This is a genomic window from Paraburkholderia humisilvae (assembly GCF_902859855.1).
In the GTDB taxonomy this organism is placed as follows: domain Bacteria; phylum Pseudomonadota; class Gammaproteobacteria; order Burkholderiales; family Burkholderiaceae; genus Paraburkholderia; species Paraburkholderia humisilvae.
The window spans coordinates 57,672-115,342 of record NZ_CADIKH010000010.1; the positions used below are offsets into that span (position 1 = coordinate 57,672).

Annotated in this window: 47 protein-coding genes and 1 pseudogene (2 of these 48 cut by a window edge); 16 read left to right on the forward strand and 32 right to left on the reverse strand. The window is 59.7% G+C overall.

Annotated features, from left to right (window positions below; genetic code table 11):
* The 10 genes from HV796_RS12520 to HV796_RS12565 all read right to left on the reverse strand — a co-directional run.
* Positions 1-472 carry the 5' portion of a peptidylprolyl isomerase gene (locus HV796_RS12520; RefSeq protein WP_246355834.1) on the reverse strand. It extends 419 nt beyond the left edge of the window, so 472 of the gene's 891 nt are visible here — the first part of the coding sequence; the start codon lies at positions 470-472; the stop codon falls past the left edge of the window.
* An 88-nt stretch (positions 473-560) separates the two neighbouring features.
* Entirely contained in the window at positions 561-1,046 is a 486-nt protein-coding gene (locus HV796_RS12525; protein WP_175226807.1) for a hypothetical protein, read from the reverse strand.
* A complete protein-coding gene (locus tag HV796_RS12530; protein WP_175226808.1) occupies positions 1,043-1,591 on the reverse strand; it encodes a YbjN domain-containing protein in 549 nt (182 codons plus the stop codon). Before HV796_RS12530 ends, HV796_RS12525 begins: the two co-directional genes overlap by 4 nt.
* A 160-nt stretch (positions 1,592-1,751) precedes the next feature.
* Positions 1,752-2,450 (reverse strand): hypothetical protein, encoded by a 699-nt coding sequence (locus tag HV796_RS12535; protein ID WP_246355835.1) that lies wholly within the window; start codon positions 2,448-2,450, stop codon positions 1,752-1,754.
* Positions 2,451-2,458: 8 nt separating this feature from the next.
* Positions 2,459-4,264, reverse strand: a complete 1,806-nt coding sequence (locus HV796_RS12540; protein WP_175226809.1) for a putative porin — start codon at positions 4,262-4,264, stop codon at positions 2,459-2,461.
* Positions 4,265-4,336: 72 nt separating this feature from the next.
* The gene (locus HV796_RS12545; RefSeq protein WP_175226810.1) at positions 4,337-5,059 is read right to left on the reverse strand and encodes a TonB family protein; all 723 of its coding nucleotides are present in this window, start codon (positions 5,057-5,059) and stop codon (positions 4,337-4,339) included.
* A 46-nt stretch (positions 5,060-5,105) separates the two neighbouring features.
* Positions 5,106-5,510, reverse strand: coding sequence for an ExbD/TolR family protein (locus tag HV796_RS12550; RefSeq protein WP_175226811.1), 405 nt, complete (start codon positions 5,508-5,510; stop codon positions 5,106-5,108).
* 99 nt (positions 5,511-5,609) lie between these two features.
* Positions 5,610-7,361, reverse strand: coding sequence for a DUF2341 domain-containing protein (locus tag HV796_RS12555; protein ID WP_246355836.1), 1,752 nt, complete (start codon positions 7,359-7,361; stop codon positions 5,610-5,612).
* Positions 7,362-7,461: 100 nt separating this feature from the next.
* Positions 7,462-9,171 (reverse strand): ShlB/FhaC/HecB family hemolysin secretion/activation protein, encoded by a 1,710-nt coding sequence (locus tag HV796_RS12560; RefSeq protein ID WP_246355837.1) that lies wholly within the window; start codon positions 9,169-9,171, stop codon positions 7,462-7,464.
* Positions 9,172-9,816: 645 nt separating this feature from the next.
* Positions 9,817-10,956, reverse strand: coding sequence for a TIGR03032 family protein (locus HV796_RS12565; protein WP_175226813.1), 1,140 nt, complete (start codon positions 10,954-10,956; stop codon positions 9,817-9,819).
* Positions 10,957-11,234: 278 nt separating this feature from the next.
* Here HV796_RS12565 and HV796_RS12570 point away from each other — a divergent pair, with 278 nt between their 5' ends.
* The gene (locus HV796_RS12570) at positions 11,235-11,912 is read left to right on the forward strand and encodes a hypothetical protein (protein ID WP_175226814.1); all 678 of its coding nucleotides are present in this window, start codon (positions 11,235-11,237) and stop codon (positions 11,910-11,912) included.
* Positions 11,913-11,931: 19 nt separating this feature from the next.
* On the opposite strand, the gene HV796_RS12575 is transcribed toward HV796_RS12570, so the two are convergent.
* Entirely contained in the window at positions 11,932-12,618 is a 687-nt protein-coding gene (locus HV796_RS12575; protein ID WP_175226815.1) for an MgtC/SapB family protein, read from the reverse strand.
* Between the two features lie 150 nt (positions 12,619-12,768).
* Here HV796_RS12575 and HV796_RS12580 point away from each other — a divergent pair, with 150 nt between their 5' ends.
* Positions 12,769-13,887 (forward strand): AGE family epimerase/isomerase, encoded by a 1,119-nt coding sequence (locus tag HV796_RS12580; RefSeq protein WP_175226816.1) that lies wholly within the window; start codon positions 12,769-12,771, stop codon positions 13,885-13,887.
* Positions 13,888-13,947: 60 nt separating this feature from the next.
* Here the strand turns inward: HV796_RS12580 and HV796_RS12585 are convergent, their stop codons facing one another.
* A complete protein-coding gene (locus HV796_RS12585) occupies positions 13,948-14,808 on the reverse strand; it encodes an MBL fold metallo-hydrolase (RefSeq protein ID WP_175226817.1) in 861 nt (286 codons plus the stop codon).
* 423 nt (positions 14,809-15,231) lie between these two features.
* Here HV796_RS12585 and HV796_RS12590 point away from each other — a divergent pair, with 423 nt between their 5' ends.
* Positions 15,232-15,681, forward strand: a complete 450-nt coding sequence (locus tag HV796_RS12590) for a PaaI family thioesterase (protein ID WP_175226818.1) — start codon at positions 15,232-15,234, stop codon at positions 15,679-15,681.
* Between the two features lie 51 nt (positions 15,682-15,732).
* Here HV796_RS12590 and HV796_RS12595 read toward each other — a convergent pair whose 3' ends face one another.
* The 9 genes and pseudogenes from HV796_RS12595 to HV796_RS12635 form a co-directional block, all read right to left on the reverse strand.
* Complete coding sequence (locus HV796_RS12595) at positions 15,733-16,581, reverse strand: ureidoglycolate lyase (RefSeq protein ID WP_175226819.1); 849 nt, start codon at positions 16,579-16,581, stop codon at positions 15,733-15,735.
* Between the two features lie 57 nt (positions 16,582-16,638).
* On the reverse strand, positions 16,639-17,382 hold the full coding sequence (locus tag HV796_RS12600) for an SDR family oxidoreductase (RefSeq protein WP_175226820.1): 744 nt from the start codon (positions 17,380-17,382) through the stop codon (positions 16,639-16,641).
* A gap of 94 nt (positions 17,383-17,476) precedes the next feature.
* Positions 17,477-18,316, reverse strand: a complete 840-nt coding sequence (locus HV796_RS12605) for an amidohydrolase family protein (protein ID WP_175226821.1) — start codon at positions 18,314-18,316, stop codon at positions 17,477-17,479.
* Between the two features lies 1 nt (position 18,317).
* Entirely contained in the window at positions 18,318-19,358 is a 1,041-nt protein-coding gene (locus HV796_RS12610) for an aldo/keto reductase (RefSeq protein WP_175226822.1), read from the reverse strand.
* A gap of 83 nt (positions 19,359-19,441) precedes the next feature.
* On the reverse strand, positions 19,442-20,752 hold the full coding sequence (locus HV796_RS12615; protein WP_175226823.1) for a UxaA family hydrolase: 1,311 nt from the start codon (positions 20,750-20,752) through the stop codon (positions 19,442-19,444).
* Positions 20,753-20,810: 58 nt separating this feature from the next.
* On the reverse strand, positions 20,811-21,128 hold the full coding sequence (locus HV796_RS12620) for a UxaA family hydrolase (RefSeq protein ID WP_175226824.1): 318 nt from the start codon (positions 21,126-21,128) through the stop codon (positions 20,811-20,813).
* Between the two features lie 31 nt (positions 21,129-21,159).
* Positions 21,160-22,178, reverse strand: a pseudogene (locus HV796_RS12625) (ABC transporter permease).
* The gene (locus tag HV796_RS12630; RefSeq protein WP_175226943.1) at positions 22,168-23,721 is read right to left on the reverse strand and encodes a sugar ABC transporter ATP-binding protein; all 1,554 of its coding nucleotides are present in this window, start codon (positions 23,719-23,721) and stop codon (positions 22,168-22,170) included. The pseudogene HV796_RS12625 and the gene HV796_RS12630 overlap by 11 nt, the downstream one beginning before the upstream one ends.
* Positions 23,722-23,726: 5 nt before the next feature.
* Complete coding sequence (locus HV796_RS12635; RefSeq protein WP_246355844.1) at positions 23,727-24,713, reverse strand: sugar ABC transporter substrate-binding protein; 987 nt, start codon at positions 24,711-24,713, stop codon at positions 23,727-23,729.
* A 407-nt stretch (positions 24,714-25,120) separates the two neighbouring features.
* Between HV796_RS12635 and HV796_RS12640 the strand changes: the two genes are divergently transcribed.
* The 5 genes from HV796_RS12640 (at position 25,121) to HV796_RS12660 (ending at position 28,580) form a co-directional block, all read left to right on the forward strand.
* The gene (locus HV796_RS12640) at positions 25,121-25,945 is read left to right on the forward strand and encodes an IclR family transcriptional regulator (RefSeq protein WP_175226826.1); all 825 of its coding nucleotides are present in this window, start codon (positions 25,121-25,123) and stop codon (positions 25,943-25,945) included.
* A 111-nt stretch (positions 25,946-26,056) separates the two neighbouring features.
* A complete protein-coding gene (locus tag HV796_RS12645) occupies positions 26,057-26,599 on the forward strand; it encodes a hypothetical protein (protein WP_175226827.1) in 543 nt (180 codons plus the stop codon).
* A gap of 260 nt (positions 26,600-26,859) precedes the next feature.
* Positions 26,860-27,126, forward strand: coding sequence for a DUF4148 domain-containing protein (locus HV796_RS12650; protein WP_175226828.1), 267 nt, complete (start codon positions 26,860-26,862; stop codon positions 27,124-27,126).
* Between the two features lie 423 nt (positions 27,127-27,549).
* Positions 27,550-28,056: a DoxX family protein gene (locus tag HV796_RS12655; protein ID WP_175226829.1), complete on the forward strand. Its 507-nt coding sequence runs from the start codon at positions 27,550-27,552 to the stop codon at positions 28,054-28,056.
* 20 nt (positions 28,057-28,076) lie between these two features.
* Positions 28,077-28,580, forward strand: coding sequence for an RNA polymerase sigma factor (locus tag HV796_RS12660; protein ID WP_175226944.1), 504 nt, complete (start codon positions 28,077-28,079; stop codon positions 28,578-28,580).
* A 128-nt stretch (positions 28,581-28,708) separates the two neighbouring features.
* Here HV796_RS12660 and HV796_RS12665 read toward each other — a convergent pair whose 3' ends face one another.
* The 9 genes from HV796_RS12665 to HV796_RS12705 all read right to left on the reverse strand — a co-directional run bounded on the left by HV796_RS12665 (position 28,709) and on the right by HV796_RS12705 (position 41,238).
* Positions 28,709-29,350, reverse strand: coding sequence for a DUF1109 domain-containing protein (locus HV796_RS12665; protein WP_175226830.1), 642 nt, complete (start codon positions 29,348-29,350; stop codon positions 28,709-28,711).
* Positions 29,347-29,925 carry a sigma-70 family RNA polymerase sigma factor gene (locus tag HV796_RS12670; protein ID WP_175226831.1) on the reverse strand — a complete coding sequence of 193 codons (579 nt, stop codon included), beginning with the start codon at positions 29,923-29,925 and terminating at the stop codon, positions 29,347-29,349. Before HV796_RS12670 ends, HV796_RS12665 begins: the two co-directional genes overlap by 4 nt.
* Positions 29,926-30,124: 199 nt before the next feature.
* The gene (locus HV796_RS12675) at positions 30,125-32,488 is read right to left on the reverse strand and encodes a bifunctional acetate--CoA ligase family protein/GNAT family N-acetyltransferase (RefSeq protein ID WP_175226832.1); all 2,364 of its coding nucleotides are present in this window, start codon (positions 32,486-32,488) and stop codon (positions 30,125-30,127) included.
* A gap of 106 nt (positions 32,489-32,594) precedes the next feature.
* Positions 32,595-33,716 (reverse strand): fimbrial protein, encoded by a 1,122-nt coding sequence (locus HV796_RS12680; protein ID WP_175226833.1) that lies wholly within the window; start codon positions 33,714-33,716, stop codon positions 32,595-32,597.
* 292 nt (positions 33,717-34,008) lie between these two features.
* Positions 34,009-34,452, reverse strand: a complete 444-nt coding sequence (locus HV796_RS12685; RefSeq protein WP_175226834.1) for an RDD family protein — start codon at positions 34,450-34,452, stop codon at positions 34,009-34,011.
* A gap of 350 nt (positions 34,453-34,802) precedes the next feature.
* Complete coding sequence (locus HV796_RS45810; protein WP_175226835.1) at positions 34,803-36,554, reverse strand: TnsD family Tn7-like transposition protein; 1,752 nt, start codon at positions 36,552-36,554, stop codon at positions 34,803-34,805.
* A 10-nt stretch (positions 36,555-36,564) separates the two neighbouring features.
* Positions 36,565-38,211 (reverse strand): ATP-binding protein, encoded by a 1,647-nt coding sequence (locus HV796_RS12695; protein WP_175226836.1) that lies wholly within the window; start codon positions 38,209-38,211, stop codon positions 36,565-36,567.
* Entirely contained in the window at positions 38,208-40,343 is a 2,136-nt protein-coding gene (locus tag HV796_RS12700; protein WP_175226837.1) for a Mu transposase C-terminal domain-containing protein, read from the reverse strand. The genes HV796_RS12695 and HV796_RS12700 overlap by 4 nt, the downstream gene beginning before the upstream one ends.
* A 10-nt stretch (positions 40,344-40,353) precedes the next feature.
* A complete protein-coding gene (locus tag HV796_RS12705) occupies positions 40,354-41,238 on the reverse strand; it encodes a TnsA endonuclease N-terminal domain-containing protein (protein ID WP_175226838.1) in 885 nt (294 codons plus the stop codon).
* A 947-nt stretch (positions 41,239-42,185) separates the two neighbouring features.
* On the opposite strand from HV796_RS12705, the gene HV796_RS12710 reads away from it, so the two are divergent.
* The 6 genes from HV796_RS12710 to HV796_RS12735 all read left to right on the forward strand — a co-directional run bounded on the left by HV796_RS12710 (position 42,186) and on the right by HV796_RS12735 (position 47,755).
* Positions 42,186-42,365: a hypothetical protein gene (locus HV796_RS12710; protein ID WP_175226839.1), complete on the forward strand. Its 180-nt coding sequence runs from the start codon at positions 42,186-42,188 to the stop codon at positions 42,363-42,365.
* A 5-nt stretch (positions 42,366-42,370) separates the two neighbouring features.
* The gene (locus tag HV796_RS12715; protein ID WP_175226840.1) at positions 42,371-42,949 is read left to right on the forward strand and encodes an ABC-three component system protein; all 579 of its coding nucleotides are present in this window, start codon (positions 42,371-42,373) and stop codon (positions 42,947-42,949) included.
* A complete protein-coding gene (locus HV796_RS12720; RefSeq protein WP_175226841.1) occupies positions 42,943-43,443 on the forward strand; it encodes an ABC-three component system middle component 5 in 501 nt (166 codons plus the stop codon). The genes HV796_RS12715 and HV796_RS12720 overlap by 7 nt, the downstream gene beginning before the upstream one ends.
* Positions 43,430-45,349 (forward strand): ATP-binding protein, encoded by a 1,920-nt coding sequence (locus HV796_RS12725; RefSeq protein WP_175226842.1) that lies wholly within the window; start codon positions 43,430-43,432, stop codon positions 45,347-45,349. The genes HV796_RS12720 and HV796_RS12725 overlap by 14 nt, the downstream gene beginning before the upstream one ends.
* 117 nt (positions 45,350-45,466) lie before the next feature.
* The gene (gene tcmP, locus HV796_RS12730) at positions 45,467-46,651 is read left to right on the forward strand and encodes a three-Cys-motif partner protein TcmP (RefSeq protein WP_175226843.1); all 1,185 of its coding nucleotides are present in this window, start codon (positions 45,467-45,469) and stop codon (positions 46,649-46,651) included.
* Between the two features lie 147 nt (positions 46,652-46,798).
* A complete protein-coding gene (locus tag HV796_RS12735) occupies positions 46,799-47,755 on the forward strand; it encodes a DUF5131 family protein (protein ID WP_246355838.1) in 957 nt (318 codons plus the stop codon).
* A gap of 8 nt (positions 47,756-47,763) precedes the next feature.
* On the opposite strand, the gene HV796_RS12740 is transcribed toward HV796_RS12735, so the two are convergent.
* Both HV796_RS12740 and HV796_RS12745 read right to left on the reverse strand, forming a co-directional pair.
* The gene (locus HV796_RS12740; protein WP_175226844.1) at positions 47,764-49,038 is read right to left on the reverse strand and encodes a three-Cys-motif partner protein TcmP; all 1,275 of its coding nucleotides are present in this window, start codon (positions 49,036-49,038) and stop codon (positions 47,764-47,766) included.
* 95 nt (positions 49,039-49,133) lie between these two features.
* Entirely contained in the window at positions 49,134-53,732 is a 4,599-nt protein-coding gene (locus HV796_RS12745; protein ID WP_175226845.1) for an AAA domain-containing protein, read from the reverse strand.
* Positions 53,733-54,131: 399 nt separating this feature from the next.
* On the opposite strand from HV796_RS12745, the gene HV796_RS12750 reads away from it, so the two are divergent.
* Entirely contained in the window at positions 54,132-55,724 is a 1,593-nt protein-coding gene (locus tag HV796_RS12750) for a VPA1262 family N-terminal domain-containing protein (protein ID WP_175226846.1), read from the forward strand.
* 698 nt (positions 55,725-56,422) lie between these two features.
* Positions 56,423-57,671: the 5' portion of a hypothetical protein gene (locus HV796_RS12755; RefSeq protein ID WP_175226847.1), read on the forward strand. The gene runs 659 nt beyond the window's last position; the window shows 1,249 of its 1,908 coding nt (coding positions 1-1,249); its start codon is at positions 56,423-56,425; its stop codon lies beyond the right edge, outside the window.

The following is a 57,671-nucleotide window of genomic DNA, read 5'->3' on the forward strand; positions in this document are numbered from 1 at the left end:
CGACGGTCGCCGCATCGGCGCCCGCCGGCACGGCGATATAGATCTGCGAAAGACGCACAGCGTGCGGCTGCGTGAACAGCGCCGGATTGCGGTCGTAAGCTGACTGGATTTCCGCATCGGACGGATAGTCGGCCGACGGAGCGGATACCGATGCGAGATAGCTGCGCAGAATCACGTCGCGCCGGGTTTCATCGATCAGCGCGGTGACTTGCGGCTGCTTGTCCCAGCCCTTCGCATGCGCTTCGGCCAGCACGGCCGACGCTGCGAGCTTCGCGCGCACCAGCCGGTCGAGCTGTGCCGGGTCGGCGGCAAGCCGCGTTCTGATATCCGGACTCAGCGCCTTCAGGAACGCCGTCATGTCGGCTTGCGTGACCGACGCATCACCCGCGCGCGCGATCACGTCGCCTTGTGCATGCGCTGCGCATGACAGAGCCAGCATTGCACTGCTTACGGCCATTGCGAATTTCTTCACTTTTCGACTCCCCACTACTGAAAATATTGACCCAACCTGGGCTGTCAATGCGCATCGGCGCGGCCTCGACAGCTGCCGTCCCGCACCTTCACAACTCGGCGCCGAGCGAAAGACGCACGACCACCGGCTGCTTCATCATCCTTGGCGGCGGCGCGCCCACCGTCTGAGCTAGCAGCAGCGAGCGCAACTCGGCTTCCGCGACGTCGTCGCCGATATCGGCGAATTCGACTCGTTCGACGTGCCCCGTGCGGTCGAGCCAGACGCGCACTTTCAGCGTCGGCGGATCGAATGGCAGCGGTCCGCCATCGGCCAGCGTTCGTGTCGGCGCAGCAGCACCGGCATCGGTGTCGACCCAGTTGCTGAAGTACTCGTTGAAACGGCGCGCGGTTTCGGTATCGGCGGCAAGCGCCGCTTGCAGGGTTTCCGAAACCCGCTGCGCATAGGCAAGCCATGCTTGCGGCGCTTTCTCGACGCTCACGTGCTGTGCACCCGCGCCCGCCCACACGCTGTGCGTGAGCGCAAGCAATGCCGCGCCGAGCGCGCCAACCACGCCCGGCTTGCCCAATTTGTTCATTTCGCTTCGGCTTGCTGCGCGTCTGCTGCGATGTTCACGAATCCCGCGACCGCGACGCCTGCCATTGCATCACCGGAGGCTGCCGCCGCGGCCATGGCCGGCCGGTTACGCAGATGCAGCAGGAACTCTCGAATCAGGCGGTCCCACAGCTCGATCAACGAACGCAGATTGCGCTCGCTTACGCCGCCTGCGACCACCACATCCATTTCGAGCACCAGAAACTGAGCCTGCTCCCACAGCCGCGCGAAGCGCTTCGTGCGGTTCCAGCTCGCGACGATCTCAGCGGGCAGTTCGCCCTGCACTTGCAGCGCGCAGCTCAGCGTGAAGTCGAGGAACGCGCCGGCTTCGCTGGACGCATTGCCGAAGCGCACCGCAAAACCGACGCCCTGGCTCGCGCTCATCAGTTGCACGACGCCGTTCTGCTCGGCCGGCGTGACGCGGTAGCCCGCAGCCTTGAATACGTCGGCCAGCTGGTCAACGCTTACGGCTTCGATAAACAAATCGTCGCTGCTCTTCTTCGTTGCTGCCTTTGCTGCGGTCGTCATATCCATTCCTGTTTTTAAGTCCTGCTTTTAAGCCGCTTTTAAATCCTGTTATTCGATCCGAATGCCCGAACTGCGCGAGTTGGATTAACTGCTATGCATTGGCTGCCATGCGTGAAGTGCGCTATTTGACCGCGTATAATGCGACGCCTTCATGACTGTGTTATTTCGCCTCGATCGTTGCGCTCGCCGCGGCCGAAGGTGCCGATGCAGCCGCAGCGGGACGCGCGTTCGGGTCATATTTGCCCGCGTACAACTGATCCCCATACTGCTGCGCAATCTCGTCGTACTTCACGCGGGCGCTTTGCGCGAACGGCTGGCGCGCCTTCATGAAGGTGCCGAGGTCGATGTGCTCGTAGGCATCGAGAATGTCGTGCCCGACCGTGTATAGCTGGGCATTTTTCGCTTCACACGTTTGCAGTTGCGTGTCGCGCGTCTTCAGGTCGTTTTGCGCCTGCTTGCGCTGTGCCTCCTGCGTGCGAGACTCGGCGAGCAACGCGTCGTAAGACGCCTTCACTTTCGTCAGCTCCTGCGAATCCTTCACATGGCTCGCGCGCTCGGCGGCAAGTGAGCGCTCGGCCTGCTCCTGCGCGCTCGACTTGCCTTTCGCCGCATCCAGCTCGCCTTGCGCGGCTTTCAGGTCGGCCAGCGCCTTGTCACGCTGCTGCTCGGCCGCAGCTTTGTCCGCCTGCAATTGCGCCTGCGTGTCCTGCAATTGCCGCAACTGCTCGACGGTCGAACGAAGTTGCGTACGCAACCGGTCTTCGAGGCTACCGCTTTGCGCAATAGCCGACAACGACGCGCACAACAGCGCGGTGCTCAGGCAGCCGCTTGCCACGCTGCTCATTAGACGTTTTCGCATGGTCCGCCTCAGAATCTCGCATTAAGCTCGAGCTGCAGCACGTCGATCACCAGCGGCGGCCCGTACACTTCGCGTGCGCTCAGGTAACGCGCGGACACCCACGCATCGCGCGCGACCGCATACTGCGCACCGATCACGTAGCCCTTCGCATTCGTGCCGCCGAGGTGGAAGTCGGAATCGGTGAATGCATCGAGCACCGCATCCGGCTGCAGATACTTGTACGCAATCGAGAAGTTCCACTGACCCTTCTCGACCAGATCCGGCTCGCCGAGCGTGACCTTGAACATGTAGCCGTTGCCGCCGCTGCGGTAGTCGGATTCCGACACATTCGCGCTCGCGGTGTTGAAGTTGTTGACCGGCGTTGCCGGCGCATGGAGCGCCTGGTTCGCGTCGAACGAGAGGTTCCGCACGAACTCGCCGTCAAGGCGCAGTTTGTAGCGGTCCATGAGCTTCGTATCCCATTCGAGCTTCGCGTCGAACAGGCGATAGTTATAAGCGAGACCGAAGAGCTGCGGCTGAGGCGTGGTGCCCGGCGCGAGGTTCGGGTTATCCACGATATTGCGCAGCGCGATCAGCGTATTGCCCTTCTGCATGAAGTCCGGTGCATCGTTGTCGGTGCTGCAGCTCGTCGCGCCGAGGAACAGCGCACAAGGCGACGACAGCGAGCCGCGCGTGTTCTGGAAGTCGTAGTACGCGATCGCGCCCTTCAGGCGGTTCGTCTCGTTGATCTTCCATTCGGCGCCGAACTGGCCCGCGAACAGCCACTTCGTATCGCTGCCCGCTTTCACGGGGCTGTTCGACGGGAAGTTGTCGTCGCTGTATTGCACCGGGAATGCACCGAGCGTGCCGAACAGCGTCACGTCCGCCGCGACCGGCAGCGCATGGCGGAAGTTCGCGGCGAAACCGTCGAACTCGAGATCCGGATCGAACACCAGGTCCGACGAGAAGAACGGGTTATCGAATCGGCCGCCGATAAGATTCAGCCACGACGTCGGCGTATAGCTGATGTAGGCCTTGTTCAGCCAGATGTTCTTCTTGTCAAAGCCACCGCCTAGAAACTGTGTGGTCGAGACCGGATCGTTGTCGTTACCCGACGCGAGCTGAATGCCGGTGCTCAGGCCCTCGGCCACCTGCGCGGTGACCCCCAGGCGCGCGCGAATGCTGAACAGGTTCGAACGGTTCGTGGTCGTGTTGATGGACGGCGGGGCCGCGTTACCCGAGTTCCCGCTGAAGTCGAAGCCGCCCATCTGGTTGACCGCGGCGAAGTTGGTCAGCCCAGTCACGTTGCGCGGCGAGTAAAAGTCGAACTGGTCACGCAAGCGCAAATCGCCGTCGATCTTGATCCGCGATACCCAGTCCGGGAACGTGTTCGGCTGCGCCCAGTTTTCCGCCTTCGCCTGCGCGACCACTTCCTGCTTGACCTGGTCGCGAATCTGATCGCGCACGACCTGCGGCACGTACGGCACCGCGACATCGCCCGGCTGTGTCGGTGCATGCGCAACCAGCGGCACCGGCGGCCGCGCGGCGGCCGCTTTCGCTTGCGCGGCTTCGGCCTGCGCCTGCGAGATCAGGTCGTTTGCATTCTGCTGCGTGAGCACACCGCGCTTCACGAGCAGGTTGATCAGGTTGATCACCGTGCTTTCGGTCGGCGCGGCCGTGCCTGTCGCCGCCTGCGTTTCGAGCGATTGCGCATGCACGCCCGTGGTCAGCGCCATCCCCAGTGCCGTGAGCACCGCGAAGCTGATCCGCGTGCGCCGGATCGCACTCCCCCCACCGTGCTGCCCGCCACCCCGTAACACCATCTTCTGAATCATTCTGATTCTCCGCATAACTGCTGATTTTTCTACTGGCCCCGCCTGGTCCACGATGCACATGCGCGATTCGCTTCAGCCCGGCTGATGCCCCTGTAAGTTGAGCCGCACCGGGTATTGCCATGTCGGCGGCGGCGGTTCGTCGAGCTTGCCAAGCAACTGCAACGCGCTGACCACGGCTTCATCGAGCTTCGGGTCGCCGGTCGACTGCCCGATCGTCACGCGGACGATGCGTCCCGACGGCTCGAGCCACAGATTCACGCCGACCGCGAAGCGCATCCCCTGCCCCGATTCCTGCACGCCCTTGTCACGCTCGACGGCCTGTTGCAGCGCGTACACGATGTATTGCTGGTAAGTGGCATTGCCAAAGCCATTGCCGGTTCCGCTGCCCGCCATGCCTGAACCATCGCCGGCAGCGATCGCGAAGTTGTCCGTCCCCGCTTGCGCGGGCGCGTTCATCGTCATCTGCTTCGGCATGTTGTCCATCGGCTTGGGCGTTTCCGCGGGCTTCGGCGTCGCGGTCGGCTTCGGCACCGGCGTTTGCACCTCCGGCTGCTTCTCGGGCGGCGGCTTCACTTTCGGCGGCGGTGGCGGCGGTGGCGGCGGCACCGGAATCACCGTCGTCACGCGCGGCGCCTCGACGCGCTTCACGCCGGCCGTGTCGTTTGCGTAGTGCCAGACGATGAGCCCGACGCCGACCACTGCGAGCACGCCAAGCGTGGGCTTTACAAAGCGCTTCAGCCCTTTGCGCTCGTCGTCCGGATCGCCGCCGTGGCCGCCCTCGTAAGTCATTTCCATGAGCGAGGCCTCCTGCCGGCCGCGCTGCTGATGCTGGGCGCGAGTGTCATGATTTCTGCTTGCCCGTCACGAGACCCACCTGCGTCAGATCGAGCCGGCGCAGCAGATCGAGCACGTCCATCACCTTCTGGTATGCGACCGCCGAATCGCCCTTCAGCACGATCGGCGCATCCGGTGTCGTGGCCTTGATCGTGCGCAGCCGGTTCTCGAGTTCGTCCATCGTCACCGGATACGCATCGAGGTAGATCTGCCCTGAGTCGGACACGGTGATCGCCTTGGTCTGCGGCTTCGCGAGACTCGCCGACGAGCTCGCCTTCGGCAGATCGACCTTGATCCCCTGCACCGACGCGGTGGTCATGATGATGAAGATGATCAGCAGCACGTACGCGAGGTCCAACATCGGCGTGATGTTGATGTCGTCGTACGGCTTGTCGTCGTCCTGAACTTGCATGGCGTTACGCCCTCCGTTGTTGCGTGCTGCGGCGCGCGTCGTGTGTCGGTTGCGGTTTCGTGCGCTTTTGCATCCGTTTTTGCGTCCGCTTTTGCGTTATCAGTCGGCGGCGATCGCGTGGTCCGCGCTGCGATGCGCTTCCGCGAGACGCGTCACGAACTCGTCGACAAACACCTGCATATTCGCGGTCACGTTCTTGTTGCGGATCAGCAGGTAGTTGTAGCCAAAGAGCGCCGGAATCGCGACGAACAGACCCGTCACGGTGGCAAGCAGCGCGGCGGCGATACCCGGTGCGATCGCGTTCACGTTGACGTCGCCGGCGGCGGCAATCGCGGCGAACGTGATCATCACGCCGACCACCGTACCGAGCAGGCCGAGGAACGGACCGCCCGAAATCGCGATGGTCAGCAGGACCATCGACTTCGACAGGCGCTGGTTCTCGCGCACGAGCGTTGCATCCATCGTCGCGCGGATCGCTTCGATCGATTCGCTGCTGATGACCGTGCGGCCGTTTTCATCGACGCGGCTGTGAATTTCCGCAACGCCCGCGCGATACAGCCGGTAGAGCGACGAATGACGCAGGCGGCGGCCGTCTTCCGAGCGCTCGTCGGTATGCGCGAGGCCGACCAGATGGCGCCCGGCCACTTCGCGGAAACGCCTCACGAAATACGCGTTCGCCTTGTCGACGGTGCCGACGTACTGCGCCTTGTTCCACATCACAACCCACGACGTGAACGCCATACCGAGCAGGATCACGATCACGACCCATGCATCGACGGTCACGGACTTCACGATCACGCCGAAGTAGCCGAAGCCGAAGCCCGACTGCTTTTCATCGGCGCCGTAGTTGACGAACTTCGATTCCGCGCCTTGCGTCATCGCGTCGATGTCGAGCAGCGTCGCCGAACGCGCGACCTTCGACAGGCGCAGATCGTCGATCTCGCCGACATACGCGCTGCCGGTTCCGCCCGCAACATCGCCACCGATCGCGGCCGGTACGTTCATCGCGGGCAGCGTCGCCGCCACTTGCGCAACCTGGTGGCCGCCCACGTACAGCGTGAGATTGGTGCCGTCCGCGGTCACCGCGATATGCGACCACTGGCCAGCGGCGATCGGTGCCGACGCAGGCGTACGGGCCGGCGCGGCGCCACCATCGACTTCGGCGAACGGCACGCCATTGTCGAGGCCGATCAGCAAGCCATTTGCGCCGTCGCGTCGAGCGAACAGCAGCGTCTGCGGCGCGAGCGCGGCCGGCTTCACCCATGCGCTGAAGGTGAACTTGCCATCTGCCGGAATCGCGAGCGACGGGCTCGCCGCCAGATTCAACGGCGTCTTGCCGTCGAATTGCGCGGCCTTGCCGATGATGCCGTCTTCGACGATGCGCGCCGGTGCGTTCTGCGCGTTGTTCCCGTAGGCAGTCAGGTCCTTCGGCGGTGTACCCGACGCACCGTTGAAGTGATAGACCAGCGTGTAGTCAGGATCGAACGTCTCGGCAGGCTTCGCGCCGTCCGGCGCTTTCTTGTTGCCGTAGTACATCCAGATGTTCTCTGTCGCGCCGGCCGGGAATTGCGGTATGTCCACCCACACGAGCGCGACGCCGAGCACCGGATCGTATTGTTCGATGTGGTAGTTAAGCGGCGTCTTGTCGTCGGCGGCGACAAAGCGGATATCCGCGCCGCTGTCCTGCAGGCCGTCGAACTGGAAGTTGCCCGAATGCAGGCGGATCAGCAGCGGCACGCGTCCAGCCGACTCCGCGATATTGCCGCCCTTCGGCGTCGTGTCGATCGTGATCGACTTGCGGAACGACCAGTCGTTCTGCCACCACGCATTCGCCACCCCTGGCAGCCACATCAGGGCCACCGTCAGTAAAACCAACCAAGCTCGCTTCACAGTCCACTCCCCAGGTAAACCGGCCGGTCCACGTCCGGCCCGACACATTTAAAGAAACCGGTCAGAAACTCGCGCGCACAAAGAAGTCAAAACGCGGGCTATAGGCTTTCGTGAAAGTTCCGGACTTCAACGGGAATGCCATCTCCACGTCGGCGCTCGCATACTTGAGCAACTGCATGCGCGTACCGATACCAACCGACAGCATGTTGAATGACGAGTCCTGCTCCGGAAGCGGGCTCAACAGCCACAGATGCGCGGAATCGACGAACGCATGGAAGCGCCAGTCGTTCACGATCGACCCGTTGAAATACTTCGCGACCGAGGGGCTGCGCAGTTCGAGCGAACCGATCACGCCGCTGTCCGCGGTGTTCTCCGCCGACAGATAACCGCGCACGGTATTGATGCCGCCCGCCGCGAACTGCTCGCTCGACACGAGCGGCGAGTTCGAGATCTGCCCGCTCACATGAGCGTTCAATTGCAGATCGCGCGGAAGGTTCTGCGTGTGATTGATGTCGAACTTGCCGTACAGGAAATCCGAGGTCGCGTCGAAGCGCTTGTTGTCGAAATCGTCGGCGCTGCTGCTCGCGCCGCGAAGGTTCGTCGTCAACGAGACGGAGAACGCGGTCTGCGAACTCTTCAGATTCAGCTGGCCGTTGTACGCAAACGTGACCGGCACGTAGGTGATCGGCGCTTGTGACGACATGCCCGCCAGGATGTCGTTTTCGTCGAAATGCTTGTGATCGATTTCGACGCTTGCCGTCTGCGCATAGGTGTCGGTGGACGGCAATGCGTAGAGCGCCTGCAGTCCGAACGACGTACCCTTGCCAAGCACGGTGGTGCCGCCCAGCGATGCGACGTTGCTGTCCGAGTGATACGCGGTGGCGAGCAGGCTCCAGTGCGTGCCCTGCAACGGCGCGAGATACGAGAACGTATAGACCTTCGCGTCTTGCGGGTGCTGCGGCGCGATCAGGAAACTGCCGGAGACAACGTGGCCGAGCTGCCACAGGTTTGAATAGCTCAGCGATGCGACCGTGCGCAGTTCCGACGTCTCAGGGCTATGGTCGTTGTTCAGTTCGATACTGCCGTGCAGCGGGCTGTGGTCGTCGACCTTCAGGTCCACGTCGACCGTTTGCGGCAACGCGCCGGCCTTCAGCACCGGAATCACCTGACGGTCCTGCGCCTTGTTCAGATCGGTCAGCTGCTGCTGCGCGGCGTTGAAATCGGGCACGCTGCCCTCCGCGAGCGCCGGCACCGCATCGCGAATCTCCAGCGGCGAGTTGTACTTCGCGCCCTCGACCCGCAAGCGGCCCACTTTCGCCTCGACAACCTGCAGCAGAATCACGCCGCCCTTCACCTGCTGAGCCGGCAATTCGACAACCACCGATTGATAGCCCTTGTCCTGATAGACCTTCTGCAATGCATCGCGCGCCGCATTCACATCCGCGAGTGTTTTGCCCGGTCCTTCGAACGGATAGACGGCCTTTTCGATCTCGATGGACGGCAGTGTCGTATTGCCTCGCACGATAAACTCGTTGACGTCAAAGGTCGGCGGCGAGTTACCCGTTGCGCGCGCCGCTCCGCCCGTTGCCTGGGTCGTTGCTTGCGCACCGGTTTGCGCCGCTGCCTGAACCGTTGCCTGCGTTCCTTCCTGCCCTTGTGCCTGCGCTTGTGCCTGCGCGAGCGGCGCAAGCGTCATCCCGCTTACCAGCAATGCACCCGCCAGGCACTGCCCGATCCGGTTATTCGATTCCCCGTCTACTACCGGCGTCATGCGCCACCCCTTGATTGCTTGAAATTCCCAGCGTTGCCGTCGTTCCGCTTGCCGCATTTCGCTTGTGCATCGGTTCGCGCTATACGTGTTTCAGGTCAATTTGATGACAGCGGCTCAGTATTCCTAAATAGTTAATTTGGTCTCTCTCGCACCACACCTACTTGCCTGTTCACTCGACGCAACCGCGTTTCACATTCGCGAAAAGTCGACTGCATTACCGCCGGCCGCTCCGCTGAATTGCCGCGTTCAATCGCTGCGATTAATCGGACAGCCGCTACTCCCAGACCCCAGCTTCAGATTCAACTTTCTGCTTTGTCTGCTTTACGCGTTGCGCATGCGCTCTACTCATGCGGCATTCGAACTGACGCATCTATTTGCATAGACGGAATGAACCGCGGGAAACCGCACATTTTTTGTTTGAACAAGCCGGCAGGTCGAACCTACGACCACGTGGCTTGTGCTGCAGGCGCGCCGCCGCTTCCGCGAAACGCGGCAACCAGCGGGTGTGAAGACGCGGGATGACAGCAGAAGGAGTTTCTTTTCCCCCATCTATCAAGACGTACTAGATCACGCCAACCCGCACTTTTTTTGTCGTTGAGATTACGGACAAAAGGCGCCGGTTATTCCGCAGTGGCCGCGCGTCTGTTACTGCGTGGCGACCGTGCCTGCGTCCTCGTCTTCTTCACGCGGCCTTTGCTGCCAGAATCCGCCGCGCATCGTCGTAATCGACGGCATTTGCGCCCACTGACGCGGATTCAGGATCTCCGCGCGCAACACATCGGGCAGCACCTGCACATCGAGAATTTCCTCGACACCGTTGTAAAACTCGAGAATACCGAGCAGTGAGCCGCTCGCGAGGTCGACGGCGGCGATGCCCGCCACCAGTTCGTCCCGTTCCGCTTCGATCGGCAAGCCTTGCGGGCCGCGCCTCATGCGCAGCTTCGACAGCCCGACAAAGAGCACGCCTCGATACTCGGCGAGCCCATGCGTGAAGCCCGGCAGTTTCGCGACCATTTCCTTTGCACCGCTTGCCGGGTCGATCCTCAACAGCGCGCCGCGGCCGCCTTCGAGCACGTACAGCTGGCCGCCGATGATGCGCGGAGAGTGCGGCATCGACAGGCCGTTCGCGACGATTCGACCTGATGGCACTTCCATCACGATGCCGCCGTCGGCCATGCCCTTGCGCCAGCCGAACGGCGTATTCGTCTCGCCGAGTGCGGTCACGTATCGTACTTTCGATTCGTGAAACGCCATACCGTTGAGGTGACAACGATCGTCGGGGCCGAATTCGGTGACGAACGGCGGCTGCCAGATCGGCGTGAAGTTGAAGTACCCGTCGATCACGCTGATGCACGAGTAGCGCGTATTCACGGCCAGCACGATCTGCTTGTCGAACGCCATGTCGTGCAGGTCGAGATCGCCCGTATAGTGGGACATGCGCGGTACGAACATCCCGTCGTAATAGTCCGGCCGTTCAGGGTAAAGCGGAGCGAGCGACGACACGTTGGCGAAGATCATCAGCTCGTGAATCGTCGCAATCGCAAGACGCTTGCCGCCGACCGCCATCCCCATCGAGCGGGGCAACTGGCACGCCGACAGCGTCGGTACACCGTTCTCGACGCCGACGATCGCGACGCCCGACGGGCGCCGGCTGATGGCGAGCGAACACTTCAGCGACGCCAGCACGTCGAGAAAGCGCCCGGTATCGCGCAAGTTAATCAACGGCGCTTCTACGTGGTCTGCCTGCGAGGGATGCGCTGCGGCTTCATGCGGAGACTGCTCCACTACCTTTTCCTTTTATTTGCGTGTGCAACATTCGACGTATCGAACGGCTTGGTCTTTTTTCAAGGTAGCTTATGTTTTGAGTCAAGCATGTGACAGAAACACCGGATATGCGCAATCGCACACAAGTTTGCGGGATAGCGGCACCCGATCCGTCTAAGCAGTAGACACAGGTGAAAAAGACGAATTTAACTCATGATTTCCGACCAAGCGACCCGCGCGATATCGGCTGACAACGCATCATGCTGTCACTTTGAAACTGGCTGGGCAGGGAGATTTGCGTGCCGCCGAGCCTGAAACGGCTGCGTTCCATCGCTGAGCGCTTCACGTCACGCGCAAGCCAGCCCACGCCGTTCCCGCTGCGCTGGCGCAGCCCGTGGAGCGCGTGGCAAGGCGCGTCGTGGTTCGCGAACACGCTGCTCGCCCCGCCGTTTACCGTGGTCGGCATTCTGTTGCTGATCAACGCGCACAGCGATTGCCCGTATTTCTGGCCGTCAGCGATGGCGGTGGTCGCGTTCACCAATGCGGTCGCGATCGTCGACGCGAACCAGCGGCACCATCGCCGGCCGTTCGGCAGCCGCGCACGCATTGCGCTTCGCTATTTCGGCGTAAGCGCGTTTGTCGGCAGCGCGTTGTTCATGATGCTCGTATGGGGCACGGGCATCCTCGAAGATGTGGCCGGACCGCTTATGCCCACGGACGGCACAGCCCATATAGCGGGTTCGCTCACGCAATTGCAGTTGACGCTCACTGCGACAGCGGCATTCTGCGTTCTATCGTTCGTCCATGCATCGGTGTTGCATGCATGGCTCGCGTTCGAAGTGCCGATCTGGCATCGCATTTCGCGCGGAACATTTGCGTACGATCGCGCGGAACGGGAGGACAAGAGGGTCGAGCGCGCGGTGGCCAGTTCAAGTTCGACTGACACGCGTGACAAGCATAAGAGCGGTCCTTCATAACCGCTCCAGGGCGACCGTCTCACGTGTGCGTGCCGTTGTCCCGAAACTCCCTTACACCGGGAAACTGTCGTAATTGCTCGCAAATTGCGTTGTATTCCGGCTGCGATACGCGGCTAAACGTGATCATCACTTCGTCATGCTCAGGGGAGTCGTCGCTCTGCTGCACGACGAACTGCTTCACGCGCGCGCTCGACGGGCCGAGCACATCGTGCAGCGTGTGAAACGTTAGCGTGCCGCGTTCGGCGAGCAGCGTCATCTGCCGCCGCTGCTTCGCGGTGATGAAGCGGCGCTCGATCGGCTTGATGCCGGCGAGAATGAGCAGAATAATCAGAGTCGCCGCGATCGATGCCGTGTACAGGCCGCCGCCCACCGCGAGGCCGATCGCCGCGACTGACCATAGGCTTGCGGCGGTCGTCAGGCCGCGTACGATCTCGCCGCGCAACAGGATCGACCCCGCGCCAAGAAAGCCGATGCCCGATACGACTTGCGCTGCCACCCGCGATGGATCGAGCACGATGTGTTCGCCGCCCAGCACATCGGCGAACCCGAATGCGGACACGATCATGATCAGCGCCGAGCCGACGCACACCAGCATATGCGTGCGCAACCCCGCCGCCCACGACAGCCGTTCTCGCTCGAACCCGATCACACTACCGAGTGCGGCCGCCATCACGAGCCGCGCGATAAATTCAAGATTGCCTGGCATATTGTGTCCCCCTGTTTTTTGTCGAGCCAGCAAGATGCGGTCCGCCCCGGCCCCGGGCGGCGTACCATAACGGGTTATTCGCCGGCTGTCCGGTGCCGGCCGCGCGCCGCCGGATAGCGATGCACATCATTTTTAACCTGACTTCGACTCATGAGACCACCCGCTTCGACGACCGCCACCGCGCTTTCACTGCGCGAACATTTTTCAAGCGTCGTCTTGCCGACCTGGCGCGGTCCCGGCTTCAATGAAGCGCTCAACCTGCCTTACGAGGCCGTCGCCGCCGACGGCCACCGGCCGCTACCCGCCGTCCGCTACCGCGCAATGGCCTGCGCGCGCCAACTGTTCGTGTTCGCGCAGGCCGGGGCCGACGACCACGCGCAACGACTTTTCGAATCGCTTGTCCGTTACTTTCATGACAGCACGCGCGGCGGATGGTTCTACAGCGTCGACCCGCATGGCGCGCCGCTTGATACGACAAAGGATCTATACACGCACGCGTTTGTCGTCTTCGCGTGTGCCGAGTACGGCGCACGCTCGGGCAATCGGGACGCGTTCGATATCGTGCATCGCACGTCGTCGATCATCGAGGAGCGCTTTGCGGTGCGCAACGGGTTGCACGGAGAGCAAAACGCGCAAGGGCTCTACAACGCAGCGCTGAACGCAAGCTTCTCCGCGGCGAGCGGCGGACCGCTGCAGAATCCGCTGATGCATCTCACGGAAGCGTGGCTTGCCGCGCGGCAAGCCACTGGGGACGCAGCATTCGATACCGCGCTCGAGCGTCTCTGCGATGCGGTCGCGCGCGCGTTCGTGCATGCGCCGACCGGTTGCATCGCCGAGCTGCCGATTGGCAGTGCCGATAACTGGCTCGAGCCCGGCCACCAGTTCGAATGGTTCTGGCTCGTGCGGCAGGCGGGCACACTGCTGAATCGATCAGGCCTCGACGAACCGCTTGCCCGTGCGTTCGTTTTTGCACGGCAACATGGCGTGGACACGGCAACGGGCGGCGTCGCGCTGGCGCTCGACGAACAAGGGGCGATCAGAGACGCGACCCAGCGGATCTGGGCGCAATCCGAATACTTGCGCGCACTCGCGGTCCATCCGGACGCTGGCATGCGCGCCGCGCTGCCGCAGCAGATCGCGCGTTTCAGCGAACGCTTCCTGCGCCCGCAAGGCTGGTTTGAATGCAAGACCGCGGCAGGCGACGTCGCGCGCAACGATATGCCGTCGACCACGCCGTATCACCTCGCGACGGCGTATGCCGCGCTGTGAGGCGTTGTGTGATGAAATCGGCGTCGCTTTCCAAAAGACCTCCGTTGACAGCGCCGCTGTTCACAACACATTGAGCGGCGTCTTCAGATAACGGATACCGTTCGCTTCCGGCGCCGGCGCGACGCCGGCGCGGATGTTCAGCTGAATCGACGGAATCAGCAGCGTCGGCATGCCGAGCGTCGCGTCGCGCGTATTGCGCATCTGAACGAACGCGTGCTCCTCGACCGAATCATGCATATGGATGTTGCGCTCGCGCTGATCGCTCACCGTCGTTTGCCAGCAGACGCCGCGTCCGTTCGGCGGGTAGTCGTGGCACATGTACAGCTGCGTGTCACCCGGCAGGCTCAGCAGCCGGCGGATCGACGCGTACAACATGCGCGCGTCGCCGCCGGGAAAATCGCAGCGCGCGGTGCCGACGTCCGGCATGAACAGCGTGTCGCCGACGAACACCGCGCCATCGAACTTATAGGCAACATCGGCGGGTGTATGACCAGGCACATGCAGCACTGTCGCTTCCAGCTCGCCGACCCCGAAAGTTTCGTTGGCAACGAACAGATGATCGAACTGCGCGCCGTCGGCGTGAAACTCGGGCTCGAAGTTGAACACCGGGCCGAAGATCTTTTGCACCGAACGGATATGTTCGCCAATGCCGATCGCGCCGCCCAGATGCTCACGCAAATAAGGAGCGGCGGACAGATGGTCCGCATGCGCATGCGTTTCGAGCAGCCACTGCACGTTTAGACCCGTATCGCGCACGAACTGGATGATGCGGTCGGCGGAATGCGTCGACGTGCGGCCCGAACGCGGATCGTAGTCGAGCACCGAGTCGATCACCGCGCACTGCGATCCGGGACCGGCATGCACGACGTAGCTGATCGTCGCCGTAACGGGGTCGTGGAATGCTTCGATCGCAGGTTTCATCTCAGTCACCGTGATTCATACCGTCAGCAACTGGGAAGATAACCGAGCTACCGGGCGTCCGCCAGCATCGAATTGGAAATCGCGAACACTGCGACCGCATCTTTAAACTGACGGGTTGGCTCGTCTCGACGATCCTGTCGGCGCTTCGCTCGATGCCACGCGATGTCGCGTCGAGCGCGTGTGCGGCGACCTGGATCTCGCCGAACATCTCGTCCCAACTGAATTGAAATGAAAAAACCATGCGTTCGGGTTTACGGCAATACGAGCGTTCGCTTGAGATGGCCGACGGGTTTGCGGCTAATTACAACCTTTTTTCACAATAGTTACATGGCGATTTTTTCCGGATTACCTTGACTTGGCGTGTTCACGCTTCCTAGAGTGGGTGGAACGTCACAGCGGGCCATGCCCGAAGGAAATCCGACGATGACTGATCTCCTGGATCGGGCGCGCGGCGCATTGCATGCGCAGCCGTTCAGCATGCTGCTCGGCACCGAACTGATGTACGTCGGCGCCAACGAGCTGACGCTATGCCTGCCGATCCGCGACGATCTGAGGCAGCAGCACGGGTTCGTGCATGGTGGCGTGATCAGCTATCTCGCGGACAACGCGTTGACGTTTGCCGGCGCGCTGGCGCTGGGACCGAGGGTGATTACCGGGGAGTACAAGATCAACTATCTGCGCCCCGCGGTGAACGGCGTTCTGATGGCCCGTGCGGAGGTGGTCTATGCGGGCCGCCATCAGGCGACCTGCCAATGCAGTGTGTACGTGACGGACGGCGACCGCGAGCGGCTTGTCGCGGTTGCGCAGGGCACCATCAACCGGATCGGTGACGGCACCGACAATCATCACCACGGGGAACCGCAGGCTGAATAACGCGTGGCGCCGCGGGGGCGAAGTGCGTCGCCCCGCGCGAAGCGGCGACGCTTATTCCGCCGCGTAGGTTTTCTGCTGCTGCTCGCCAAGCCCTTCGATGCCAAGGCGCATCGTCTGACCCGGCTTCAGGTAAACCGGCGACGGCTTCACGCCCATGCCGACGCCCGGCGGCGTGCCGGTCGAGATCACGTCGCCCGGTTGCAGGCTCATGCATTGCGACAGATACGACACCAGCTTCTTCACGCCGAAGATCATCGTCTTCGTGCTGCCGTTCTGGTAGCGATGACCGTCCACTTCGAGCCACAGCTTCAGGTTCTGCGGATCGGACACCTCGTCGCGCGTGACCATCCACGGGCCGATCGGGCCAAACGTATCGAAGCCCTTGCCCTTATCCCACTGACCGGCGCGCTCGATCTGCCATTCGCGCTCGGACACGTCGTTGATCACACAATAGCCCGCGACGTAGTCGAGCGCGTTGGCCTCGTCGACATACTTCGCCGCCTTGCCGATCACAATGCCCAGTTCGACCTCCCAATCGGTTTTCTTCGAGCCACGCGGAATCTCGACGTCATCGTTCGGGCCGCAGATCGCGCTCGTCCATTTGTTGAACACCACCGGCTCCGGCGGCACCGGCAGATTCGATTCAGCCGCGTGGTCCGCGTAGTTCAGGCCGATACAGACGAACTTGCCGATCTTGCCGACACACGGGCCGATGCGCGGGTTGCCTTCGACGAGCGGCAGCGTCGACGCATCGAGCGCGCGCAACTTCGCGAGGCTTGCATCGTCGAGCATGCTGCCGTCGACGTCGCCGACCACTTTCGACAGATCGCGCATCTTGCCTTGCGCATCGAGCATGCCGGGCTTTTCCTGACCTTTCGGCCCATAACGAAGCAGTTTCATCGTTGCAGTTTCCTGTAAGTTCAATAGACATTCGAAATGAAGACGCGGACGCCCCGGTCAGTTCGACCAGCCGCCGTCGATCACATGCGCGTGACCCGTCGTGAACGCGGATTCGTCCGATGCCAGATAGAGCGCGAGCGCCGCGATTTCCTCCGGCTTGCCGATCCGGCCCATCGGCTGGCGCGCGACGAACGCGGCCTGCACGTCGCCGACGCTCTTGCCCTGCGCCTGGGCCTGCTCGGCGATTCGCTGTTCGAGCGACGGCGATGCGACCGTGCCCGGGCAAATCGCGTTACAGCGTACACCACGCGTGACGAAATCGGCCGCCACCGCCTTCGTGAGACCGATCACCGCCGCCTTCGATGCGCCGTACACGAAGCGGTTCGGCACACCCTTCACGCTCGATGCCGCCGACGACATGTTGATAATCGACCCGCCACCCTTTTCCAGCATGCCGGGCAAGAACGCGCGGATGGTCCGGTACATCGCTTTTGCGTTCAGGTCGAACGCGAAATCCCAGTCCTCTTCGCTTGCTTCGAGAATCGAGCCGGCGTGCACGAAACCCGCGCAGTTGAACAGCACGTCGATCGGGCCTAACTCTTTCGCGAGCGCATTGATCGCGGCGGCGTCGCGCACGTCGAGCTTGCGCGCGTCGAGCGGCTTGCCGGCGAGCGCATCGAGTTTGATATCGGTGGCGATCACGCGTGCGCCCTCGCGGGCGAACAGTTCGGCGCTCGCAAGGCCGATACCTTGCCCGGCGGCGGTGATCACGGCCGTTTTGCCGGCCAGTCGTTGTGTCATATGCGGCTCCAGTCAGTTTGATACCGGTTCGAACCGAATCGCGCATCGCCCGCGATAGACGCTGACCTGACGATGCGGATTGCGGCTTGTGTCGTTAAAGACGATAAAACGCTGTGGCGTTCGCGCCGAAAATCGCGTCGCGCTGCCCATCGGGCAACGCGGCGACGAGCGTGGTCGCGATTGAATGCCACAGCAGATAGTCGCCATTCAGGTTCAGTACAGGCCAGTCGCTACCCCACATCAACCGCGCGGGTCCGAATGCGGCCAGCAGATGGTCGACGTAGGGCCGCAGCGTCGCTTCGGTCCAAGCCGCGGCCGCTTCGGTCGCGAGGCCCGACAGTTTGCAGTGCAGATGCGGTAGACGCGCAAGCCGCGTGATGCCGTCCGCCCACGCGCGCCAGCCAGCGCTGCCGTCGCGGATCGGTGGCTTCGCGCCGTGATCGACGACGATGCGCAACGCGGGAAAGCGCTTCGCGAAGGTCTCCAATGCGTCGACGTGGCGTGTGAAGATCAGCGCGTCGAATGCGAGATCGTGCGCGATCAAAGCATCGATCGCCGGCTGCAGGGCCGGGTTCGCGATCCAGTTGTCGTCGGGCAGGTCTTGCAGCATCGGCCGCACGCCCTTGAATTTGGGTTCGCGCGCGAGCTCCGCGATCAGCGCCGGCGCGTCACGTTCGAGCAGCGGCACCCAGCCGACCACGCCCGCAATCGACGCTTCGCCGCGCGCGAGATCGAGCAGGTAGCGGGTTTCGTCGACCGTCGGCGCGGCCTGCACGACCACCGTGCGTGCCACACCCGCGCGCTCGCACAGCGGCGTGAGATCCGCCGGCCCGAAGGCGCGATAGAGCGGCGCAAGGTCGGGCGTCAGCCACCCGTAGTCGCCGCGCGCCGGGTCCCAGTAGTGCTGATGTGCGTCGATCTGCGGCGTGGTCACGTCACGCCTCCGGCACCGGTGCGCGCCGATCGATCAGGCCCTGGTCCTGCAGTGCCCGCCACAGCATGGCAGGAATCGCCCGCCGGAACGATTCGGCGTTCTGGCGCATTTCATTCGGGCTGCGCGCGCCGGTCAGCACTGTCGCGATGGACGGATGCGCATACGGAAACTGCAACGCCGCGGCGGCAAGCGGCACACCGTACGTGCGGCACACTTCTTCGAGCCGCGCGACGCGCTTGATCACTTCGGGCGGCGCGGCGCCATAATTGAATTTCAGATCGCCCGACACGCCTTGCGCAAGAATGCCCGAATTGAACGCGCCGCCAAGCAGGATGCTGACATTGCGCTTCTGGCAGGTCGGCAGCAGGTCGTTCAACGTCTGCTGTTCGAGCAACGTGTAGCGGCCCGCGAGTAACGCGCAATCGATCTCGAACTCGCCCATCATGTCGAGGATCGCTTGCCCTTCGTTGACGCCCAGGCCGATCGCCTTGACGACACCCGCCGAACGCAACTCGTCCAGCGCGCGGAACCCGCCGCCGTCAGTGAGCTGCTTCCAGTAAAACGGATTCTTGTCGCCGTGCGTCAGGCGGCCGATATCGTGAATCAGCAGAATGTCGATATCGATAATGCCGAGACGCTGCTGGCTATCTTCGAACGAACGCAGAATGCCGTCGCGCGTGTAGTCGTAAATCGCTTCGAAAGGCAGCGGGTTCTGCCAGCCTTCGCTGCCGTCATACGGGTGGGTGCGCGGCACGAAGCGGCGCCCTACCTTGGTCGACAACACATACTCGCCGCGCGGATAGCGACGCAATGCGTCGCCGAGCCGGTGTTCGGCTTTCGTGTGTCCGTAGTGCGGCGCGGTATCGAAGAAGCGCACGCCGCAGCCCCATGCGGCATCGACGGTAGCGAATGCCTCCTCGTCCGTCAGATCGCGATACAGCCCACCGAGCGGCGCGGTGCCGAGGCCCAGACCGCTCACCTGCAGCGCGCGGCCGCCAATTGCGCGGCGCCGCGCGATTTTCGAATCGATTGCGGATGTCATCCTCACTGTCTCCTTTCTTGTCTCGCGCGCCGCCTCGTGGCGCCTTCCGCTGATTCGCGCCGCATCGCGGTTCGATGTGAGGCTCAGTGCGGCGCGATCTCGACCACCCGTCGCGGCAACGCCGCACCGGATGGAAGGCAAGCGGGCCCGACCGGCTCGAATGTCTTGTACGTAAGAATAAACTCCTGGTGGCCGAGTGTTTCGGATTTCGACAGGCCGCCCTGCGCCACGCGCAGCGTCACGTCGAATACCTCGCGGCCGACCTCCTCCAGCGTCGCGCGGCCTTCGAGTATGCGTCCTGCGTCAACGTCCATGTCGCCGGACAGATTGCGATACGTGTCCGGATTCGCGCACACCTTGATCACCGGCGAGATCGCCGAGCCGACCACCGAGCCGCGGCCCGTCGTAAACAGGATCAGATGCGAGCCGCACGCGATCAGTTCGACGATCTCCGCGTTGTCGCTGATGTTCGGAAAGCCGAAGCGCGGTTCGCCGTCGGGCACCACGTCGAGCAGGTACAGACCGCCGGTCGGCGGCACATCGCCCGGCTTGACGATGCCGACGATCGGCGATGCGCCGCTTTTCGCATACGCACCCAGCGATTTTTCTTCCTGTGTGGTCAGGCCACCGTCCGCATTGCCGACCGCAAAGCTGCCGTGGCCGAGAATCGAGTAGTAGCGCGCCGCCTTCGCGACACACGCAACGATCTCGTCGCCGAGGTCGGCGCGCGCCGCACGGCTTTTCATATGAAACTCGCAACCAACCAGTTCGCCGGTCTCTTCGAAGATGCAGGTTGCGCCCGCATCGATCAGTTGATCGAACGCACGGCCGACCGCCGGATTCGCGGTGATGCCACTCGTGCCGTCCGAGCCGCCGCATACGGTGCCGATCACCAGTTCGCTCAGCGCCATCGGCACCTTGCGCTGCTTCGCGAGCTCGCCGCGCGCCTGTTTGACCCAGTCGACGCCGTACTGGATCGTGCTGCGCGTGCCGCCCTTCTCCTGAATCGTCAGCACCTCGACAGGCCGACCGCTTGCGCGTACGACGTCGACCAGATAGTGCTTGTTCATGCTCTCGCAGCCGAGCGACACGAACAGCACCGCGCCGACGTTCGGATGCGTGGTGAGCTGCTGCATCATTTTTTCCGCGTAGCTGTTCGGGTAACAGCCCGGAAAGCCGATCAGATGCACGGGCGGTTCGTGATCGACCGACGCATCATCAAATGCGTCGAGCGGCTCACGGAATTGCGTGACGATTTCGCGCGCAACATGGTGCGCGCATTCGACGAGATACGCGACCGCGACCACGTTGCGGATGCCTTTGCGGCCATCGCTGCGCAAATAGCCTTCCAGCATCGGCTGCGCGGCGGCGGGTGTGACGGAAGTGTCGGTCATGATGGTGGATGTGCGGCGGGTTGTAGGGCGTTTTCGTGTGCCACTCGGCCGCGTCAGGTCAATGGTGGACGAATGCGTGTCCTGCGTCGTGCGTGTAGGTCGGCAAATAGTCGCTTTCGAGGTTGTGCGTATGCAGATGCTCGCCGCGCGCGACCGGGCCGGTCACGTGGCCGATCACCGCGCCGTAGCGCAGCACTTTTTCGTCTTTGACGAGCGCGCGGCGCGCGACCTTGTGACCGAGATCGATCGTCCTGGCGAGCGTCACCGTCTCGCCTTCTATATCGAGCTGGGTATTGGCCGGAAGGCGCGCCGCCGCGACGAGGCAGTTGTCCTCAGGGCTCAGCAGTATCAGGCGTGGGTCTGTCATGGGGTCCATACCGTGGGGGATGTTGCGTTGGGTTCCGTTGTTAGTTCTGTCCTTCGCCGCTCGCGAGCCGCGCCACCATCAGCGAGCCAAGGATGATCGCGCCGTAAATCGCCTGAATCCAGAACGACGGCACTTGCGCGAGCGTCAGCAGGTTTTGCACGACACCCAGCAGCAGCACACCGGACAGCGCGCCGAGCATCGTGCCTTTGCCGCCGTCGAGCGAAATGCCGCCAATCACGGCCGCGGCGAACGCGGTGAAGATCATCCCGTTGCCCTGGTTCGCGTTGATCGCGCCGACGTAGCCGGTCACGATCAATCCGCCGATCGATGCCAGCACGCTGCCGAGCACGAACACACCCCAAGTGACCCGCTCGACGCGAATACCCGCGGCGCGCGGCCCAGCCGGTGATAACGGAGCATGAACGCCGCAATCGCGAATGCGGCCGCCGCAAGCCAGACGGATAGCGGCAGACCGAACACGATGGTGGTCGCGAGCGCGAAGAACGACGGCGGCATATCGAACAGCGTGCCGCCTTTCGTCGCGCCGACCAGCATCCCGCGCAACACGATCAGCATCGCGAGCGTGACGATGAAAGCGTTCAGCTTGAGCCGCACGACAAGAAAGCCGTTGATGAAGCCGACCAGCGCGCCGACCGCGACGATCGCGAGCAGACCGATGGCCGCCGGCCATTGAAGACCAAAGCCCGCGGACGCCGCCGGCATCACGAGCATCGCGCCAATCGCGGGCGCGATGCCGACGGTCGATTCGAGCGACAGGTCGAACTTGCCAGTCAGCACGATCAGCGATTCGGCGAGCACGACAAGCGCAAGCGCCGCCGATGCGCCGAGCACGCTAATCAGATTCGCCTTCGTCAGGAAGCTCGGGCTCACGAACGCGCCGATCACGATCAGCAACGCGAGCGCGGGCAACAACGCCAGATCGCGCAGCCGCGCGAATTCGATGCGCGGCTTGCCCGCGCGCATAACAGCAGCCGTGGAGCCATTGTCCGGCTGGGTCTGCGCGGATGCGAACGCCGGGGTTGGCACGCTATTCTTCATGGAGACTGACTCCTTCTACCGATGCAATCAGGTCGTGGTCTTCCCAACCTGCGTCGAATTCGGCCGCGATACGGCCACGGAACATCACCAGCACGCGGTCGCAGGTGCGCAGATCGTCGAGTTCGCCCGATACGACGAGCACCGCTTTGCCTTCGTCGCGCACGCGGTCGATCACCGACAGCAGCGCCTCCTTCGATTTCACGTCGACACCCGCGGTCGGATCGATCAGCACCAGCACCTGCGGATCGGTCGCGAGCGCACGCGCCATCACGACCTTCTGCTGATTGCCGCCCGACAGGCCCGACACCGGGTGCTCCGGACCGGGCGCAACGATGCCGAGCGCGTTGATCATCCGGCGGCCGAACGCGTTTTTCTTGGCGGGCGGCGCGATGCCGAAGCGGCCAAGCATCCGCGCGATCGTCATCGATGCGTTCTCGGCGACCGACTGGGTCAGCACGAGGCCTTCGTGATGGCGATCCTTCGGCACGCAGCCGATACCGTGCGCGAGCGCCGCCGGCACGTCGCCGAGCGGAAGCAGCGCGCCTGACACGCGAATCTCGCCGCGCTGCGATTTGCGCAGCCCGGCGATCGCTTCGGCGACGCTCGTGCGGCCGCTGCTCGTCGCGCCGGTCAGGCCGATCACTTCGCCGCGCCGCACCCGCAGCGACACGTCCGCATAGTCAGCGCCCGTCAGACCGTGCACGTCGAGCGCGACCGGCGTGTGCGCGGGCAACGGCGCACGCGACGCCGCATCGGCCACCGCCAGGCCGCCGCGCTCGCCGGTCATCGCTTCAATCAGCTGGTCGCGCGGCAACGCCGCCACCGGCGCGCTGACAATATGCCGCGCATCGCGCAGCACCGTGACCGCCTGGCAAATCTCATACACCTCCTGCAAATGGTGCGAGATAAACAGGAATGTCACGCCTTCGCGCTGCAGTTCGGTGATGCGCCTGAAAAGCCGCTTGATTTCCTCGCCGTCGAGCTGTGCCGTCGGTTCGTCGAGGATGATGAAACGCGCGCCATACGACAACGCCCGCGCGATTTCGACCAGTTGCCGCGCCTCGACGGTCAGGTCGCCCGCGCGCGCATTTTCGCGTACATCGATCTTCCAGTGGTCGAGCAGCGCGCGTGCATCGCGGCGCATCGAGCGCCAGTCGATCACGCCACGCCGCTCGGGCTGGCGGTTGATAAAGAGGTTCTCCGCGACCGTCAGGTCGCGGATGATCGTCGAATGCTGATAGACGCACGCGACCCGCTCGCGCCATGCATCGCGGTCCGCGATCGGCGGCGCCAGCGTGCCGGCGAAGCGGACTTCGCCGGTATCCGGCTTGCGCAGGCCGGTCAGAATCGACACCAGCGTCGATTTACCCGCCCCGTTGCGCCCGACGAGCGCGTGCGACTCACCCGGCATCACACGCATCGTCACGTCGCGCAGCGCGGACGTCGAGCCGAAGCGCTTGCCAACGCCGAGCGCTTCGACGACCGGCGCGGACGCGCCGGACGCCGGTACGCCGGACGCCGAGGGGATCGAACCGTGCGTCATCTCGCTCATTTCAGCGTGTTGCCCCACAGGTTCTTATCGTCGACGTTCGCCTTCGTCACGAGCGGCGCCGGCAACTGGTCCTCGAGAACGCCTGGCTGCAGTTGCACGATCGTGCTGCCGTGATCGGTCGGACCCGGCTTGAAGCTCTGCCCGGCGAGCGCGGCCTTCATGTAGTACAGGCCGTACTTCGCGTACAGGTCGGCCGGTTGCGACACGGTCGCGTCGATCTCGCCCTTGCGGATCGCATCGAACTCCTGCGGAATGCCGTCGTTGCTGACGATCACGACGTGCTTCGGATCGCCGGCCGGAAACAGCATCTGCTTGCGGCGCAGCGTTTGCAGCGTGGGGGCGAGATAGACACCGCCCGCCTGCATGTAGATCGCCTTCACATCCGGATTCGCGGTGAGCAGACTATCGAGCGCGCTTGCCGCGACATCGCCCTTCCAGCCCGCCGGAATCTCAAGCAGCGACAGGCCCGGATAGTTCTTCAGGCACGCGCGGAACGCTTCCGAACGGTCGCGGCCGTTCACCGATGCGAGGTCGCCTTCAATCTGCACGACCTTGCCCGTCTTCACATGCTCGCCAATGTACTTGCATGCCTTCTCGCCATACGCGTGATTGTCGGCACGCACGACCATCGCGACCTTGCCCTGCGTCGGCGCGACGTCGACGGCGACCACCTGCACGTTCTTCGCCGCCGCGGAGTCGAGCGCGCGGCTGATCGCGGCCGAATCGATCGGCCCGACCACGATGCCCTTTGCGCCGAGATTCACCATGTTGTTCATATCGGTGATCTGCTGGGCGGGGTCGTTGTTCGAGTTCACCGGCGCGAGGATGTCGATACCCATCTCCTTCGCGTACTTCGGCAGGTAGTTGTTATACGACTGCCAGAACGGCGACGTCAGCAGCGGCAGACCGAGGCCGACCTTGCCGGCATCGGCGGCCTGCGCAGCGCCGCTCGCGGCAAGACCGGCGACGCACGCGGCGGCCATCCCGACCGACAGTGCCGAATGAACGAAACGGCGGGCCGTGCTCGACCCGTTGACGAAACTCATATCTGTCTCCTTGTAGGCCGGGGGTGAGCCGTTTGCGTGGCTACGCCGGTCCCATGCTTTGTGCTTGCGTTGTTTGAACTGCCAGACCCCGAGCGGCCAGCCGTTGCGGCGCAACAGCCTGCTCTGTGGGAACTCTCGTCCTGCGCTTTCTCGTGGATTGGCGTCGGCCGCATGTCAACTCATCGCAGCAACCATTCACCAATGAACGTATTATTCATATACGAACTTTTTCAAGTCAAGGCATATGCGGTGCGGCATCCGTCCGTGTTTTCCCTAGCGGCGGCGGTTCGCGCGCCAATTCCTTAGATAATGGGATGAGAACAAATCGACATCAGACGGTCACAATGGACGCACACGTGGACGACAGGGACGACGGAGACCGTTATCGCGCGCCCGCGCTGGACAAGGGTCTCGACATCCTTGAACTGCTTGCGGAGCAGAAAGGCGGCCTGACGCGCGCCGAAATCACCAAGCTGCTCGGGCGCAACGCAAGCGAGATGTACCGGATGCTCGAGCGGCTCGTCGCGCGGCAATATGTGGTGCGTTCGGCAGGCGGCGACCGCTATTCGCTCAGCCTGAAGCTGTACGCGCTCGCGCATCGGCACCCGCCGATGGAACGATTGATTTCCGAAGCGATGCCGCTGATGCAACGCTTCGCCGCGCAAGCGGAACAGTCGTGCCACCTCGCTGTGTACGACCGCGGCAATCTGCTGGTGATCGCCCAAGTGGATGGACCAGGCACGTGGGGTATCGCGGTGCGTCTGGGCTCGCGCGTCGGTCTGATCGATACCGGTTCGGGCCGTGTGATGCTCGCGTTCCAGACAGCCGAGCAGCGCACGCAGATGCTTGCCGAGCACACCGCCGTGAAAGGCGAAGTGACGATCGATCACACTGCGCTCGAAGCGGCCTGCGAGCGTATTCGTACGGCCGGTTTCTCGCAGAAGGACAGCCAGCAGATTTTCGGCGTCACGGATCTGACCTTTCCGTTGCTCGGCTCATCGGGCCAGGCGATCGCCGCGCTGACCTGTCCGTTCCTGAAGCGCATCGACGAATACGTCGCACCGTCGCTCGACGAAACCATCGCCCTGTTACGCGACATCGTGCAGACGATGTCGATGTTCCGCGAGCCCAGCGCTTACGACGAGTCTGCTGCGCACACGTCGCCTTGACGGTGGAAATCGCGCTGGAAAACGCACACACATGCGTTAGAATGGCGGCCCTTTCAGAACCCGCCGCACGCGCATCGGCGCGTGCACGCTTTCCATCCGCTCCGACACGCCATGGCCAAACTTCTGTCCGATCAGGAATTCCAGCGCTTTACCGAACTTCAACAGAAGCAGGCAAGCTTCACGATTACGAGCGATGAGGCCGACGAACTGCGCGGCATCGTCGCGCGTGCCCAGCAAAAGCGCGACGATCGTGCCGCGGCGATGCAGGCAATCGAAACGTATATCCGCCAGTTCGACATCACGCCGGACGAACTCTATTCACCCGAGCAGATCAGTGACGCAGCGCGTTCGTATGGGCTGATCCCTGCCGCGAAGAAAGAGCGCGCGCTGCCGCCGACGCTAACGTTCAATGGCAAGCCTTATCAATGGACGCGCAATCTGCCTGACGACATTCGCATGCCGCTCTTCGAGGCGTTCAAAGGCGGGCAATCGGTGAAGGCGTTTATCGCGACGCCGAAGGACGCGGTACGCTGCGCGGCCACCATCGCGCGGCTCGAGCGTGAAACAGGCGCCGTCTACGCGGATGCGTGGCTCGAAGAGCTTGCCGTGTCGCGCGCGCAAATCGACGAGGCCGCGGCAAAGCTCGCGGCCTGAGCGTTCATCTCCGGGTTCAGCCCACACCGTGCGGCACGCTCGTTCGCGCCGCCGGTCCACGCGTTTTCTCCTCTCCTTAGCTAGCGGTAAACCGGCCGCACATCGAAGTTATTCCGCGCCCGCACGCTACGCGACAAATATTTTTCCTGCCCGCGCCATTCGGCCGCTCACGCACGAAGTTTTTCGAGCTGTCAGGAATATCTGCGCGAAGCGTCATGTTTACCCGATTGCATACCGCACAACTCGTCAAGGAGACGGAAATGAAGAAGTTCGCGATGTTCGCTATGGCGCTTGCAGCATTCAGTTCAGCCAACGTTTTTGCGCAAGGTAAGACGCGCGCCGAAGTCTACCAGGAACTGGTGCAAGCGAAGCAGAACGGCCTCGATTTCGTGACGGACGCTTCGTATCCTGACGTCAGTCCGGTCTATCAAACCACGGTCGCCTATCTGAAACAGAAGGCACTCGCCAAGAACGAACAGCAAAACGGTCGCTCGACGGCGGACGCCGATACCTCAATGAAGCATTGAGGTCACCGACATGCAACGCAATCCCACCCCAATCGCCAGACACTCGGTCCGCGGCGAATCACGTCGGCGCGGACTGCGCGTGATACTCGACACAGCGCGCCGCTCCAAAGGATTATGGCTCGCGGCCGCAGCCGTTTTCGCATTCTCCGCCTGCGCATCGCTGCCGCCTTCGGACAGCAACGCGACCAACGCGAATGCGTGCGTCGGACCTGTCAGCTACTGCAATATCTTCTTCGGCTCCTGAGAGCCATTCATCGACCTCTGCGCCTGGCGGCATCGCGTAATCGCATAGCTGATATGCACGCCGCCTCGCGCGTGCGCTGTAACCCGATCCACTTCCCGAACGAACTAACTCTTAGACAGGGGTGTTCAACACACCGCTGACACCCGTTCATTCACCCACATGGAAGAGGTTATCGCGCTATGAATAACAACCGCCCTTTGACCGAGCGAATCAGCTCGTTTTTGTCGGACCGAGCGAAATCCGCGTACTGGGCCCCGCTGCCCCTTCGGCTGATCGTCGGATATGGCTTTATGGCGCACGGGTACGCGAAAATCGTCAAGCACCCCGAGGTCTTTGCCAACATTCTCCACGCGCTGAACGTCCCTGCGCCGCATTTCATGGCGTGGGCGACGATTCTGATCGAGCTGCTGGGTGGCCTCGCCATTCTGGTCGGCGCATTCGTTCCTCTGGTCAGCATTCCGATGGCGGCCGTGCTGCTGGTCGCCACGCTGACCGTTCACCTGCAGTTCGGCTTCACATCGATCAAGCTGATGGCCGTCACGGCTGCGGGCCCGCAATTCGGGCCGCCGGGCTACGAAACGGATCTGTTGTATCTGGCATGCCTCGCGACGCTTATCCTCGGTGGCGCGGGTCCGTTTTCGGTGGACGGTTACATCGGCAAGCGGTTGCGCGCAAATCACCCATGAACGCGCCGGATGCGCAGCACCTGAGCTTCGGCGACCAGATGCTGTGCCACGTGCCGCGCCTGCGTCGCTACGCACGCGCGTTGCTTGGCAATCGCGAACGCGCGGACGACCTCGTCCAGGACACGCTCGAGCGTGCGCTGCGGTACGCGTCGAACTTTCGTGCGGGTTCCAATCTGAACGCATGGCTGATGACGATCATGCACAACGTGTTCGTCAATGACGTGCTTCGGGCTGCCAACACAAGAACACACGTCGCAGTGGACGACGCAAGCATCGTCGAGGATGAATTGATGGTCGACGGCCATCACGCGGCGGGGCTGGAAATGCGCGATCTCGACGGCGCGCTTCAACAGTTGCCGCCCGACCAGCGGGAAGTGGTGCTGCTGGTCGGTCTCGATGAGATGAGCTACGCGGAGATCGCGCAAACGTTGAACGTGCCGCTCGGCACAGTCATGTCGCGTCTTTCGCGTGCCCGCCATAAGCTGCGCACCTTGCTGTCGCGTGACGTGGCGCCCGCCCGGTGATATGCATCGCGTTGCGCGCTGACACTGCAGCGCGATGCCGCTTCAGTTCCGTTCGGTTTCCTTCGGTTTGCACCGGTTTGCGGCGGTTGATGGGTTGACGTCATTGTCACCGCCCGCTGCGCGCGCCATTACCAGCGCAATACCTTTTCTCCGACCACTGCCCCGACGAGCGTCGGTATCGCGATCCCGAGCAAATACCATGTCGCCCAGAAAGGTACGCTCGTCTCCGGGCACTTCAGGCAATAGACGGCCGTGCCGATCGCGCCGGCCAGCAGTCCGGCCGCCGCCCCGGTCAGGCGCAAGCGCGTCGGCGCAAGACTACGCACGACCGCGAGAATCGCAATCAGGCCCGGCACCGACAGCAGTGCGATATTCAGCGAGCAGGTGCGCCATGTACGCCCCATTAGCAGCGACGCGCGTGCATCGGGAGGCGCAAGCCACAAGATGACGAGTGCGATCAGCAGGACGGTCGCGGCCGGTACAGCCAGCCACGCCCATGCGCGTCCGATGGCCACGCCAGGCCGCGACAGGCGCGCGGTCGCCAGCAATGCCGCGCCGGCCATCGTCAGCGCGAACACGATCTTGGCCCAGAAGATCGGCGTGCCCACGAGCCACGCCAGATCGGCTCTTACGCCATAGACAGGCAGCAGCACCGCGATCGCGCCGCCAGCCGCAATCGATAGCGCGGACACGATACGCCGCTCGACAACATGCGTTCCAACCGGCGCGGCGTCCGCGGCCAGGGCTTCGATCAGGTTCTCGGTATTCATGCTTTTCCACCACCACGTATTTTCAATGCCAATGCCTTGAGTCCGCGGTGCACACCAACTTTCACAGCGGGTTCGGAAAGGCCGGTCGCGCGTGCGGTCTCCTCGACCGAGCGGCCTTCGACCTTCACATGAAGAATCGGCAGCTTCTGCCGGTCGGGCAACGTATCGAGCAGCTTGCCGAGATCGCGCCTGATTTCCGCAGGCTCGATCTCGGATTCGGCAAAAAGCTCCGGGAAATCGTCGAGCGGATCGTGCAACGCTTCGTGCCGCGCGCGAGCGCGCAGAAAGTCAGCGAGCTTGTAGCGCAGGATCGCGTGCACCCACGCGGTCAACGGTTCGTCACGCCGGTAGGTGTGCCGCCCTTTGTGAATCGCGATCAGCACTTCCTGCAGCACGTCTTCCACATCGTCACGCAGATTCGGCAGGCGTTTGCGCAACAACGCACGCACGTGTCTCGCAAGATCCTGCAAAAACACGTGGTAGGCGGCCGAGTCGCCGTCGAGCGAACAGATGAAGAGTGTTCGCAAGCGTTCCTCCACCGGATGTGTGTGAGGTCCCTCAGTGCATTGACTCATCGACGATTGCTCGCGCAGCTCCTTTCCGTGCCCGTTGTTACAGCGCGGCCTTCAGAAAGATTCCGCGATCATTCTTCTAGTTCGTCTGGTGGAGCAATCCGGTTACAGCGCCGCGCGAAAAAATAGGCGCGAAAAGTAGACCTGAAAATCATCCACCACGCAAATGGAAGCGAATTGCAAGGATGTTGACGGCTTAGGACTATTCTTCAGGTTCGTCGAGCGCCATTCTGAAGCCCACGACGGACGGATCGTCGGTGGACGTGACGGTGAAGCCGCATGCCTTTGCAAGCCCGATCATCGCCGCGTTTTCGCGCAGCGCTTCGCCGACCAGCCAATGCGTGCCGCGGGCTTTCGCATACGCGATGATCCGCTGCATCAGCAGGCGCCCGAGACCACGGCCCTTCTGGTCTGAACGGACCGCGGTCGCGAACTCGGCGGTTTCGTTATCAGGGTCCGAAACCGCGCGCACGACGCCCAGCGTGCGCGTCGTGCCGTCTTCGTTCGGCACCGTCGCGATCAGTGCCATTTCGCGGTCGTAGTCGATCTGCGTCATCCTCGCCAGCTGCGAATGGTCGAAGCCGCGCACCGCGCCGAAAAATCGTAGACGCAAGTCGTCGGGCGTCATTGCTCCGATCAGTTCCCGATGCGCCGCTTCGTCCTCAGGACGAATCGGCCGCACGCTGAGCCGCTGGCCGTGCCAGTCGAAGGTCTGCTCGTAGCGGCGCGGGTACGGAACGATGGCGAGCCGGCTGCGCGTCGCGGACAGGCGGATGCGCGGTTCGACCACCGCCACGCGATCCGTCATCACACGCAATACGAGCGACAGGCCCACGATCTCGCGAATATCGCAGACTGCTTGCGATACCGACGTCAGTGCGGCGAGCACGGGCTCGGGGTCCATCTGTCTCGCGTGGGCTGATTTCGACACGATGTCACGCGACAGGATCGGGTTCAGCGGCGGCAGGCCGTAGCGACGCAGCGGCGGCGAGATGCCGTCATCGGATGGTGCGGTAAAGCGGAACACGGGGCCGAAGTTGTCATCGTCGCGCAGTTCGACCTTGACATCGACGATGCCGGATTTCGAGGCCTGTTGTGGCGATAGCGCGACCAGACCAAAATGCGCAAGGAGCCGTGCGGCTTCGCCCCCTTCGAGTTCGGTGACGCCTGCCTGAAGCGCTGCGCACGCTTGCGCCTGCGCAGCGTCGACCGCCTCGGGTACGCGTGCGGGCAAGCCTTCCGGTGTCTGCATCAGCAATTCGCGGCCGAGCCGATAGTCGACCAGACGCGCGAATGCGCGGGCAAGGCGGCGCGGCGTCGAGTGAACGGGAATGCCGTGCGCGTGCAACGCATCGCGTGTCGCCAGTGAAATACCGCCGAAGAAGCAGGCAAGCAGCCCGCGGTATGCGTAACGCTGGTGGGCGATCAGGATCTGCGCGACCTGTTCCGCCGGCGCATTGTGGGTCGATGCATGCACAACGAATGCGGTACCGGTTTCATGCTGTTCGGCGAGCACCTTAAGCGCGGCGCCGAAGTGCTCGGGCAATGCGTCGCCGCCGAGCAGCAGCGGGTTGCCGGGCGTCGCGCGCGGCAGTGCATCGCGGATGGCCGCGGCGTGCTGCTCGGAACATGGCGCAAGGGTGTCGCCGGCGGCGCGAAATGCGTCGCACGCGAGCGTGGCGACACCCCGGTCGCTGGTGATCAGTGTCGCCGCTGTGCCGGCTGCGACACGGCCGACGCCGAGTGTTTCGATTTCGTCGAGCAGGTCGTCGAGCGAATCGACGCGTACCATGCCCGCACGGCGGAATGCGGCGGTATACAGCTCGTCGACCGGATCGCTGCGCCCTGAGCGGAGCGCGAGCACAGGCTTGTTGCGTGCCGCGGCGCGCGCCGCCGACATGAACTTGCGCGCAGCGTGGATCGTATCGACTTCGAGCAGGATCGCGCGTGTGCTGGCATCGCTGGCGAGATAGTCGAGCACGTCGCCCGCGTCGACATCGGCTTCATCGCCGAGCGCGACCGCATGCGAAAAGCCGAGTCCGCGCGCGTCGGCCCAGCCCAGCACGGCGTTGGTCAGCGCGTTCGATTGCGAGACCCATGCGACGCCACCTGCTTTCACCGTGCACGCCGGCGCGCCGAGATGCGCGCACAACGCGGGCGTGATGACGCCGAGGCTGGCGGGTCCGAGAATCCGCAACAGATGCGGACGGGCGGCGGAGAGCGCGTGCTTCAGATGAAGCCGGTCCTCATCGCTGCGTGTCTCGCCGACGATGATCGCCGCGCGTGTGCCGTGGCCGCCAAGTTGGTGGATGATCGACGGCCAGCTCGCGGGCTTCGTGCAGATAATGGCGACGGTGGGCGGTTCGGGCAGATCGCCCGCTTCGCCGACCGTTGCGTAGCCATCCAGACTGTCGTATTTCGGATTGACTGCCCAGATCGGGCCGGCGAAACCGCCTCCGGTCAGGCGATTCCAGACCATCGCGCCGACGCTGCCCTGACGGTGCGACGCGCCGATCACGGCGACGGATTTCGGACGGAATAGTGCATCGAGATTGCGGACGGTCACGGGCGCTCCTCGAATCAAAAGCGCGGTGGGCGGCAGAGACGTGCCGGCTGCGCGTGTTTCAACAGGATAGGCGAAGTCGTGTCCGCGTGCGCGGTTCAAGCGCCGGCTACTGATATGACATTGTGAAGGTTGCAGCCCCGTTGACGGTTCCGGGGACAACCGGGCTGGCTGTCTGCAGGTACTGCACGACGAGAGGAATCTTCACTACGCCACCATTCGATGTGCCGACAAACCATTGATTGACGTTCCCGGCATTCTTCGAATCGGGTCCAAAATTCACCGGGTTTCCCGAATTCAGAATCTGGAGGCCAACGCCTTTTGCGGTCGAATTCGGCTTCAGCGACAAACTGTTCGAGGTGTTGGCCGGTGTGGTGTTGTCGGTCAGCGTGATGAAAATCCGAACAACGGACGATGGGCAATTCAGATTGATCGAAGTCGCCTGGGCGCCGGCCGTCGAGCCGACGCGCTGGAATGCGCTGGGACTGATCACGGGAAGCGTGACCGAGATAGCGGACGTTGTCACGCTGCAGGCGGAACTGGTGATCGTGCTTGAATTCGCAGGCACGACAACGTTGAACAGCGTGCCCCCGCTGGCGTTGACGAAATAGGCAGCAACCTGATTAGGCAGTCCAGCGCCTCCGCCAGGATTGAGCGACAGCGGTCCGGATGCGACGGGCCCCGTTACGACCAGGTTCGCGGTGACAGATACCTGGGATTGAAAAGTGGGGCTCGCGGGTCCGCCTGGTGTCGCGGCGTTGCTCCATCCCGAATCCATCGCGATACTGCTGCCAAACCCGCCGCCAGACAGTGACGACGTGTACCCAATTCCCGCCACGGAGGTCGTGCCTATCCGATTTGCAACAACAGGGCCGGCCCGGATAGCCCAATACAAGGTGTCGCTGCCGGAACAGGTTGCATAGTTAACGCCCGCGGCGGCGCCCGTCACGGGTACGGTGACCGTCGCTATCACCGTACCGGCCGGCGCATTGGCGGGGACGCTGATGGATGCAGGAAAGTTAATCGATAGGGTCCCCAGATTTTTTGTACTGGAACAGCCCGCTTCCGCTTCCCGCGAGACCACCTGCAACACCACCGCCACGACTGCTGTGCCAATGAGCCGGACCGATATACGCCGCAGATGGCCCAACGTCGCAACGAACCGCGTACGTCGGGAGGGTGTTCTCAAACATAACTGCGAACCGCGCAACGCACCGATGGAGTTGTTCACGGGACGCCCTCCCTTTGGCAAGCGTCCTGAATATCGACGCGTCACCTATGAGAATAGACAAACCGCGCCACAACGAATATTCGATGGATCGCGGCGCATGTGTGCCGCGAATTCTGTGGCATCAAAAAAAGGTTCTCGCGTCCGCTTGGCCCCACAAGAAGCTAAACCATTTGAGCCTCCAAACGGGGCGAAGCGCTGCGACAAGCGTATTGACGACGTCCATCCTTTGCTTTGATAGTTCGGCGTAGCGGGGTTCGCCTTCCGCCTGAAAGATCGCTATCGGAACCTGCTCTCAATCCCGGCCGAACGGCACTTGCGGCGGCTCCAGTTCGACGACGGTGTGGGCAATGCGGTCATGCAAAGCTTGCGACCGCTGATTGAACAGTATCCACAGGAAACCCGCGCCGCACGTCGCGAACGTGAGCAGATAACCGAATGTACGCAATAGCGCCTGCTTCGCGGTCATCCGCTCTCCCGTGACGGCATCCACGATTCGTATCCGTACCGCACGCTTTCCCGGTGAAGTACCCCATGAAGCCCAGAGCATGCCGGTGACGAGTATCGGAATGCACTGGCCGACGAACAGCCAGAGTACGACGGACGAACCGAACGCCACCGGGTTCGCAAGAATGTCTTCTGTCGACGGGCCCAGTGGAACGAACAGGACGATGAGCGTCCACCAGATCGAATCGATAAAAAGCGCGCGGGCGCGCTGTGAGAAGGCTGCATAGCGCATTACCGGTCAGTCCTCAGTGGGTGCTGTGGTATGCCGACGGAACAACGTACTTGATGATGCCAGGCGTTGCGTACGCAAGCCGCGAATTCATGTCCCATTAAAATATAGTTCTCACTCGAAACGAGCGTAAGTAGTTGATTCCTCGTACGGCCGCAATCTTGCGGTCGGGTCATAGTTTTCATTTTCCAGCGGGCCTTCATCTTCCCGATACACTCAGGGTTGCCATAGTTTTCATTCGAGGGTCGCCGGCGCTGTTGCCCTTCTCGTCGCGTCGCAGTTGCTCAGCAGGCGCCGCCGCTACAAGAAGCGGGAGCCCCTATGGTCGCTGAGCGACGCGGATGCTCGCCCACCTAGTCGGCCAACTTGGGGCACGAACCGCTGAACAATTCGTCAATGAGCTTAGCCGTCGCGTCGCGGCTTCGGTGCGCGTGTACTCCCGCTCGATGCGCCAGCCTCCACGGAGTGCGCGGGATACCTGTGGGCCAATTCTCGTATAACCATCGCACGCGTCGGCACTGTATAGATTCAACCGTCTCGACTGACTGGCTAACGACGTCGGCTGTTAGCGGAAGCTTTCCGTCCCTAAGCTGAATTGCGAAGGAGCGACTGCCCACAAACTTCATAATAGAGGCCTTCGTTACACGCTGTGGAGGCTGAATTGACGCCAGTTTCGCTGCAGCATTGCGCACTTGCTCGCATAGTTGTACGTCATAATAAGCCCAATTGATAGAAGCCGATTGCCGCTCCTCCTGCAGCACTTTCGTGCTGGTAAGCTCGGGTTTTCTACTCCGCATCTTAAGCGCCGACTCGCTGCTACCATTATGACTACGCCGTCGAGTTTCCCCACCGAGCATCTTGCGCACGGTTGCCAGTCCCACGCCAAGTTGCGACGCAATCCTCGAACGAGGCACACCGTCTCCGGCTAGTGCTTTAACTTTCTCGCTGAATACATGACCGTGTTTTGTGACATATAGTTTGACGGGTTGACCGGTTGAATCGAGCTCGCCCAATCGGGCAGTAAATTCATAGCCACATGAGCATAGAAATCGTCCGGCGGGCCTAGCATTCCTTCGAGTCTTACCCAAAGAATACTTTGTTATTGTGGGCTCCCAGTAATGTTCAGCCGTCGGATTCTGGCAACGCCATGGCCCAGCCGGCATAACGGGCCTACGTGTACCGTTGGCCCCGCACGACTCTAGAAAGATTTCAACCAGCAAATGCCGTATTGGCGTATGGCATCCCTCTTGAGCCCGGATAACCTTTCGAATCCAGCTATATGATGAGGTTTCGTCCACCTCGCACTTCAAAAACTGAAGGACCCGCGAGCCGTAAAAATTCTTAAACTCGCGAGATAAATTACGATTGTCCACCATATCGCTGTTTCTCATGAACCCGTTGCGTCGTAACCCTTCGCGATATGTCGACCGTTGTTCCTCGAGCGTGAAACTCCGCCTCTCCTCCAACAACCGGACACCACGCTCCGAAATTTTCCAAAGTAACTCCTCGTCGCGGTCCGAGAACCCCACAACATAGTCACGAGTTGGCATGTCCAGCTCTGCACAGCGAGACGGTTGCCGACCGCCCCCAATCGGTCTGACCTCAATGTCGGTCTCGACCAAAGGCAGATTGTGGATGGTGCAAAAGTGCACTCCTTGTAGTTGATGGGCGCGACGCCAATACGCCTCCCCTTCAATTCGCGTATCGCGTTCAAGACAAGCACGACAAGTTCGCATGTAGACCGGTAACGGGACCCTTTGGGCACCTAGACCAATTTTCCTGAACAACGAGCCACGCATTGGGTAGTCACTCCGCATCTCATCAACGAGTTGGCTTTGTCGTTCCGTCCCGACAAACGCGGCGTGAAACGGAAGCAATGTTCTCTTCCAGACGAGGTCATCTGCTGTCTCGGTTATTAAATGCCCCACGTTGTCGACGAAGAGGTCCATGCGATTAGGGAAATCCATGGGAACGACATTTACATGTCTTCCGTAAAGCCCCTGCGTAGTCATTCCCCACGACCTTGAGAGTGTGTGCCTGTGATGGCGACCAATTGCACTCCTAAGAAGTTCGTCTTCATAGAACATCGGAAAATAGCTAATCATCGCACCCCTCCTATTCCATGTCAGACCAGACGGGGTTGCCCACCGCACCCGAGATTTTCAATGCATCGTACGCCGTGCAATTGGAGCCTCGTTCAGCGACAATTTTTCTCAGGTCTTCTTTCGGAAGACTCGACGGCTCCGAAGATTCTGCTTTCTCCCGACGCCTAGACGGAGCACGCCCGCGTTTCCCGACAATCTTAACAATCTCAGGTACAGCCTGCTTGGTGGTCTGCTCGGGGGAAAGGTCAAACATTTTTGCTGTCGTCAGTTCGGCCATTTCGGCAGTCAAACCCTCTGTACGAAGCATTTCCAGGATTTGTGCACGTTTGGAAGCTTGCTCCTGCTCAAATCGACGGCGCAGAGCCTGCACATCGATTTTCTCCACCATGCGAAGCTGTTCGCGTTCCAAAACCTTCTCAAACTCGAGGGGCCTCAGGTCATCGTATTTGGCGATGCGAACGGGGTCACCCGAAGCCAACGCATCCAACATCGGCTTAAGCAGCTTGAATTCATCACCTGCCACCGCTTCCATCAATTCCGCCGTAACTTCTTCCTCACCAGTAATCATCGCTCGATATTGCGATAGGACATATAGTTTTACGGCGAGGTCAACGACACCTTGCGTTCGCTGGTAAAACACCTTTGAAATCTCGGGAGAAAAAGCGATTGATTTTCGTGTCCATTGGTAGCTCCATAGCTCCTCCATCAGATAATCCCACTCGTCCGTGTGGTCAAAACGTGTCCAGACGAGCCCTCCAAGCCCCGCGCCTCTGCGCGCCTTACTGAAATCGGCCTGTAGCAGTTCCTGCGCGGCCATAGTGCCTACGAGAACAATGGGTGTCCCGGAAAGATTGACCAACGTTACGAAGAAATTTAGTACCTCCTCTCTCGCAGTGCCCCGAGCAGAACGGATATATTGCACCTCATCAAAAATGATGCCTCCGATGGCGTGTATGCGAGCGATGTTCGCCACCTCAAGGATTCGCTGCGGGGTTGTTACACCTTTAGCTCCAAATTGGAGTGCGTAGTGTTGTCTACCGAGCGCCAAGTCAACTGCCTCGAAAAAGCTCAAACATAGCTGCTTTATGCCGGCATCGGGAGGGCATTCGACAATCAGCCAGGGAATTTGATTTATCTGGTATTTTTCATGCCATATGACCTTCGGATATTGTGCGATAGTTCGGCGAAGCGAACGCGTCTTCCCCGTCCCTGACACGCCGATTAGCGTCATCGACATTGACGGCGGAAGTGTATCCAGACCAGCACCGTCAAAGTCCTGCCTCTGACTCATTTGATAGATTTCTTGCAACCTTCTCCGGAACTCGGGAGTCATAGGATTGCGCTTTCGATATCCGGTCCTCATCAAGATGTCCAAGCGCATTCCGGCGTCAAAATGACGCCCCAGTGGCTCAAAGTACTGAAACATGCGTTGAATGCAATGGGCTCGCAAATGTGACGGGAGTTGACGTTCGGATTCGTCGTATGGCGGACGTTCCGGCAGAACGACCGCGAGCCGCTCGTAAGAGACTTCTGGGGGCAGCGCTTCGATAAACGGATTACCCCGGTACTCAGCCAATGGGGAGGAGATGTAATTCGCTATCACTGCATTGGGACTTGGTGTCACGATTGTTTCGGACAGTCTTGAACGGCGTTTCATCTTTGCTTCTTACGAATATCGAATATTGAGGGGATTGCGAACGTTTTTTTCTCACTCTTAGCCATTTCCGCAGCTCCGTCGCCCAATTCGACAACAGATGTCTCAGAGGAGGAAAAGGTGAGTTTTTCGAACTCCCGCTGAACCTTTCTCTCGGTAGCAGCGTTTTTACGGATGTCGCCTGTGCGCTCCGCCTTGCTGCGCTCGTCCGGCCCTAGCGAGGCTTTGCGTTCTATAGCATCAAGTGCAATCTTTTCCATTTGAGCATCCCGGCCCAAGCTTTTTTCCAACACGCGGTGTGCTCTTTCAGCTTTGTTTCCCTTGGCCCTACGCTGCATGGCGAGCAATTCCTGCAGACAAAGTCCGAACTGCTCTTCATCGTCGGAGATAAGGCGGCAGACCTCAAAGCGCCTAGTGTCGTGCGGGTCGTGTAGCAAAATCTCATCGAGACATCTAGTGTCATACGAAACACTTACCTTCCAAGCTCCACTACCGCGCGCCTTGGTGTACCACCCTGCTTCATGGCCCTGTCGGCTTGCATAGTGGCGGTTGTAAAACTTGATGCCGGATTCCGTTACCGTGGCTTCCTCGGTGTGCATCAGCGCAAACTGAAGTAACTTCCGGTCATAACTCTTCAACATGCCGGCCCGCTTCTTTATGCCCCAAGCCCACAGTTCATTAGGTATTGGAAGTACCCCATCCCGAATCATTTCTGGCGACAGCGGGTATTCGCCAATCGTCGTGGCGTTGTGGTCGAGTGCCGACAAAATCATGATGCGAGTGAATTCATACAGCGTGAGCGCAGCATCAAGGCGATAGTCCTCGGCTCCGCGCTGCCGATAATCGACATCGATATATCCGGGCAGAAAATGCTTGAACTTTGCGGGCAATAGTCCGAACATACGCTCGACTATTCCCTTCCAGTCAGGACGGTAAGGTGGAGTATTCTCAACTGTAATGCCGAGCACATTCGACATCCGCTCGGCCAGCGCCGACTCCAGTTCGCCTCGGTCTCCAAGGATGACCGTACTGAGGCCAGCGGCCGGCCATTCCTCGGGCGAAATCGGGATACGATACTCGTTACAGAATGCGACCTTGTCGGAGGCTGCATTCAAAAGCGCCATCATGGCAGCTGTCCATGACGCGTGCTCAAGGCCGACATAGATTCCAACAATCATTCGAGACCAAACATCGATAACCACGTAGACGACGGGGCGACCGATGATGTCGTTCGGATTGACCTTCGAAACCAGATAGACATCGGCAATGGTGGCGTCGATTTGGTACCGAAAGCCCGGGCCGATTGCCTCATGAGTGGAATTACCAAGCAACGGTCGTAAAGTGCGTTCGAAGAAGCGCTTCCCCTTACGTGCTTTGACCTCGCTTTCTTCGTTGCGACCAACTCGATACCAATAGTAAAAACTATCGTAGGTAGGAAGCTTGCCTTCCTCCCGGAGTATCAGTTCACGCTGACTATCATCCTCTACATACTCCGAAAAGTGTTTCCGAAGCATCTGCCTGAATGCAGCAGCCAGCGTTGCCTTCTTGTTACGAAGATAGTAGTTTTTGATTGCAACTTCGAAAATTTTCTGCAGTGCCGCTCCGACGTTTACACCAACGCCAAGGGTGACACTTCGCGGCCGACCACGCTTTTTCTCCGTGTCCGCTTTGCGCTGCCCTCGATTGCCACATTTATCCCAATCTGGCAGTAGTGCGTTCCTGGTCATCCCACGTTGCCAGTACGCAAAAAACCAATTCCGGATTGTGTCTTTGTGAACACAGGACTCCGCCGACAGCGCACGAACCATCGCCGCGCGCGTATCCGCCAGGTATACGTTGGGCTCGTCTGCAACAAGGGCCGAGATATGGCTCCACGCAGTGTCCCGCCGTTCGCGCGCCTTGACACCAAGCTGGCTTTCGGCCGGCAAGCGTAGAAACAAGTCTTCTGCGACCGGCTCGATTTTTCCGACCGCAGCTAGCGCTTCCCAATCGGTGCGCTTTGCCCATTCTGGCGCGTTCACTTTCGCATCGACCTGGATAGAGACAATCGCGTCCGCCGACGGAGATATCCAAAGAATGCGCCTGACCTGATTCAGTTCGACAAACTTGTAGAGTTCGTTCCTGAAAAAAATCATGCCGCTCCTCCTATGCTGCGCGCCGGTCTTCTGGCACTGCGCCGGAAGTTTGTGACGCGAGCACACGAAATACCGCTGTATCAACACAGATATCCATTAGCGGGGTTTCCCAAAGATTCTTCCTGTCGATGTCCGTCGTGAGCACCCGACGCGCGAGCAGATGGCGAGCCACGAAAAGATGCGTTCCCGGCACACAATCGCATTTCTCATCAAGACTCGAACACACAGTGTTCAGCCTCGACTCGTTCCGAGTATTCGCCTGGACGTAGGACACTAGCCGATGCATCAGTTCAGCGAAATAGCCTTTTCGCGGCTCCTGAATGTCGTTAATGTCCCAGGCACTTCGCATCCAATCCAGGGATTCGATTTGGTCCATCGGAAGTTCGCGCTCTGTGCTGATGTACCACTTAACACCTTCTTGCGTAGCCCAGTATCGCCGCTCGATTTCCAACTTTTCCATAACCCGAGCGTCATCGAGTTCCTTTGCAGGCTTGATAGCCCAAGCTTCAAGCTTTCGATTTGTGCCGGAACCCAGAACAACGAGGAAGTCGGTCGTCATCACCTCTAGTTCATCGCTGCGCGGGTCTTTCGGATGCTTGATGCCAGCCTCTTCCGCGATTGCTATCGTTTTGTCACGGTCAAGCGGAAATTGCTCTCGAATATCGATTACCCCCGGAGCCCAGTCCAGAAGAAGGAAGTGCCGATATTCAATGTCCGACAGGAGTTGATGGACCCGTTGCGTCTTCCAACCATAGGGGCGATGTACGCGACCGTCGCTAGGGACGTCTTGAATGGTAAGCCAAGGCTTGTAATTCGCACCGCTGCCTTGTCCGCGTCCTTCCTTAATAAATCTCGCCATCTTGGTACTGTCGATTACATACTTACGCTTCGCCATTATTTCTCCTCCAGCAGACTGGATAGAAGAATAAAACCACCAATACAGAAAAGCGATTCATTCATAACGTTCTCCATGCCAACAAGGTAAGGAGATGTTAGGGCTATCCAGACGATTATTGCAACATCCATAACGGTGAATGAGATGCCGATAGCCTTTGGACCAGCGAATTGAAAACACGCCTAACTCAGCTAGTGTCCATTTGATAACAAGAAATCATTGAAAATTTCAAAACTCAATTTCCAAATTAAATCAACGCAATTACAGACCCGCATCAATATCAACAAACCTTGATATTTAATATCTTATGAGTTGGGAAACTTTTCAAATGCCAGATATCGAGCACGGAGATTTTTGAAGAGATGTCGCATTTATACAACACAATCGAGGCCCCCTTCATATCCGGCCATTAGCCACGCACGTCGTTATCAGATTGGTGGCCAACGTCCGGTGGTAGTTTACTGCGCCAAGTGCACCGCCAAGCGGTGCGGAGTTTCGAAGGTGTTCTGGAAAAACCGAACGATGTGCTCTGCCCAATGCATGCGGTCAAGGCATCCGCAGCGGGTAACTTCACCGTATACGAACCCATGTCCGACGAACTTCAATAGGCCACCCCAAAATCGCACTAACAGCAGCGCGACTCCGATTTTTAGAGGCGTACGTCGCAATACCTCTCAAACACCCATGGCATATCGTCGCCCAACGCCGAGTACAGGTCGCTCTCGCCCCGTAGCTTTCTGGTTGATAGAAGGTTATTGATGTAAGAAGCGAGCGGCGGGCGATGCGTAAGTTCACCCCGTTCTATGCCATTCACATAATCGATGTGTCTCACGGGAGAACGACGTAATATATCTTCCGACGACACGGGACCCAAGTCATTGCTTGCCGCTCATTGCGGTCTTACAATCGCGCAACGCTGAATAAAACGAATACGAATCGGGGGATTCATGGATTGGTGGAAATATGTCATCGCCGTTGTGGCGGCGCTCGGCGCTGGCTGGACGTTGAAAATAGCAATTTCGAGCCGGTCGTCGCGTTCAAAGCGAGCGACGTTCGTATCGCAGAAGAACAATCACGTCGGCGGTGACCTCGTCGGCGGGGATATGCACAAAAACAACCGCGAGTAACGTTCGTGTTTACGAGCCAAAGCCACAATGATGTCGAGGGAGACCTCGTCGGCGGCGATAAGGTCGACAACAGCAGAACGATTGTCATCCATCCTGTCGTCAATAACGCTGCGGGACAGGAACTCGCGGTGCTTTACCAGAAGTACAAGGCCAACGGTGTAGGTGACCCGTCGCACGGCCAATTTTCCGAGAAGTTGCAGCACTACATGTCCGCCATAACGGACGGTGACGTTCGTGGTCTCGACGCAAAGCTACGCGAGAGCGGGCGAGAGGACCAGCTCCGCACAGCAATGGACTTAAAAGAGCGAGCGTTCAAGTCCATTATGCGTTACCAGACCTCGCGTACAGCGCAGCGGGTCTACACAATCGTCCTATCCGAACTCCATGCCGCGTTCACGCTAACGGTTACACCCGTCATCCAGGAGGGTGCGGAACGTGTCGCCGTCGACCAGTGCATCAACGCCATTCTGCAGTCGACCAAGAACATTCTGGGCGAAAACGTCTTTGAATTTGACGTCATGGACCTGCTCGCACTCCTGTACTACCTCGGCGGCAATTGCCATCTAAGGTGGGACAAATGCTGATTTATCATCCTGCATACGATGCGTACCACTGCGTGTTCCGCATGCTACTCATCGCTGAACACGTGAAAGACCTCGAGATAGAAAAGGCTCGACTCCTAGACTTCTATCTGTTGTTCCCCGGCATGCTCGTTCATGCCCGGCTTCCAGACGAGCTCAGAGCACTGCGCTCCCAAGCCAAGTCGCTGGCGAATGTTTATCGGGACCCGGTCAGCGGTCTCTCAACCTTTCGAGACATGCGCCACATTCAGGAAGCCGCACTGAAGTCGGTCGCGGCCTCCGGCCTGATTGACGTTAAGCAATTTGAACGCGGATTTGTTAAACGCACCGAGATGCTCCTTGCCCCTGGGTTGAAGGAGAAGCTGGACGCTTTTACTTTAGCCAATGGTCCGGTGGTCGATGGTGTGCTGGCTGGCCTATCGAAGCTTCCTCTTCTCGGCCACAACGGACTGAAGCATCGCTCCGAACTTATGGAATATCGGTATGACTTTGCTTGAGCCTACGCTGCGAGTGAATCGCCTCGTTGTCTTTCAGGGGGGCCACGTCGCGTTTGACTGCCCGTTCCACACCGGCGTGAACGTTATTCGCGGGCGCAATAGTTCCGGCAAAACGACGGTCATGGACCTCCTGGCATTTTCGCTTGGCGCCGAGAATATTAGGTGGAAGCCCGAGGCGTTGCGATGCTCTGCGACCTTCGTCGAGGTGCTTCTCAACGGCGAAGTCGCCTGCCTGCGACGAGATATCGGTGAGACGCTTCTGCGTCCAATGTCCATCTTCTGGGGCACGTTGAACGAGGCGTTGAAGGCGGGACCGCAACTCTGGGAAATGTATCCGTTCAAACGCAGCGTGCACCGTATCAGCTTCTCACAAGCGCTTTTCGATGCGCTGAATATGCCCCAGGCCCAAGGCGACGGTGCATCGAACCTGACGATGCATCAGTTGCTGCGCGTGCTTTACGCCGACCAGCCATCCGTGCATAGCCCAATTTTCCGACTTGACAATTTTGATACGCCATTGACCCGAGACACAGTTGGTGGCTATCTCGCTGGCGTGTATGACGATGTACTGTACTCGGCGCAGTTGCGCTTGCGCGAACTCGATGCTCAAATTAGCAAGCAGGAGACGGAGCTTCGAAGTATCTTCAACGTGCTCGGACGTTCTGGACAATCTCCGGACTTGGAGTTCCTTAACATCAAAATCGTTGAGCTTGAAGAAGCACGCGACAGGCTTTCGGCTTCCTTAGCTAAACTTAGGGAAGAGCGGGCGCTTCCCCGAAAGGACGCAAACAAAGCACGTGCTTCGGCTGACGAGCTGCGCAAGGACTTGAATGTCGCGCGACATGAAGAGTCGAAGTCGAAAGACAAGCTCGCCTCCCTCGACCTCGATATTGCGGATTCACATCTGTTTGTGAAGGAGCTCGAGTCGCGCCTCCGCAGCCTGGACGAATCCAAAGAGACGCGCACTTATTTCGGCAATATGCAATTCCGCTATTGTCCCAGTTGCTTAAGCGAGCTTCCCGAGGCGCGGACTGATGCAGAGCATTGTCACCTCTGCACCACCGCCCTTGGCGATGGTCGCGCAGATGCGCAGTTGCTGCGAATGCGCAACGAGCTGAATATCCAACTCAAGGAGTCGACGTCCCTTATTCAGGAACGCACGAAAGATGCTGACAAGCTGCGCGTAGACATCCCCATTCTTTCGCAACACGTGCGAAAGCTGGAGCAGGACTACAAAGCCGTGGCGAATACCTGGTCAAGTGATGTCGAAGTGGTCTTGGAGGAGACCGCACGTAAGCTAGGCGCGTTGGATGAGGAGATTCGCCAAGCCTATGAGCGCCAAAAGCTGGCAAGTGTTATCTCTGACCTGCAGAAACGGCGTGACGAATTGACCGCTGAGGGCAAGCGACTGGAGGAGAGCATTGAACGGCTGGAACAGAAGCAGGAACAACGGAAGACCGAGGTCGCAGATGCCGTGAACACGGCTATGACTCGACTGCTAAAGCTCGACCTTCCGTTGCAGCCGGAATTTATAGGGGCCACGACATCGACTTTCGACTTCGTGAGTAACGAAGTCTACGTGAATGGCTCGAAAAATTTCTCGGAAAGCTCTGCAGTCGTCCTTCGGCACGTCTTCCACCTGTCGCTCCTGACCGCGAGCGTACAGAAGCCGTTCATGCGTGTGCCGCGCTTCCTGATGCTTGACGGCATCGACGACGGTGGGATGGAGAAGGAACGCAGCCATCGTCTCCAAGAAATCATCGTCGAAGAATGCAGCACCTACGAGGTGGACTATCAGGTGATTTTCGCGACATCGGAAATCAACCCCATGCTGGAAACATCCGACCTCGTCGTGGGTCGTTTCTTTACACCGGACGCGCGTTCCCTAGACGTTCGGGAAACTTGACGGCTTGTTCGCCACTATCAGGGAAGTGGCCGCGCGAGGACGCGTGCAACGAAGTCCTGAGAGGAACGCTCTTTTCGGAATTGATGGTTCAAAAGCAAATCAGCAGGAGAGACTGAAGTGTCGTCCATCGTTCCAGCGGAGTACGAAGGTCGCGAGCAGGCGCTTGTGAAACACGAGCTGCTTCGACACTATCTAGAGAAGCTTGTCATGATAATCGGCATGCACGCAAGAAAGAAAGGGCACGTCGAAGTCTGCTATGTAGATTGCTTTGCCGGACCATGGGGCGCAACCGACGACACCCTGGAGGGGACATCGATATCGCTTTCGCTTCGCATTCTGTCTGACTGCAAAAATGCTCTTGAGACACGCGGCATCCGTGTCACTATGCGAGTGCTATACATCGAAAAAATTCGAAAATCGTTCAAGCGTTTGCAGCAATATCTGAATATGCATGCGCCGCCGGCTGTTCAATGTGCCTGTCTCTGCGGCGACTTCCTGGAGCTACGTCCAGATATACTGCAGTGGTGTGGAAACGAAGCATTTGCGTTCTTCTTTGTCGACCCGAAAGGGTGGAAGGAGGTCGCGCCATCCAGTTTGGCACCGTTGATTAAAAGACAAAAATCTGAACTACTCATCAACTTCGCTTTCAACAATGTCAACCGCACTGTGTCGATGAGTGGTTGGCAGGCAGAGATGGAGAAGTTGTTGGACGGCCCACTCGATTTGGGCAGTCTGAGTGCCGGGGATAGAGAGGTCGCGCTTGTCGACGCGTACCGAAAAGGGTTGGCCCGTTGCGTAGTGGCCAAGCAGACACGCTTTCGGCCACGGACTGCTTATGTTACGGTTCTTGACCCTCTGCAGCAGCGGACCAAGTATCATCTGGTCTACCTTACCTCGCATCCGCGAGGAATAATAGAGTTCATGGACGCGTCCGAGCACGTCGATATCGTCCAGCGCCGAGTTCGGTCCGCAGCAAAGCTCGATGCCAAGGCAAAGGAGACGGGCACACTCGACATGTTCGGGCCATCTGACGACGCACTTGAGGGCGGCCGCGAACGCCTGTACGGGGCCAACGACGTTGACGCCTATTGGCGTCGCTATCTTTCCGAAGGCGCCCGCGTGGTCGACACAGCGGCTTTTGCCGATATCCTCGAGGAGACGAACTGGTTCCCTGCGGACTTTCAGGCGTCGCTGGCACGCCTCATAAAGTCCGGGAGCTTGCGCAATATCGATGCGAGCGGGCATACACGCTGGAAGCGCCCACTCCACTTTGAAAAGGGTGAACGTCTGGAGCTGGTGTGAGGGAAAAGTGCCTGAGCCACCGCTTTTGTAGCGTCGCGTGATTTCTCCATTCGCACTGAATTCATGGGCTGCAGATGCGTGGCTTGAAAGCCTACGAAATGCTCTATCCTGAAGAGTGAGGCCAGGCGAACAAATCGACGAGCGGGCATGGCTAAAATGCCGAGCTACACGCGATTCACCTCAATTCGGTTGCTTGTCTGGTATCTGACTGCTGAACTCGTGATTGCCGATGCTGGATGGCAAAGCAGACTCGTCAGCAAATCAGCGGACAGACTGACGCATGCGGAAATGCCTACTACCAAAGCGACCATCCGCGCGGGGTACAATTCGGCACACACGAGAACGGAGCAGATGATGAGCGGCGGCCAGAGCAAGATTGAGTGGACGGAACGGACATGGAATCCGACAGTCGGCTGCACCAAGCTATCTCAAGGTTGCAAGAATTGTTACGCAGAAGGCATGTCACGCCGCTTACAAGCTATGGGTACGCCGGGGTATGAAAACGGCTTCAAGCTTACCCTGCTCGAGAATCGCCTTGATGAGCCTTTGCTTCGGAGCAAGCCGACTATCTATTTTGTGAACTCGATGTCCGACCTGTTCCATCAATCCGTCCCGGACAGCTACATCACGCAAGTGTTTGAGACAATTCGCGCGTGTCCTCAACACACGTTCCAGATTCTCACCAAACGCGCAGAACGATTGGCCTCGTATTGCGGACGACATGACATTCCGCTCAACGCATGGTTGGGCGTGTCAGTGGAAGACAAGCGATACGGTGTTCCGAGAATCGACCATCTGCGTAACGTTCAAGCCAGCATCCGCTTCCTCTCTGTGGAGCCGCTGCTCGAAGACCTTGGGCGGCTCAACCTACGCAATATCGACTGGGTCATCGTCGGAGGTGAGTCTGGTCCGAAAGCTCGCCCTATGAAAACTGCGTGGGTCGAGCGAGTGAAACAGCAGTGCGAGGCTCAAGGCGCCTTATTTTTCTTCAAGCAGTGGGGCGGCTGGGGTGCAGATGGAGTCCGGCGTTCGAAAAAAGCAAACGGGCGGCTGCTTGCTGGGCAAACGTGGGATGCCATGCCCGACCCTGCAGCACTAATCTGACCGAGTCTTCAGAAAATGATTATCTGACGCGAATGTTCAATCACATCCGTCAGTGCGTAGCTCTTCGATACGCGTCGGAGCCGGGAATCCTTGTTTGAAACGATGATGTTTCCAGCACTATGTAAGCGCCGCACCACCATCTGGAGGCGTGATTCGTCAGCCATGGTGTCCGAGATGTGCTGCTGAAAGAACTGTTGAAGGCTGATGGGCTGTGACGCTTCGGAGAGGCTACGACCTAACTGGTCAACCAGCTGGCTTACGCACTGCTCGCCTGCATCCGGCCCGAATACCAGTGGAGACTGGCGGCTGTAAATCTCGTCAGAACGAGGGTTATAGCCTAGCAAGAAAAGTCCTGGTTCTAGCTCGTGACCGAATTCACTCGAATGCTCCCAGTGTAGCTGCTTCATAACATCATGCGCCTTGTAACGGCGCGAGAGGTGCACAAGCCAGTAACTCCATGAGTTCGCCTGGCTTGGACGTACGAAAAACAGCGTCATGAACGGCGCACCGGTCGCCTTCTTGATGCCATGAGCCACGTGCCGCTGTAGCACAGTGCGCCAGTCTGTCTTCGACTTGATGTAGGGCAGTTGCTCCCAGGGCATGTACTCCTCGAGGCCAATTGCACGCAACGGCTTGCGGTTCTTCTCGAGCTGGCTCAAGTACGTGAACATGGAATCCACGTTGAAATTCAGGATGATTTCTGCGCCGGGCAATTCGGCCATGAGCCATCTCAACGTCTCCATCGAGACTGCCGTATAGCTGTACTGGTCGAGCAGGAATATCACCCGTCCACCGCCTTTGCGAGCTTTTACACGGTTGACGATGTCCGGTAGGGCATCGTTGAAAGCCTGCGCCTTGGTGCGCACCCGAGGAGAGTCGTCAATGTCGAATGCTCGCAACGATTTTTGGCCGGCAATATGCCAGTCAAGGTATCTGATGGTTTCCGAGTTCTTGTCGACAAAGAAGTACTCGGTATCGACAATTCGCGGTATCGTGTGCCTGTCCAGATTCAGTTCAATTCGCGCTCGCTGAACGGCTTTAAGCATCAGCAAAGGTGTGCCGTCGAGCAGTTCCTGTCCATCCTCGGAGAGGTATTGCCCACCTCCGCAAAATCCGTCAACAAGCGTAAGCGTGAGTTTTGGAATGTGCGCTGGAGCCATAACCGTCTTGATGTATCGGTAGACGTAACTCTCCACGATGGCGTGCTTTACCGCGCTATGCTGGTCCAGCACCGGTGGCTTGGTACCGACCATCCAGTGGTATTTATCTTCTATCTTGGTCATGGTCTGCGCGTGGGGTCAGGGGTTAAGCCGCCGCTCAGCAAAAGCAAGCAGCCTGATTGACTAGTTATAGGTTTCGCGTCCACCGAAAAAGGTCTCTACGCACGCGCCCCCTTTCCTGCATTCTTTTCCTGCAATGCTGCTGCCACTGAAGCGCTGATTACCTCGTCGATAGAGTCCACCCCCTCTATTGGTTTTGGGAGTGTCCATTCCCGATACTCAACGAGGCCGGGTAGCCGCTCAAGCGCCCCAATTGGCTCGATACCCATTGCGGTCAGACGCTCCACCAGTTCTTCAAATACTTCTTCCTTGCGTAGGCACCACGTCGATGCGAAACAGCGCCAAAACGTCCATCCGGCGCGCTCAAGAACACGCTGCCGATTCATGTCGCTCGCCCAACGCTCTGGCCCGTGAAAGGCATCGCCGTCGCATTCAACAGCGAGCCGGGTATCGTTCGCACCTTCGACAACCATGTCGAGCCGATATGACCCGCTCTTAACCTGTGGCAACACACGGTAGCCGCGCTGCACAAGCATCGAAAACACTTCGCGCTCGAAACCAGACTCACAAAGCTTGATGAGCCCTTCCTGGTCAATAGACTGTTCGATAGACGGCTTGTTGAAATGCGAGAGCAAAGATAGGCGTACATCCTTTTCCGAAAGCTGCTCGGTCGTCACCGACCGCACAAGGTACATGCGGTCCCGCGCGCGGCTCGCAGCAACGTTGAATCGCTGGTCGTATGCGTTTCCCGAAAGCGCGTGACAGCGCTCGGTGTCAACCACCATCGAGAGGAACATAATGTCCCGCTCGCTACCCTGAAAGGTCCGGGCATCTCCACAGTCAAACTCCCGATGGACAAGCTCGGTCGCTGAACACCGTTCCCGCACTAGCGAGTCAATGTATTTCGCTTGCTCCATTCCCAGCAAGGACAGCACTCCCAAGGTCCGCCCGGCATATGCCTCGTCGGACAGCAACGCGCTTATCTCGTCCGCAATCGCCTCTGCCTCGAGCTTGTTGCAATCCTTGCGGTCGCGCACACCGCCCGGTACGTAAATGTCCACGAGTGGTGGGTCAAGTCGCTCCGACGAACGAGGAATGCGAAGAGGCTGGATTCCACCTTTGTAGAATTGCGCGTTCGAGTATGAAATGATGGGCGGAACGCAACGGAAGTGCTCGCGCAACATGACCTGCTCGGCGGCAAACACGCGCGCTGCCAAGTCGTAGAGAGATTTCTCGGGCGTCATGTCCGCGCCGAAAGGTTGGTCGCTCAGGTATCGGTCGCGCAACTCGCCGATACGTGCGCTCGACAGGAACCCTCCGTCCGGTGACACCTGCTTGTCGTCACCGACGACAAGGATTTTTTTCGCGCGCACGATGGCAGGAAGTGCCCACAGGTCAGACTGGCTAGCCTCGTCCACAATCACAAGGTCAAATGCTCCGATATCTGCTGGCATGGACTCGGAAATCTTCGCGTGGCTCATAATCCAGCAAGGCACCGCGCCGGCCGCATCAAGCATCGATTGCTGAGCATCTCGACGGTAGCGCACGGCATTCGGACCGGTCCCCTGTCCAATACGACGGATGGCGGTCGCATAACCCGCAAGAGCCTGCAGGACCTTCGGGCTTGCATTCCGCTTGGTGGCTAACCATGCAGCTTTCCCCACCACGTCCCGATACATTTTGGCGAGACCAACTTCCAGGTGTGAGCGCCGCTCGTTCAGCGCTACAAGTTCCTTGCGAGCCTCAATTTTCTCGAGATGAGAGCGCATGCGGGCCCATGTCCACGCCTCTCGCCAACTCACCGGGACAGCGAAGTCCTCCGCGCCATTGGCAACCGGCACCTCAAGGACACGTCTAGCAAGCTTTTCGGCGCCAGCCTCAGCAAACCGCGTGGAAAACTCCAGCACTCGCCCAAGCACAGGGGCGAGCCCCGTGACACGACGCAGTTCGACGATAAGCTCGGTGTATTCAGCCGCTACACGTACTGCCTCTTCGAGCCCATTACCAAGCTTGGTGTCGACGAACGACTGAAGCGCCTGCGTGATGCTGCCTGTATTACCCGCGAGCTTTTCCTGCAGTTGGCTGAGCGCAATCGCTGCGTCCGCGAGTTCCGCGCGAGTCAGATGTTGCAAGATATGCCGACGTACTGCTTCGTAGTCGTCGCTCGAACCGCACACAAGGCTCGCAGGGGCTGTTGCGAACACCGACTCAGCTCTTTTCGGCAAAACGCCGTCATAGCGAGTCGCCACCTGATGCACGCTACGGGCGACACCAGTCACGAGTTCAAAGGCGCGCAATTGATTGACCCCGCCGGACAACTTGGGTAACTCAAGCAACTCGGCCACGGGGTTCCAGCGACTTGTGAATGAAACAATCTGCTCGTGTAAATTTACGTAGGTCTGGACATGCCCCCAATCTTCGGTAGAAGTTGGAGCGAGGCCGTTCACCTTTACCCTGGCGATATGGTCTTTGGCCTCTCCCACACCGAACGCAACAAAGCCAAACGGCTTTCCTGTTGCCGCCCCCCGAGTGACGGCCTCTGTCGTCTTCAGGTTGGATAGTCCTTCCTCAGGAAACTCAACTGGACGCTTGAGGAACGTCGCGCGGGCGTCCATCAGCCGCTGGGCGTCATCGAACAACGCTACAAGCGCCTCGACTTCAGTGGCGTACGAGGGCTGCGCGCATCTGCGGCGCAGCGTGTGCGGCCACTGTCCATCGACTTCCGCCAAGGCCTTGAGGTCCGATTGAGCAGTTCCCAAAAGTGACAGCAACTCTCGAGCTGCATGTAGCACTTCTGGCGTAATTGCTCGAAGCGGCAGGATATCGCCAGCAGCCGTGGCGGCGTCCAATGACTTGAGCTTACACAGACTGGTATGAAGCTGCCCGATGCTTGAGGCAATCGGCAATTCGTCGGCGGTCGGCACGCGCGCATTGACGTAAGCGAGGTCCTCGCCCAAGCTACGGCGGTCCTCACGCAATTGCACACCATCTTCCGTCGACAGCGGTGGCGCATGCTCCGGCGCCAGCGACAATTCATCGTCAAACCAGTTGTAACGCGATGCCCCGCCGACAACCAATTCCGCGAGCTCTTGTGCCCGCAGCGAGGAACCGTCAACCTTAATCTCAGAGAGCTGTGTCAGCGCAATCTCGTCGACTCTCCGGTCTATGTTGGTCAGCTCGGTGTGTGCTCGGTCGATTGCATGGTGCAGGCGGTCAATCTCTTCGCGAGTCTGCTCCGGATTGAGCTGCGACACCTGATGCTGGATGGCCTCAATTGACGCCTGAAACTGACGGATGCCGTCCCTGTCACCCGCGAGCAGTGCAACGGTCAGCGGTTGAACTTCTTCTGGAATCTTCGACTGCAGAACCTTCAGCGCGGGTTCACCTCGCGAAGTCACAAGGATGCGCTTCCCACTTGCCAGGTAATGGCAGATGATGTTTGCAATCGTGTGCGTCTTGCCGGTTCCCGGTGGCCCTTGAACAGTGACGCCTGCAGCGCGCTCAAGGCGTTGGACGATAGTGACCTGCTCCTGGTTGTATGGCAGTGGGAAATAAAGCTCCTGCGCCACACTTCCCGCGCCCAAGCCAGAACTGGTTCCCCGCCCAGATAGCCCTCTAAAGTTTACGGCTTCGTAGGAAATCGGGATGTCTGACGGAGGCGACACCAACGCGAGCGGCCCGGCGGGGATATCGCACCCTTCTTCGAGCTTGTGGCGGATGTTCTTCAGGTCGTCAACCAGAAAATTGTTCGACTTCGGCCGCGCAAATAAGACCCAGGCGTCAGTGACAACAAGATGTTCGCCAGCGGCTGGAGCGTCTTTGCCAGCACTTAGAACTTCGACGTAAGTACCACGGCTATCCAGATTTCGGGCCGCGAGCTTGAGGACATCAGCGTAGCTCGAGGTGCTGAATGGCGAGACAGGCGTGTCGCGGTGCCGCGCGATGTGCTCACGCATCGCTTTTTCACAGTCGGCTGCACCCAGTACGCCTATGCCGACAAAGGCGTCCATCTCGCAACGCGGGTCGGTCGCGCGCGGGCGAACCTCCAACGCCATCGAGTCGTCGTCGAGGGCGATTTCTAGCGGTTGGGTCAGCAGCGGATACTGGAAATCACATGGTTTGTCTTCGAAGGACAGCGTCCATGAGGCGATTCCCAGGCCCCAGACGAATTCGATTGGATTAGCGGTTTGTTCGGCCTGCAGCTGGTGCTTGAGCGCAAACAGGTCGCCGTAAAGTGCAATCGACCGGCGTCGAGGTTTCTCGACGGCCGCCCATTGCTGCCATTGACTGGTGTGAACAACTAGCGCCGTTTCAACACGCGCACGGAACTCATTTTCGACGTCGCCATGCAACGCGTCTTCCTTTCCAGCTTTTACCTCAAGGAGGACACGAGCAAACTCGAGTTCATCAATATGTGGAGCGGAACCAGTCGGGTCATCCGAGAAACGAATAAGGTGGACATATTCCGAAGCGACCGCCGGTGGATGAATTGCCTCCAGCCGGTCGACCTTGAGCCAGATGTGGTCACCGGGTTCAGTGACATCAAATACCACTCCCGGCAGAGCTGCCAAATCATTCTGAAAGAATCGTGGGGTTAAGGATTTGCCAACCACGAAGCTCCGTGGGTCTGCCTGCTTCAGCTGCTCCTCAATGTACTCGAACAGTCGGTGCAGAAGCTCTCGCGGCTTTGTCGACATCCCATTCCCCGTTATCGTCGGTGGCCTAACGACCGAAGGCTTGAGTTTATATGTGTTTAGCGACCGGCCGACAAAAGGAAACGCTGGATTCGGCAGACGTTGCACGCGAGGCGCATTACATGCCAATTGCATAGCGCTCCGCTCGCTCTGCCTTTCTTGACCAAAGCAGCTTCGATAAACTATGGCGGGCTGGCTACAATCGAAGCTATCGGTCGAATTAAGTCGGCTTCAGAGCCGCCGGCCGCCCGATGAGCCGTGCCAGCCGCGCGTGAGCTCGGCCGTCGCGTGGCCCGTAAGAGCCGTTCATTAACGGTCACTTACGGTCAAATAGCTTTGGGAAATGCACCGGGCTCAAACAGTGCCGTCGACGCACCCATCACAATAAAAGCAGAGTCAATCGTGAGCGAAAGCAAGAATATCGGAGCCGCCGTTCAGTGGGAGCACGGAATCATTCACCTCGTTTGGTGGCGTTTTGGCAAGGTGCGCAGACTAGTCTTCGGTTGGATTGAACTCATGCCAATCGGCGCGCCGTTGCCCCCCAATCATCCCTTCCTGCGTAAACGAATTTCTGGAGCAAACGAGAGCTTTGTCCACGTGGCCCGGTTTCCGATGAACGCGAATGCCGCCGTCGAGTGGTTTGACTCCGCGCAACGGGGCGCACTCGTGTTGCCCACGCATCCCCTGCTGCCCACGCCTGGCGATGGCGCTGAACTGCTTTGCGGCGATATGGATGCCGAACCCAAGGGCAGTGATTGGGCTGTAGCCGACCAACTTCCGTTTCTACCGCAAATTCACGGCCTCGCCGAAGTTCGCGGCCTGCACGGAAAGATGAACTTCGACGTTGAAGCCGACACGAATACCGACGACTTCGACCAATGGTTTAAAGACCATATGTTCTTTAGCCTTCGCGAGCATTCCGAGTTCCGAGGCAGTCTGCTTTGCGTACGATATGACCCGGTGGTGCGTTGGGTCGACAACAGACTGATGGACCTAAGTGCAATCGACGAGGCAGAACTTTACAGAGTAAGCACATGGCCATCCGCGTCGAGCGAAGGCCTCAAGATATCGGTCACGCAACGACGACCCTACGGCACCACCAAACCAATAGTGCGCGAAATCGCGAGACCAGGAACGCCAATCGAAATCCAATGGCGCGGGAAAATTGCTGAAACAGCATCCGAAATAGTCGACCGCGACGGCGTGGTGCGTTGGCGCAGTGGCTTTACCTCCTTTCTTCGCCAGATTGGCATTCAGGGGGCGTTTGCAGTCGGGACTGACGCAATAGAAGTTCGTGAAGATGGCAAAGTCATCGACAGCTTTTCGAAAAGCAAGTTAATAGGGCCTCGTGGTGCGGGTAATCTCGTCGGCGAGGCGCTACGAGCGGATAGCTTCCAGGTTGCGGCGTCAGTTTCCCGCTTCAAGCGAGAAGAGCGCGAACGCCTCGCTCAATATGCACCTACTTGGCTTGAAGACGAGAAGCATGCAGCGAATCTCGTTCGTGCAATTCTTGGCCAAGCCAGACAATCGGTATGGATATTTGACCCGTACTTTTCTGCACGAGGACTGTTACGGTTCGTCCTGTCCGTACAACCGGGTTCCCCCAAAGTCGAGGTGTTTACTTCAGCAAAGCACCTTCGCACAAAACTTAAGAGCGACCCTTCAAAGCGAGTCATGGATGGTGTCCAATCGGCAATGGCCGACTTAAAGGCACACAAGATTGATATCGAACTGCGCCTCCTACCAGGAGGTGCTCATCCGATTCACGATAGGTTCATCGTAGTCGATGAATCTCGTGCATGGATGTCAGGGAATTCACTTTCGGCAATCGGGCGTCGTGCCAGCGTTCTTCTCGAAGTCCCTCTCTGTGAAGACCTCATTGGCCGACTGACAGACGTACGCAAAAAATCCACTAGCTTCAACGACTGGCTCTCTCGGGGAGAAGGCGAGATAGAAGATGTCGACGCCGCCGACGATGATGGAGCTCCGCTGTAAGCGATGATGCGCCTCAAACCATCTACGGCCGACGTGCCCTCGACCTCCCCCATTGCGCCGCGAAAGCTGCCCCTACCAACTCTACGATGGCCTTCACATTGGTGGGAAAGCGGTACGCAGCCTGTGATGGACGCGAATGGTTTTCCGCACAAGCACGAGTTGGGACATCGAGGGTCCCCCGGGGGAGTCTTGGCTTCTGTAGAGTTCTACGCGGCACTTCGAAGTGCGCGGCAGCTCCTCATCATGGATAACCACTTTGATAGGGAGTTAGGAGTCGAGCCGATGCTCAGATTCCTTGATACAAAGACGCTAGCACTCGTGAAGATAATTTCCTGCAAAGTTTCAAAAACAGAGGGACACGCGATGCGAAGCGAGCTGTATGAGCGTCTCCGGAAATGCCTGCCTAACGATGTAATCCCGGACGTCCAGTGGCGCAATGACACACAGGTCGACATAGAGCTTCACGACCGATTCGCGATAGTTGACGATGAACTTTGGCATTTCGGCGCGACTGTGGGCGGTTGTCATCCGTCAATCAACGCCTTCTCTCGCGGCTGGAGTGCAACCGAAACACGCGCGGAAGCGTATTTCTTTCATCTTTGGGGTAACCAGTGACGCGTCGACGTAATGCATATCGAACCCAACGCGACAATGCCATTCACGCCGTCCGAGCGAACATCGACGTACCGGCAAATTGGATGGACGTAGTCTCGTGTTTTGCCGACTGGTTGACGTGGCTAAACGTGCATGGTTCAACACCCGACCGCTCCAATCAAATATTGCAAGCTCTCGAGTCTTCAGAGAACAGTTTTCGGACGTGGTCGTCGAAAGCGGGTCATGTAGTCACTGCCAGAGAAGAGGTACTTCTCGAGTTGATTGAAGATGGCCCGAGAAAGTTGCTGCGCGTCGAGGCTGCTTACCTGCTGGGATGGGCTGCTACCAGGTCATACATTCAACGCATCAACGAGAGTCGCGGTTTTGCGGCGCCATACGAACTCGTTCGGCTGATAGACAGTTTTGGTGTTGGATACGCAGGCATCGCGGACGCGCTGCTCGCACTATCTGATGCAGAGTGGCAACCACTGAGGCAGGAGGTGGAAGCGAGCCTGAGCGCAACGATGCCGGGCGTTCTCGAAGATATCCCGTCCCCCTTTCCTCCGTTTGACCATGCAAAGCAGCTCTGGGACGGAGCCATCGACGCTGAGCAAGCGATAAATCGGCGCATTCTGGAAGTGCCATTCCCTACCTTTTTGCCTCGCATCCTTGCAGATATGGGACGAAGGGACGTTCGTTTTCTGGCAAAAACGCTCGACTCGACGGCGGGCCCCTGGGTGAGTTGGCCATGCTTGGCGGAGATTCAAACCGACGGCTTAATAGAGTTACTGAGGCACGTCGATGACTGCTACCAAGACAATGGCACGTGGACAAAAAAATGGACAGGGCGTCTCATTCTAAATCACCTCGAACTCGACATGCGATTGGAGTGGGAGGAAAGTGACGAGTCCTCGAGCGAGGTAGATGCAGGTGCTCGTACGCAAGCAGTGAAAGACACAGTCACCGCAATCTGCAGAGTTCTCGAGGGACATGACGGCGGTCAAATCCTTCTTACGCGCTGGGCGGCGCACCTAGTCGTCGAGGCGACGAACGCAGAAGGCGCAGTTCGTCGCGGACAGCGGCGCGGAAACCCGGAGCAGTATTACTACGCTGCCTTGAATGGACTAATCGACAGCGTGAATGGCCAAGCTTGGGCTACTGTCGCGGCAATCCGCAGGAAGTTTCCGGCGAAAGACGTATCTTTGGGAACTGGGGTTGTGAATGCACCGGTTTGGATAGACTGGCTTGGGCGAGTCGACCATACCGTGCCTCTCGCCTGCGCTGTTGCGTTCCAACTTTTTGAAGGTGCCAGTCATGTGTACGACCCGGAACTTGCGCAGTGGCTGGCCGCTG

Excerpts from the sequence above, each read along its gene's own strand:
- HV796_RS12525 (WP_175226807.1), bottom strand. The coding sequence starts at position 1,046 with ATGAACAAATTGGGCAAGCCGGGCGTGGTTGGCGCGCTCGGCGCGGCA.
- HV796_RS12530 (WP_175226808.1), bottom strand. The coding sequence starts at position 1,591 with ATGACGACCGCAGCAAAGGCAGCAACGAAGAAGAGCAGCGACGATTTG.
- HV796_RS12535 (WP_246355835.1), bottom strand. The coding sequence starts at position 2,450 with ATGCGAAAACGTCTAATGAGCAGCGTGGCAAGCGGCTGCCTGAGCACC.
- HV796_RS12540 (WP_175226809.1), bottom strand. The coding sequence starts at position 4,264 with ATGATTCAGAAGATGGTGTTACGGGGTGGCGGGCAGCACGGTGGGGGG.
- HV796_RS12545 (WP_175226810.1), bottom strand. The coding sequence starts at position 5,059 with ATGGAAATGACTTACGAGGGCGGCCACGGCGGCGATCCGGACGACGAG.
- HV796_RS12550 (WP_175226811.1), bottom strand. The coding sequence starts at position 5,510 with ATGCAAGTTCAGGACGACGACAAGCCGTACGACGACATCAACATCACG.
- HV796_RS12555 (WP_246355836.1), bottom strand. The coding sequence starts at position 7,361 with ATGTGGCTGCCAGGGGTGGCGAATGCGTGGTGGCAGAACGACTGGTCG.
- HV796_RS12560 (WP_246355837.1), bottom strand. The coding sequence starts at position 9,171 with ATGACGCCGGTAGTAGACGGGGAATCGAATAACCGGATCGGGCAGTGC.
- HV796_RS12575 (WP_175226815.1), bottom strand. The coding sequence starts at position 12,618 with ATGCCAGGCAATCTTGAATTTATCGCGCGGCTCGTGATGGCGGCCGCA.
- HV796_RS12580 (WP_175226816.1), top strand. The coding sequence starts at position 12,769 with ATGAGACCACCCGCTTCGACGACCGCCACCGCGCTTTCACTGCGCGAA.
- HV796_RS12585 (WP_175226817.1), bottom strand. The coding sequence starts at position 14,808 with ATGAAACCTGCGATCGAAGCATTCCACGACCCCGTTACGGCGACGATC.
- HV796_RS12590 (WP_175226818.1), top strand. The coding sequence starts at position 15,232 with ATGACTGATCTCCTGGATCGGGCGCGCGGCGCATTGCATGCGCAGCCG.
- HV796_RS12595 (WP_175226819.1), bottom strand. The coding sequence starts at position 16,581 with ATGAAACTGCTTCGTTATGGGCCGAAAGGTCAGGAAAAGCCCGGCATG.
- HV796_RS12600 (WP_175226820.1), bottom strand. The coding sequence starts at position 17,382 with ATGACACAACGACTGGCCGGCAAAACGGCCGTGATCACCGCCGCCGGG.
- HV796_RS12610 (WP_175226822.1), bottom strand. The coding sequence starts at position 19,358 with ATGACATCCGCAATCGATTCGAAAATCGCGCGGCGCCGCGCAATTGGC.
- HV796_RS12615 (WP_175226823.1), bottom strand. The coding sequence starts at position 20,752 with ATGACCGACACTTCCGTCACACCCGCCGCCGCGCAGCCGATGCTGGAA.
- HV796_RS12620 (WP_175226824.1), bottom strand. The coding sequence starts at position 21,128 with ATGGACCCCATGACAGACCCACGCCTGATACTGCTGAGCCCTGAGGAC.
- HV796_RS12630 (WP_175226943.1), bottom strand. The coding sequence starts at position 23,721 with ATGACGCACGGTTCGATCCCCTCGGCGTCCGGCGTACCGGCGTCCGGC.
- HV796_RS12635 (WP_246355844.1), bottom strand. The coding sequence starts at position 24,713 with ATGGCCGCCGCGTGCGTCGCCGGTCTTGCCGCGAGCGGCGCTGCGCAG.
- HV796_RS12640 (WP_175226826.1), top strand. The coding sequence starts at position 25,121 with ATGGACGCACACGTGGACGACAGGGACGACGGAGACCGTTATCGCGCG.
- HV796_RS12645 (WP_175226827.1), top strand. The coding sequence starts at position 26,057 with ATGGCCAAACTTCTGTCCGATCAGGAATTCCAGCGCTTTACCGAACTT.
- HV796_RS12650 (WP_175226828.1), top strand. The coding sequence starts at position 26,860 with ATGAAGAAGTTCGCGATGTTCGCTATGGCGCTTGCAGCATTCAGTTCA.
- HV796_RS12655 (WP_175226829.1), top strand. The coding sequence starts at position 27,550 with ATGAATAACAACCGCCCTTTGACCGAGCGAATCAGCTCGTTTTTGTCG.
- HV796_RS12665 (WP_175226830.1), bottom strand. The coding sequence starts at position 29,350 with ATGAATACCGAGAACCTGATCGAAGCCCTGGCCGCGGACGCCGCGCCG.
- HV796_RS12670 (WP_175226831.1), bottom strand. The coding sequence starts at position 29,925 with ATGAGTCAATGCACTGAGGGACCTCACACACATCCGGTGGAGGAACGC.
- HV796_RS12685 (WP_175226834.1), bottom strand. The coding sequence starts at position 34,452 with ATGCGCTATGCAGCCTTCTCACAGCGCGCCCGCGCGCTTTTTATCGAT.
- HV796_RS45810 (WP_175226835.1), bottom strand. The coding sequence starts at position 36,554 with ATGATTAGCTATTTTCCGATGTTCTATGAAGACGAACTTCTTAGGAGT.
- HV796_RS12695 (WP_175226836.1), bottom strand. The coding sequence starts at position 38,211 with ATGAAACGCCGTTCAAGACTGTCCGAAACAATCGTGACACCAAGTCCC.
- HV796_RS12700 (WP_175226837.1), bottom strand. The coding sequence starts at position 40,343 with ATGATTTTTTTCAGGAACGAACTCTACAAGTTTGTCGAACTGAATCAG.
- HV796_RS12705 (WP_175226838.1), bottom strand. The coding sequence starts at position 41,238 with ATGGCGAAGCGTAAGTATGTAATCGACAGTACCAAGATGGCGAGATTT.
- HV796_RS12710 (WP_175226839.1), top strand. The coding sequence starts at position 42,186 with ATGGATTGGTGGAAATATGTCATCGCCGTTGTGGCGGCGCTCGGCGCT.
- HV796_RS12720 (WP_175226841.1), top strand. The coding sequence starts at position 42,943 with ATGCTGATTTATCATCCTGCATACGATGCGTACCACTGCGTGTTCCGC.
- HV796_RS12725 (WP_175226842.1), top strand. The coding sequence starts at position 43,430 with ATGACTTTGCTTGAGCCTACGCTGCGAGTGAATCGCCTCGTTGTCTTT.
- HV796_RS12735 (WP_246355838.1), top strand. The coding sequence starts at position 46,799 with ATGGCTAAAATGCCGAGCTACACGCGATTCACCTCAATTCGGTTGCTT.
- HV796_RS12740 (WP_175226844.1), bottom strand. The coding sequence starts at position 49,038 with ATGACCAAGATAGAAGATAAATACCACTGGATGGTCGGTACCAAGCCA.
- HV796_RS12745 (WP_175226845.1), bottom strand. The coding sequence starts at position 53,732 with ATGTCGACAAAGCCGCGAGAGCTTCTGCACCGACTGTTCGAGTACATT.